Source organism: Oerskovia gallyi, from assembly GCF_014836745.1.
GTDB lineage: Bacteria > Actinomycetota > Actinomycetes > Actinomycetales > Cellulomonadaceae > Oerskovia > Oerskovia paurometabola.
Map to the genome: position 1 here is coordinate 38095 of NZ_JACSQE010000016.1, position 57671 is coordinate 95765.

Annotated in this window: 44 protein-coding genes; 27 read left to right on the forward strand and 17 right to left on the reverse strand. The window is 72.5% G+C overall.

What is annotated here, in order from left to right:
• Positions 1–52: 52 nt before the first annotated feature.
• Positions 53–2536: a DNA gyrase/topoisomerase IV subunit A gene (locus tag H9640_RS17405; protein ID WP_191792039.1), complete on the reverse strand. Its 2484-nt coding sequence runs from the start codon at positions 2534–2536 to the stop codon at positions 53–55.
• A 193-nt stretch (positions 2537–2729) separates the two neighbouring features.
• On the opposite strand from H9640_RS17405, the gene H9640_RS17410 reads away from it, so the two are divergent.
• The 4 genes from H9640_RS17410 (at position 2730) to H9640_RS17425 (ending at position 8299) form a co-directional block, all read left to right on the forward strand.
• Positions 2730–5720 carry a bifunctional acetate--CoA ligase family protein/GNAT family N-acetyltransferase gene (locus H9640_RS17410; protein WP_318243825.1) on the forward strand — a complete coding sequence of 997 codons (2991 nt, stop codon included), beginning with the start codon at positions 2730–2732 and terminating at the stop codon, positions 5718–5720.
• A 61-nt stretch (positions 5721–5781) separates the two neighbouring features.
• Entirely contained in the window at positions 5782–6381 is a 600-nt protein-coding gene (locus H9640_RS17415) for a DUF5998 family protein (RefSeq protein WP_191792040.1), read from the forward strand.
• Entirely contained in the window at positions 6378–7550 is a 1173-nt protein-coding gene (locus H9640_RS17420; RefSeq protein ID WP_191792041.1) for an alkaline phosphatase family protein, read from the forward strand. The genes H9640_RS17415 and H9640_RS17420 overlap by 4 nt, the downstream gene beginning before the upstream one ends.
• A gap of 83 nt (positions 7551–7633) precedes the next feature.
• Complete coding sequence (locus H9640_RS17425) at positions 7634–8299, forward strand: thymidine kinase (protein ID WP_191792042.1); 666 nt, start codon at positions 7634–7636, stop codon at positions 8297–8299.
• Positions 8300–8348: 49 nt separating this feature from the next.
• Here H9640_RS17425 and sepH read toward each other — a convergent pair whose 3' ends face one another.
• A complete protein-coding gene (sepH, locus tag H9640_RS17430; protein ID WP_191792043.1) occupies positions 8349–9638 on the reverse strand; it encodes a septation protein SepH in 1290 nt (429 codons plus the stop codon).
• A 133-nt stretch (positions 9639–9771) separates the two neighbouring features.
• Between sepH and H9640_RS17435 the strand changes: the two genes are divergently transcribed.
• The 3 genes from H9640_RS17435 (at position 9772) to H9640_RS17445 (ending at position 11822) form a co-directional block, all read left to right on the forward strand.
• Positions 9772–10422 carry a trimeric intracellular cation channel family protein gene (locus H9640_RS17435; RefSeq protein WP_307824109.1) on the forward strand — a complete coding sequence of 217 codons (651 nt, stop codon included), beginning with the start codon at positions 9772–9774 and terminating at the stop codon, positions 10420–10422.
• 3 nt (positions 10423–10425) lie between these two features.
• Entirely contained in the window at positions 10426–11283 is an 858-nt protein-coding gene (locus H9640_RS17440) for an inositol monophosphatase family protein (protein WP_318243826.1), read from the forward strand.
• 239 nt (positions 11284–11522) lie between these two features.
• Positions 11523–11822: a DUF4193 domain-containing protein gene (locus H9640_RS17445; RefSeq protein WP_030152516.1), complete on the forward strand. Its 300-nt coding sequence runs from the start codon at positions 11523–11525 to the stop codon at positions 11820–11822.
• An 88-nt stretch (positions 11823–11910) separates the two neighbouring features.
• Here the strand turns inward: H9640_RS17445 and H9640_RS17450 are convergent, their stop codons facing one another.
• Positions 11911–12429 carry a DUF3093 domain-containing protein gene (locus H9640_RS17450; RefSeq protein ID WP_191792045.1) on the reverse strand — a complete coding sequence of 173 codons (519 nt, stop codon included), beginning with the start codon at positions 12427–12429 and terminating at the stop codon, positions 11911–11913.
• Between the two features lie 120 nt (positions 12430–12549).
• Between H9640_RS17450 and dut the strand changes: the two genes are divergently transcribed.
• The 4 genes from dut (at position 12550) to H9640_RS17470 (ending at position 15279) form a co-directional block, all read left to right on the forward strand.
• On the forward strand, positions 12550–13053 hold the full coding sequence (gene dut / locus H9640_RS17455; RefSeq protein WP_307824300.1) for a dUTP diphosphatase: 504 nt from the start codon (positions 12550–12552) through the stop codon (positions 13051–13053).
• Positions 13054–13203: 150 nt separating this feature from the next.
• Positions 13204–13962, forward strand: a complete 759-nt coding sequence (locus tag H9640_RS17460) for a DUF3710 domain-containing protein (RefSeq protein WP_191792046.1) — start codon at positions 13204–13206, stop codon at positions 13960–13962.
• Positions 13963–13964: 2 nt separating this feature from the next.
• Positions 13965–14333: an OB-fold nucleic acid binding domain-containing protein gene (locus tag H9640_RS17465; RefSeq protein ID WP_138824289.1), complete on the forward strand. Its 369-nt coding sequence runs from the start codon at positions 13965–13967 to the stop codon at positions 14331–14333.
• A gap of 34 nt (positions 14334–14367) precedes the next feature.
• Positions 14368–15279, forward strand: coding sequence for a DUF3159 domain-containing protein (locus tag H9640_RS17470; RefSeq protein ID WP_191792047.1), 912 nt, complete (start codon positions 14368–14370; stop codon positions 15277–15279).
• 60 nt (positions 15280–15339) lie between these two features.
• Here H9640_RS17470 and H9640_RS17475 read toward each other — a convergent pair whose 3' ends face one another.
• Positions 15340–16053 (reverse strand): potassium channel family protein, encoded by a 714-nt coding sequence (locus H9640_RS17475; RefSeq protein WP_191792048.1) that lies wholly within the window; start codon positions 16051–16053, stop codon positions 15340–15342.
• Positions 16053–16706, reverse strand: coding sequence for a potassium channel family protein (locus tag H9640_RS17480; protein ID WP_191792101.1), 654 nt, complete (start codon positions 16704–16706; stop codon positions 16053–16055). The genes H9640_RS17475 and H9640_RS17480 overlap by 1 nt, the downstream gene beginning before the upstream one ends.
• 260 nt (positions 16707–16966) lie before the next feature.
• Between H9640_RS17480 and H9640_RS17485 the strand changes: the two genes are divergently transcribed.
• The 6 genes from H9640_RS17485 (at position 16967) to acnA (ending at position 28296) form a co-directional block, all read left to right on the forward strand.
• Positions 16967–18979 (forward strand): APC family permease, encoded by a 2013-nt coding sequence (locus tag H9640_RS17485; RefSeq protein ID WP_191792049.1) that lies wholly within the window; start codon positions 16967–16969, stop codon positions 18977–18979.
• A gap of 124 nt (positions 18980–19103) precedes the next feature.
• Positions 19104–20381: a class I SAM-dependent RNA methyltransferase gene (locus H9640_RS17490; protein ID WP_191792050.1), complete on the forward strand. Its 1278-nt coding sequence runs from the start codon at positions 19104–19106 to the stop codon at positions 20379–20381.
• Positions 20382–20526: 145 nt separating this feature from the next.
• Entirely contained in the window at positions 20527–21660 is a 1134-nt protein-coding gene (locus H9640_RS17495; RefSeq protein ID WP_191792051.1) for a glycosyltransferase, read from the forward strand.
• Between the two features lie 72 nt (positions 21661–21732).
• Positions 21733–22749: a magnesium and cobalt transport protein CorA gene (locus H9640_RS17500; RefSeq protein ID WP_191792052.1), complete on the forward strand. Its 1017-nt coding sequence runs from the start codon at positions 21733–21735 to the stop codon at positions 22747–22749.
• 67 nt (positions 22750–22816) lie between these two features.
• Positions 22817–25336 carry an HAD-IC family P-type ATPase gene (locus H9640_RS17505; RefSeq protein ID WP_318243827.1) on the forward strand — a complete coding sequence of 840 codons (2520 nt, stop codon included), beginning with the start codon at positions 22817–22819 and terminating at the stop codon, positions 25334–25336.
• Positions 25337–25527: 191 nt separating this feature from the next.
• Positions 25528–28296, forward strand: a complete 2769-nt coding sequence (gene acnA, locus H9640_RS17510) for an aconitate hydratase AcnA (protein WP_191792053.1) — start codon at positions 25528–25530, stop codon at positions 28294–28296.
• Positions 28297–28431: 135 nt separating this feature from the next.
• Here the strand turns inward: acnA and H9640_RS17515 are convergent, their stop codons facing one another.
• The 4 genes from H9640_RS17515 to guaB1 all read right to left on the reverse strand — a co-directional run bounded on the left by H9640_RS17515 (position 28432) and on the right by guaB1 (position 32156).
• On the reverse strand, positions 28432–28878 hold the full coding sequence (locus tag H9640_RS17515) for a DUF1801 domain-containing protein (protein WP_191792054.1): 447 nt from the start codon (positions 28876–28878) through the stop codon (positions 28432–28434).
• Positions 28879–29057: 179 nt separating this feature from the next.
• A complete protein-coding gene (locus tag H9640_RS17520) occupies positions 29058–29966 on the reverse strand; it encodes an aminoglycoside phosphotransferase family protein (RefSeq protein ID WP_191792055.1) in 909 nt (302 codons plus the stop codon).
• Positions 29966–30598 carry an NUDIX hydrolase gene (locus H9640_RS17525; protein WP_191792103.1) on the reverse strand — a complete coding sequence of 211 codons (633 nt, stop codon included), beginning with the start codon at positions 30596–30598 and terminating at the stop codon, positions 29966–29968. The genes H9640_RS17520 and H9640_RS17525 overlap by 1 nt, the downstream gene beginning before the upstream one ends.
• Positions 30599–30707: 109 nt before the next feature.
• Entirely contained in the window at positions 30708–32156 is a 1449-nt protein-coding gene (guaB1, locus tag H9640_RS17530) for a GMP reductase (protein ID WP_191792056.1), read from the reverse strand.
• A 152-nt stretch (positions 32157–32308) separates the two neighbouring features.
• Here guaB1 and dxs point away from each other — a divergent pair, with 152 nt between their 5' ends.
• The gene (gene dxs, locus H9640_RS17535) at positions 32309–34219 is read left to right on the forward strand and encodes a 1-deoxy-D-xylulose-5-phosphate synthase (protein WP_191792057.1); all 1911 of its coding nucleotides are present in this window, start codon (positions 32309–32311) and stop codon (positions 34217–34219) included.
• Between the two features lie 112 nt (positions 34220–34331).
• Here dxs and H9640_RS17540 read toward each other — a convergent pair whose 3' ends face one another.
• Positions 34332–35474, reverse strand: coding sequence for a carboxylate-amine ligase (locus H9640_RS17540; RefSeq protein ID WP_191792058.1), 1143 nt, complete (start codon positions 35472–35474; stop codon positions 34332–34334).
• Positions 35475–36060: 586 nt separating this feature from the next.
• Between H9640_RS17540 and pflB the strand changes: the two genes are divergently transcribed.
• Both pflB and pflA read left to right on the forward strand, forming a co-directional pair.
• Complete coding sequence (gene pflB / locus H9640_RS17545; protein ID WP_191792059.1) at positions 36061–38343, forward strand: formate C-acetyltransferase; 2283 nt, start codon at positions 36061–36063, stop codon at positions 38341–38343.
• 21 nt (positions 38344–38364) lie between these two features.
• Positions 38365–39375, forward strand: a complete 1011-nt coding sequence (gene pflA, locus H9640_RS17550; RefSeq protein WP_191792060.1) for a pyruvate formate-lyase-activating protein — start codon at positions 38365–38367, stop codon at positions 39373–39375.
• Between the two features lie 63 nt (positions 39376–39438).
• On the opposite strand, the gene H9640_RS17555 is transcribed toward pflA, so the two are convergent.
• Positions 39439–40416 (reverse strand): alpha/beta fold hydrolase, encoded by a 978-nt coding sequence (locus tag H9640_RS17555; protein WP_191792061.1) that lies wholly within the window; start codon positions 40414–40416, stop codon positions 39439–39441.
• Positions 40417–40528: 112 nt separating this feature from the next.
• Here H9640_RS17555 and H9640_RS17560 point away from each other — a divergent pair, with 112 nt between their 5' ends.
• The 5 genes from H9640_RS17560 to H9640_RS17580 all read left to right on the forward strand — a co-directional run bounded on the left by H9640_RS17560 (position 40529) and on the right by H9640_RS17580 (position 45453).
• Positions 40529–40972 carry a RidA family protein gene (locus H9640_RS17560; RefSeq protein ID WP_307824106.1) on the forward strand — a complete coding sequence of 148 codons (444 nt, stop codon included), beginning with the start codon at positions 40529–40531 and terminating at the stop codon, positions 40970–40972.
• Between the two features lie 38 nt (positions 40973–41010).
• Complete coding sequence (locus tag H9640_RS17565; protein WP_191792063.1) at positions 41011–41760, forward strand: PIG-L deacetylase family protein; 750 nt, start codon at positions 41011–41013, stop codon at positions 41758–41760.
• A 117-nt stretch (positions 41761–41877) separates the two neighbouring features.
• Positions 41878–43395, forward strand: a complete 1518-nt coding sequence (locus H9640_RS17570) for an MFS transporter (RefSeq protein WP_191792064.1) — start codon at positions 41878–41880, stop codon at positions 43393–43395.
• 142 nt (positions 43396–43537) lie between these two features.
• On the forward strand, positions 43538–45010 hold the full coding sequence (locus H9640_RS17575; protein WP_191792065.1) for an APC family permease: 1473 nt from the start codon (positions 43538–43540) through the stop codon (positions 45008–45010).
• Positions 45007–45453, forward strand: coding sequence for a hypothetical protein (locus H9640_RS17580; RefSeq protein ID WP_191792066.1), 447 nt, complete (start codon positions 45007–45009; stop codon positions 45451–45453). The genes H9640_RS17575 and H9640_RS17580 overlap by 4 nt, the downstream gene beginning before the upstream one ends.
• 16 nt (positions 45454–45469) lie before the next feature.
• Here the strand turns inward: H9640_RS17580 and H9640_RS17585 are convergent, their stop codons facing one another.
• The 6 genes from H9640_RS17585 to H9640_RS17610 all read right to left on the reverse strand — a co-directional run bounded on the left by H9640_RS17585 (position 45470) and on the right by H9640_RS17610 (position 54613).
• Complete coding sequence (locus H9640_RS17585) at positions 45470–47686, reverse strand: DEAD/DEAH box helicase (RefSeq protein ID WP_191792067.1); 2217 nt, start codon at positions 47684–47686, stop codon at positions 45470–45472.
• Between the two features lie 217 nt (positions 47687–47903).
• A complete protein-coding gene (locus tag H9640_RS17590) occupies positions 47904–50030 on the reverse strand; it encodes a 3-hydroxyacyl-CoA dehydrogenase NAD-binding domain-containing protein (protein ID WP_191792068.1) in 2127 nt (708 codons plus the stop codon).
• 3 nt (positions 50031–50033) lie between these two features.
• Positions 50034–51296 (reverse strand): thiolase family protein, encoded by a 1263-nt coding sequence (locus tag H9640_RS17595; RefSeq protein WP_191792069.1) that lies wholly within the window; start codon positions 51294–51296, stop codon positions 50034–50036.
• Between the two features lie 231 nt (positions 51297–51527).
• Positions 51528–52574 (reverse strand): lipid II:glycine glycyltransferase FemX, encoded by a 1047-nt coding sequence (locus H9640_RS17600; RefSeq protein WP_191792070.1) that lies wholly within the window; start codon positions 52572–52574, stop codon positions 51528–51530.
• A 66-nt stretch (positions 52575–52640) separates the two neighbouring features.
• The gene (locus H9640_RS17605; RefSeq protein ID WP_191792071.1) at positions 52641–54023 is read right to left on the reverse strand and encodes an HRDC domain-containing protein; all 1383 of its coding nucleotides are present in this window, start codon (positions 54021–54023) and stop codon (positions 52641–52643) included.
• Positions 54020–54613: a DUF3000 domain-containing protein gene (locus H9640_RS17610; RefSeq protein WP_318243829.1), complete on the reverse strand. Its 594-nt coding sequence runs from the start codon at positions 54611–54613 to the stop codon at positions 54020–54022. Before H9640_RS17610 ends, H9640_RS17605 begins: the two co-directional genes overlap by 4 nt.
• 178 nt (positions 54614–54791) lie before the next feature.
• Here H9640_RS17610 and gndA point away from each other — a divergent pair, with 178 nt between their 5' ends.
• Together gndA and H9640_RS17620 are read left to right on the forward strand one after the other, a co-directional pair.
• Positions 54792–56228, forward strand: coding sequence for an NADP-dependent phosphogluconate dehydrogenase (gndA, locus tag H9640_RS17615; protein WP_191792073.1), 1437 nt, complete (start codon positions 54792–54794; stop codon positions 56226–56228).
• A complete protein-coding gene (locus H9640_RS17620; protein WP_191792074.1) occupies positions 56225–57487 on the forward strand; it encodes a carboxylate--amine ligase in 1263 nt (420 codons plus the stop codon). Before gndA ends, H9640_RS17620 begins: the two co-directional genes overlap by 4 nt.
• The last annotated feature ends 184 nt before the right edge of the window (positions 57488–57671 follow it).

A 57671-nucleotide genomic window follows, 5' to 3' on the forward strand; every position in this document is an offset into this window, starting at 1 on the left:
CCCCCCCCCCCCCCCCCCCCCCCCCCGGCCCGTCCACCCAGGGACGGGAGGCTCAGCCGACGCCGATCGCCGTGATCGGCACGTCGAGCGGCGCGCCCGAGCCGTCGCGGCGCTGGTCGACGGGTGGCAGCTCGACGGGCTGACCGGCGGAACCGACGGCCCGGCCGGGGCCGCGGCCGACCCACGCGAGGATGAGCGTGTCCTCGCCCTTGAGGAACCGCTGGGCACGCACGCCGCCCGTCGCGCGACCCTTGCCGGGGTAGAGCTCGTACGGCGTGACCTTGCCCGAGCCGGCCTGTGTGCCCGGTAGCGCGTCGGAGGCCCCGGCGACGGTCACGACCGTCATGAGGTCGCGGCTCGCGGCGTCGATCACGCCGAAGAACGTGACCTGCTGGCCCGGGGCCAGCTTGATGCCCGCCATGCCGGCTGCGCTGCGTCCCTGCGGGCGCACGGCCGACGCGTCGAAGTGCAGCAGGCTCGCGTCGGAGCTCACGAACACGAGCTCGTCCGCGTCCGTCACGGGGGCCGCGCCGACCACGGCGTCGCCCTCCTTGAGGGAGATGACCTCCCAGGAGTCCCGGTTGGTCGGCACGTCGCCCGCGATGACGCGCTTGACGACGCCGCCCGCGGTGCCGAGCGCGAGCGTGGGCGCGTCGGGGTCGAGGGACACGATCGTGATCGGCTTCTCGCCGGCCTCGAGGCTCACGATCTCGCTCAGGGGCACGCCGCCGGACAGGCTCGGGGCGCCGTCGGTCGGGGGGAGGGCGGGCAGGTCGAGCACCGAGAGCCGCACGACGCGCCCCTTGCTCGTCACGAGCCCCACGTCGCTGCGCACGCTGGCCAGCACGGCGCCGTTCAGGGCGTCGTGCGAGTGGCGGCGCCCGCCCGTGCCCGGCTCCGTCGCGTCGCCCGTGCGTGCCAGGAGCCCCGTCGCGGACATCAGCGCCCAGCACGGGGTGTCCTCGACCTCGAGCGGGACGGCCGAGATGGTCCCCAGGACGCCATGCGCGGACGTGGGGGACGCTCCCGCGGACTCGAGCAGGATGGTGCGTCGCGGGGTCCCGTAGACCTTCGCGACCTCCTTCATCTCGGCCGAGACGACCGCGCGGAGCTTGGCGTCGTCGCCCAGGATCTCCTCGAGCTGGGCGATCTCCAGGCGCAGCGCCTCCTGCTCCTTCTCGAGCTCGAGGCGCGAGAACTTGGTCAGGCGCCGCAGCCGCAGCTCGAGGATGTACTCGGCCTGCGGGTCGGACAGGTCGAAGACCTCGCGCAGGCGGGTGCGCGCCGTCTCGGCGTCGTCGCTCGACCGGATCACCTGGATGACCTCGTCGATGTCGACGATCGCGAGCAGCAGACCCTCGACCAGGTGCAGGCGCTCCTTGCGCTTGGCGAGGCGGTAGGAGCTGCGACGACGGACGACGTCGATGCGGTGGTCGACCCACACCTGGAGGAGCTCGCGCAGACCGAGCGTGCGGGGCTGGCCGTCGACGAGCGCGACGTTGTTGATGCCGAACGAGTCCTCGAGCGGCGTGACCTTGTACAGCTGCTCGAGCACGGCCTCGGGGTTGAAGCCCGTCTTGATCTCGACGACGAGGCGCAGCCCGTGCGCGCGGTCGGTCAGGTCGGTCGCGTTGGTGATGCCGACGAGCTTCTTCGACTTCACGCCCTCGGCGATCTTCTCGATGACCTTCTCCGGCCCGACGAGGTAGGGGAGCTCGGTGAAGACGATGCCCTTGCGCTTGGCCGTGATGTTCTCGATGCGTGCGGTGGCCCGGGTGCGGAACGAGCCGCGGCCCGTGCGGTAGGCGTCGCGGATGCCGTCGAGGCCCACGATCTTGCCGCCGCCCGGCAGGTCCGGCCCGGGGATGAAGCGCATGAGCGCCTCGAGGTCTGCGGTCGGGTGCTTGATGAGGTGCTGCGCCGCAGCCACGACCTCGACCAGGTTGTGCGGCGCCATGTTGGTCGCCATGCCGACCGCGATGCCCGCTGCGCCGTTGACGAGCAGGTTGGGGATCGCGGAGGGCAGGACCTCGGGCTGGGTCAGCTTGTTGTCGTAGTTCGGGATGAAGTCGACGACGTCCTCGTCGAGCCCGACCGTCATGGCCATGGCGGCGCTCGCGAGCCGCGCCTCGGTGTAGCGCGGCGCGGCCGGCCCGTCGTCGAGCGACCCGAAGTTGCCGTGCCCGTCGACGAGCGGCAGGCGCAGCGAGAACGGCTGGGCCAGGCGCACCAGGGCGTCGTAGATCGCGGTGTCGCCGTGGGGGTGGAGCTTGCCCATGACCTCGCCGACGACGCGCGCGGACTTCACGTGCCCGCGGTCCGGGCGCAGGCCCATGTCGGACATCTGGAACAGGATGCGGCGCTGGACGGGCTTGAGCCCGTCGCGCGCGTCCGGCAGGGCGCGGGCGTAGATGACCGAGTACGCGTACTCGAGGAAGGACCCCTCCATCTCCGTCGTGACGTCGATGTCGATGATCTTCTCGTGGACCTCGCTCGGGTCGAGCGGGGCTTTCGAGGCGGACGGTCTGCGCGCCATGGGTCGTCGGGCTCCTGCGGGTCGATGGGTCGGGTGCTTCGGTGCGGTCGGCAGTGCGGTCGGCGGGCCGGACGGCCGGGCACGAGTGCTCGTCGGCGAACGGTAACGCGGCCCACCGACATCCGGGCCCTCATTCTCCCGCGCGCCGGGCGCGCCGCTGACCAGCGTCGCTCCGACCAGTAGCCTAGGGCGGGTGAACGGACACGACGTCCCGGCCCACCCTGACCCGGCGCCGCACCCGGACCAGTATCCGGTCGAGTGGGAGGCCGACGTCGTGCTGCGCGACGGCACGACGACGCACGTCCGCCCCATCCGGCCCTCCGACGCCCCGGCGCTCCAGCGCTTCCACATGGGCCAGAGCGAGCGCTCGACCTACCTGCGCTTCTTCGCGAACATCGAGCGGCTCTCGGACCGGGACCTCGAACGCTTCACGGTCGTCGACCACTCCGAGCGCGTGGCGCTGGTGGCCGTCAAGCGCGTCGGCCAGGACCTGCGCGAGGACATCATCGGCGTCGCGCGCTTCGACAAGGTCACCCCCCACGAGGCCGAGGTCGCCTTCAACATCGCCGACGCCGAGCAGGGGCGCGGGCTGGGGTCGGTGCTCCTGGAGCACCTGGCTGCCGCGGCCCGCGAGCGAGGGGTGCGCAGGTTCACCGCCGAGGTGCTGCCGCAGAACGGCAAGATGCTCGCGGTCTTCCAGGAGGCCGGCTACGTCGTGAGCCAGCACGTCGACGACGGGATCGTGGCGGTGAGCGTCGACCTCGACCCGACGGACCGCTCGCGCGAGGTCATGGCGGACCGCGAGCACCGTGCCGAGGCCCGGTCCATGCACGGCCTGCTCACGGCCCGCCGGGTCCTGCTCGTGGGTCCCGGCCCGACGGCGCCGCCCGGCACCGCGGACCGGCTCCTGGCCGAGCGCGTGCTCGCGAACGCGCTCCGCGACCCGGGCGACGGGACGTTCGAGGTGGTCGGCATCGCCGCGCCCCCACTCCTGCCCGGTGGCGAGCACCGCGAGGAGCGTCACGGCGGAGGGGACCCGAGCCCGGTCGACGACGGCCGGGACGACCAGCACGGTCATGGCTCCGCGCACGGGCACCTGCACGACGCCGCCGTGGCCGCCGAGCTCGTCGAGGAGCTGGTCGAGGAGCTCGACCACGAGGCCGCCGCGCCCTCGGTCCGCTTCAGGGACCGCATCGCGGACGTCACCGGGCCCGTCGACCTCGCGCTCCTGGCGCTGCCTCCCCGCGAGGCGATCGCCGCGACGGCCGAGCTCGAACGCCTCGGGGTGCGCGCCGTCGTCGTGCTCTCCGCGGGGTTCGCCGAGACCGGTCCCGACGGGCTCGCGCTCCAGCGCGACCTCCTGCGCACCGCGCACACCGCGGGCATGCGCGTGGTCGGCCCTGCGACGTACGGGCTCCTGACGACCCACGCCGGGCACCGGCTCAACGCGAGCCTCGCGGAGGAGGTGCCCCCCGCGGGCAGCATCGGGATCTTCTGCCAGTCCGCGCCCACGGCCGTGACGCTCCTCGCGACGGCCCTGCGCCGCGGCATCGGCATCTCGTCGTTCGTGTCCGCCGGGCACCGCGCCGACGTCTCGGGCAACGACCTCATGCAGTTCTGGCAGGACGACCCCGAGACCTCGGTCGTGTGCCTGTACCTCGAGTCGATCGGGAACCCGCGCAAGTTCTCGCGCATCGCGCGCCGCCTGGCCTCGGTCAAGCCCGTCGTGGTCGTGACCGCCGGACGCTCGGGGCAGGTCGTGCCGCCCGGGCACGCCGTGCGTTCCACCCGTGCCCCGCGACGCACCCTCGACGAGATGCTGCGCCAGTCCGGCGTGATCCACGCCGAGAACACCCACCACCTCGTCGACATCGCCCAGCTCCTCGCGAACCAGCCGCTGCCGACCGGGCGGCGCATCGGGATCCTCGCGTCCTCGGCAGCGCTGACGGCGCTCGTCGCCGAGGCCGTGGTCTCGGCCGGGCTCGTGGTCTCCGACCGCTCGACCTTCCTGCCCGAGGACGCCGACGACGAGCAGATCGAGAGCGCGGTCGCGGCGCTCTACGCCCCCGACGCGTGCGACGTCGTCGTCGCGGTGCACGTCCCCACCGTCCGACCCCGCGTCGGCACGGTCTCGCGGGCCGTCGCCCGGGCCGCCGCGGCGAGCGGGCGCACCACGGTCGCGAGCGTCCTGGGGCTGCACGGGCTGGCGACCGAGCTCAGTGCGCAGAACCCGGCCGACCCCGACGGGCCACGCCTGCACGTGCCCGCCTACTCGACCCCGGAGGACGCGGTCGCGGCGGTCGGCGCGGTCGTGGGGTACGCGCGCTGGCGCGACGCCGACCACGGCACGGTCGAACGCCCGGCGGGGGTCGACTCGGACCGTGCGCGGGCGATCGTGGAGGGCGCGCTCGCGGGGGACTCCGTGGTCGAGCTCGACGCGGACACGGCGTCCGCGCTCCTCGCGGCCTACGGCATCGAGCTGTGGCCCTCGCGGCGTGTCCGGACGGCCGACGAGGCCGTGGCGGCGGCGCACGAGATCGGCTGGCCGGTCGCCCTCAAGAGCACCGCCGAGTCGCTCCGCCACCGTGCGGACCTCGGGGGAGTGCGCCTCGACATCGGTGACGAGGACGAGCTGCGCGACGACGTCGGGCAGATGCGGGCCTCGCTCGCGGCCGTGCTGCCCGCGGGGAACCCCGGGCGGACCGCGCCGGGGGAGGACCGCGACCCGGACGCCGATCCCGCGGGAGACCGGCCGACAGGCCCCGCGCCGTTCGAGGTCCAGCGCATGGCCGACGCGGGTGTGGCGTGCGTCCTGCGCTCGACCGAGGACCAGCTCTTCGGGCCGGTCGTCTCGTTCGGTCTCGCGGGCGACGCGGTCGACCTCCTGGGCGACGTGAGCTACGGAGTACCCCCGCTCACCGACGTGGACGTCGCCACGATGGTGCGCTCGATCCGCGCTGCGCCGCGCCTGTTCGGCTACATGGGGGCGCCCGTGGCGGACACCGCGGCGATCGAGGACCTGCTCGCGCGCATGTCGCTCATGGCTGACGAGCTGCCCGAGCTGCGCAGCGTCGAGCTGTACCCGGTCGTGGTCGCCGAGCACGGCGCCGCGGTCCTCAGCGCGCGTGTCCAGGTGGCCGGCGCGCAGCGCGCCGACGCCCTGCGGCGTGCGCTCCCGGGCTGAGCCGTCCACAGGTGCGCGGGCGGGCTGGCCCCGCCGCGCCGCACGGTGGGAGAATGCGCGGGTGCCATCTGCTGAATCCCCCTCCCGGACCGACCTGACCTCCCAGCTGCGCCGCGCGGGCTACTACCCGGAGCTCGTGCAGGACGTGCTCGACGTCGCGATCGCCGGTGAGGACCTCGTGTCCCACCTCGTCTACGTCGAGACGACGTTCGACGTCGAGGTCCGCCGCCACCTCACGGTCCTGGTCCTCACGCCGACCCGCCTGATCACCGCGCACGTCGACGACCACCCCGCGGACAGCGAGAACCCGTCCGCGTCGGCCGCGGCGACCACCGAGTCGGTGCCGATCACCGAGCTGCGCTCGGTCTCGCTCTCGCACGTGGTCGTGGACCCGGAGAAGCACCGCAGCGGCACGCCGCCCATCGAGGTGACCCTCGCGATCGGCTGGGGGGCCGTGTCCCGGGTGGACCTGGAGCCGGCCCAGTGCCCGGACCCGGGATGCGAGGCGGACCACGGTCTGACGGGGCAGATCACGCCCGACGACATCGTGGTGCGCGTGAGCGCCGAGGCGGAGGGCCGTGACGCGGTGCGCAACGCCCTCGCGTTCGCCAGGGCGCTGTCGGCCGCGACGGCCCACGGCGTGGGCCGGGCGAGCCGGTGACGGTCCTGCCCGAGGTCCTCCCGGACGGGCTGCTCGCGCCGCGCTACGACGGGCTCGCCCTGAGCTCGGTGCTGCCCGGCGCCGCCGGTGCCCTCGGCGTGGACCTCACGACCTCGACCGGCACGCGTTCCCTCCAGGCCCGCGCGGACCTCGGCCTGCCCGCCGCCGACCGCGTGTGCGTCGTGCTGGTCGACGGCCTGGGCCACGAGAACCTCACCGAGCGCGCCGGCCACGCGCCGTTCCTGCGGTCGCTGCTGGGCTCCTCTCGAGTCCTCACGTCGAGCTTCCCCAGCACGACGGCCGCGGCGATCGGCACGTTCGGGACGGGAACCTCTCCCGGTCGCACCGGGATGCTGGGCTACACCCAGCGTGACTCGGTCTCCGGCCGCCTCGCGAACATGGTCTCGTGGGAGGGCGCCGCGGACCCGCGCACCCTGCAGCAGGAGCCGCCCGTGCTCGAGCGCCTCGCCGAGTCCGGGCTCGAGGTCTCGTCGGTGGGCCCCGCCCGGTTCGCGGGCTCGGGCATGACCGTGGCCGCGCTGCGCGGCGCACGCTATCTCGCGGCCGAGTCCATCGCGGACCGCGTCGACACCGTGGCGTTCGAGCTCACGGCCCCCGGGATCGTCTACCTCTACTGGGGCGACGTCGACAAGGCCGGTCACCACCACGGCTGGCGCTCGCGGCAGTGGGGCGACGCGCTGTCGGACCTCGACCGCGAGCTCGGACGCCTCGCCCGGTCCCTGCCGCACGGCACCCTGCTGATCGTGACGGCCGACCACGGCATGGTCGACGTCGACCGCTCGAAGCGCTGGGACGTCGCGAAGACCCCGGAGCTGGGGCGCGGCGTCGAGCTCGTGGGCGGCGAGCCCCGTGCGGTGCACGTCTACGCCCGCGCGGACCAGGCCGCCGCGGTCGCGGCGCGCTGGTCGTCGGTCCTGGGGGACCAAGCGGTCGTGGCGCTGCGCGAGGACGCGGTCGCCGCGGGCTGGTTCGGGCCCGTCGCGGACCACGTGCTCCCCGCGATCGGGGACGTGGTCGTCGCGATGCGTGGCCGTGCCACGGTCGTCGACTCGCGCACCCAGACGGCGGCGTCCCTCCAGCTCGTCGGCGTCCACGGGTCGCTGACCCGCACCGAGATGCAGGTCCCCCTGCTCGCCACGACCACCTGACCGGGACTCCCGTCCCGCCCGGCCCGCGCCCCGCGCCCGGGCGCCCTCAGGGGACCTTCCCCGCACACGAAAGGCCCACGACCGTGGCAGAGCTGGTCTTCTTCTCCGGCACGATGGACTGCGGAAAGTCCACCCTCGCCCTGCAGCTCGACCACAACCACTCGGCGCGGGGCCGCACGGGGCTCAAGTTCTCCCGCAACGACCGTGCGGGGACGGACCGGCTCTCCTCGCGCCTCGGCCTCGAGGTCGCCGCGCACGAGGTCCGTGACGACACCGACTTCTGGTCGTTCGTGGTCGACGCGCGTCGGCACGGCGAGACCGTGGACTACCTGATCTGCGACGAGGCGCAGTTCTACTCGACGACCCAGGTCGAGCAGCTCGCTCGCCTGGTCGACGAGGTCGAGATCGACGTCTTCGCTTTCGGCATCACGGCGGACTTCCGCTCGCACCTGTTCCCGGGCTCGGCGCGGCTCATCGAGCTGGCGGACCGTGTCGAGGTGCTCCAGGTCCAGGCGCTGTGCTGGTGCGGCGCGAGGGCGACGCACAACGCGCGCACGGTCGACGGCTGGATGGTCGTCGAGGGTGCGCAGGTCGTGGTGGGCGACACCGACAGCGCGAGCGAGGTCGCGTACGAGGTCCTGTGCCGACGGCACCACATGCGACGCATGACCTCCGCCTCGGCGCGGCTGCGCTCGACGAGCGGGGACGGTCTGGCGCTCGACCTGTCGGACGACCCGGCGGCGGGCTGAGGGCGACCGCGGCGACGCGGGCGGGCGGTGGCCCGCCCGCGGTCGCTCGTCAGTGCTCGGGCTTGGCCCCGAAGACGATCTCGTCCCAGCTGGGCACGCTCGCGCGGGGCTTGCGCCCGCTGCGCCGCGGCTCGGCCGGGGGAGTCGCGGGCCGGCTGCGTTCTTCGGCGTCGTCGCGGTGGGCGCGCGCGGTGCCGACCGGTGCGTGCTCGTCGGACCCCACGTCGGTCGACCGGTCGTCCCCGGAGAGGTGCTCGTGGCGGCCCGATCCCGCGGGGTGGGCGTCGCGCGCGGCCTGGTCGGGAGGCTCCTCGGCCGCGTCCTGGCTCTCGTCCTGGCCCGCGTCACGGCCCGCGTCACGGCGGGCCGACCGGGACGGGTGAGCGCCGTCGTCGGGCCGGTGGTGCGCTCCCTGGCGCCCGACCTGACCCAGGGTGATGACCTTGGCTCCCGCGGACTCCTCGTCGCCGCGCGCGTCGTCGCGGCGCGAGGACCGGTCGCCCAGGTCGAACGTCTGCGGCGGGCCGAAGCCCTCGAAGAGCGCCGGGTCGTCGTCGCGGTGCTGACGCACCCCGCGTCGTTGGCTCAGGTCGTCGAGGATCGAGGTCGTGTCCTCGTGCAGCGGCAGGGGTTCGACGACGGGGACGTCCGCAAGGCCCTCGGACCGGTCGGTGTCCGGACCTCGCTCGGGCGACGCCGCCGACGGGGCCTGCCCGCCGCCGCGCGCCGCGTGATCGAAGATCGCGCCCCGCACGCCCCGCACGGGTTCCTCCTCGGGCATGGCCCCGGAGAGCCAGCGGGCCTCGTCCTCGAGCGCGTGCAGAGACCGGGACGAGGGGTCGTAGGACCAGCGGGCGCTGCGGGCGCGGTCCCCGATGAGGAACAGGGCCGTGACGGTCCACGCCGCGCCGTGGGGGCGGGCCGCGGACCACTCGACGTCCTCGGGCTCGACGCCGCGGGCCGTCAACCGTTCCGAGACGAGCTCGCCCAGGGTGGGGGAGGACTCGTCGTGCCCGAGGCGGTTCTTGCGCACCTGCTCGACGACGAACTCCTGCTCGGCGAGCACGGGCCCCTCGAAGCGGCGCACCTGCTCGATCGGGATGCCCGCCTTCTCGGCGACCTCCCGGGCGCTGTGCCCGGCGCGCAGCTGGGACTGGATCTCGCGCACGGGAAGGACGCCGGGGGCCTGGGCGCGCAGCTGTTCGAGCTGGGTGCGGTCGCGGCGCACCGCGGCGCGCAGCGCGTCGTCGATGGGCAGCGTGAACCGCGCACCGTCGGCCCCGGTGAGGACGAGGGTCTCCCCGTCCTCGTGCAACCTCACCAGCTCGAGCTCGTTCATGAATCCTCCAACGCCGTGCAGACCGGCTCGTCGCCGGTGGGCCTGCACTCCCGAGAGTGCCATCCCGGATCGCCGTCGCGGCGCAGGCGGCTCGGTGTGCCGCGTTCCGGGGTCTGCTGGGATGATTCTCCCCGTGATCGAGTTCCCGATGGACGACGTCCTCGAGCTGGGCGCTGTGTTCTGCGCCGCACTGTCCGGCGGTCTGTCCGCGATCCGCAAGTCCTTCGACATCTTCGGGGTGCTCGTGCTGGCCTGGGCGACAGGCCTGGGCGGCGGGATCCTGCGCGACGTGCTGATCGGCGCGACGCCCCCCGTGGGGATCTCGAGCTGGCGTCTGGTGGTGGCGGCACTGGCCGCGGGCGTGGTCATCTACTTCTTCCACCCGCGCCTCGAACGCATGCGGCGCGGCATCGTCGTGCTCGACGCGGGGGCGCTCGCGCTGTTCGTGATCGTCGGGACGACCAAGGGTCTCGACTACGGGGTGGGCCTCATGGCCGCGGTGATCGTCGGCACCCTGACGGGGATCGGGGGCGGGATTCTGCGCGACCTGCTCACGAGCGAGGCGCCGCTCATCCTCCAGGACCGCCAGCTCTACGCCGTGCCCGCGATCGTGGGGGCGCTCATCACGGCCGTCCTGTGGCGCGAGGGCTGGCTCACGGGGTGGACACAGCTCGCGACGATCGCGCTCATCTTCGGCTTCCGGCTGGTCTCGCTGCGGCTCGGCTGGACCGTCCCCGGCCCGTGGTCGGGTCGTCGGGGCGGAGCGGGGTCGGGCAGGATGTGAGGCGTGACCTTCTTCATCGATGACCCCCGCCTGCCCGACGACGTCACGATCGCGGGGCTGCGAGCCCTCGCCGAGCGCCTGGCCAGGGAGGCCGGGGCGCTCGTGCGCGACGGCCGGCCCGAGCACGTCGAGGTGGCCGCGACCAAGTCGAGCGCGGTCGACGTCGTGACGGCCATGGACGCCGAGTCCGAGGCCCTGCTGCGGCGCATCATCGCCCGCGAGCGGCCCGACGACGCGATCCTCGGCGAGGAGGAGGGGGCGTCGGCGGGCACGTCCGGGCTGACCTGGGTCATCGACCCGATCGACGGCACGGTGAACTACCTGTACTCGGTCGCCTCGTACGCGATCTCGGTCGCCGTGGTGGCCGGTCCGCCCGACCCGGCCGAGTGGACCGTGCTCGCGGGCGCCGTGCACTCGATCGTCGACGGCCGGACCTGGACGGCCGGGCTCGGCGCCGGCGCGACCCTCGACGGCGAGCCCGTGGCCGTCAACCCCGCGGGCCCGCTCGCGACCTCCCTCGTCGGGACGGGCTTCGGGTACGACTCCGACCGGCGGCGCCACCAGGCGCAGGTGCTGGTGGACGTGCTGCCGCAGGTGCGGGACATCCGTCGGCTCGGCTCGGCCGCGATCGACCTGTGCCTCGTCGCGACCGGCAGCCTGGACCTGTACTACGAGCGCGGCCTCAACCCCTGGGACCTCGCGGCGGGAGCGCTCGTCGCGCAGGAGGCGGGCGCCACGGTGACGGGGCTGCGCGGGCGGGCGGCCGGGGTCGAGATGACGGTCGCCGGTGCGCCGCAGGCCGTGTCGGACCTGGTCGTGGTCCTGGAGGCGGCCGGTGCCGATTCCGACGGCGCCCCGTGAGGGAACCCGTCGGGCCTGGTGAGGGGTGACGAGGACCACTCGCGTCGGGGATGCGCCGGGGCGGTAAATGGTGCAGAATCCGTTCGCCCCCGGGAACAATTCCTGGTGGCTGAGCATTACACCGCGTACACCAGTCAGGACGTCCAGCAACACGTCCTACGGAGTGCCTGTTCGACGGCCTTCGCCGGACCGAACGACCCCCATGTTCGACCACGACGTTCCGGAGTGTGACCCCACAGATGGCAACTGACTACGACGCCCCCCGCAAGAGCGAAGAGGATCTCAGCGAGGACTCGATCCAAGAGCTGCAGGCTCGTCGCTCTGACAAGAGCTCGGGCGTTGTGGACGAAGACGAGACCGAAGCTGCGGAAGGGTTCGAGCTCCCGGGCGCGGACCTCTCCGGCGAAGAGCTCTCGGTCCGCGTGCTGCCTCGACAGGCTGACGAGTTCACCTGTTCGAGCTGCTTCCTCGTGCACCACCGCAGCCAGCTCGCGTACGAGAAGAACGGGCAGCAGATCTGCTCGGAGTGCGCGGCCTGACGGCCTGAGCCCCAACGACGGACGGCCCCCCGCCACCCCTCGAGGGGTGGCGGCCGTCCGCGCGTCCGGGGTCAGCGGGGGCGCGGGCTCAGCGGGGGGACGGCCCGGCGTCGGACGCGCTGCCCGTCCCTGCGCCCGCCGCGGGGGCGCTCGCTGCCAGGGCCGCGGCGAGGTCGGCCGCGTGCCGGGTGGAGACGAGCCAGTACGGGGTCGGGTCGGCCGGGTCGACGAGCTCGACGCGCACACCGGTTCGTGCCCAGGCACGCAGGCAGACGTACGCACGGGCGTCGAGCGAGGGCCCGAGCTCGCGCGTCATGGCCGCGCGGTCGAGCGCCGTGACGGACCCCAGGAGCGACGTCGGGATCGTGGCCCGACCGGCGCGCAGGACAGGAAGGCCGTCGGGGCCGGGGGACACCGAGACCACGGGCGAGGTCCACCACGCGAGCACGAGGAGCACCACGAGGGCCACGACCGCCGTGCTGATCGACAGCACGTCGTCGACGGGCCACAGCGCCACACCGAGGATGACGGCGAAGGCGGCGGCGGCGGACCACCCGCCCGGACCGGGGAGCAGGCGTTCGCTGTAGGCAGGGGCAGGCTGAGGCATGTGCCCATCATCCCAGGTCCTTCCGACGTGCTCGCCGTGCGTGGGGAGGGAGCGGGAGCACGGCCTGCTGTCCGGGTGTTCGCGGGTCCGCCCGCCGCGGACTAGGCTCTGCGGGTGCCCATCGACGAACCGGCGGCCCCGACCGCCCTCGCCCCCGTGCCCGCCCGACCGGGCGACGTCGAGGTGCTGGTCCAGCTCCTCGACGACGTGACCCCGGTCCCCGCCTACGCCCACCCGGGCGACGCCGGTGCGGACCTCGTGACGACCGTGGACGTGGAGATCGCGCCGCAGGGCCGGGCGACGGTCCCGACCGGGCTCGCGATCGCGCTGCCCGACGGGTATGCCGCGTTCGTCCACCCCCGCTCGGGCCTCGCGGCCAGGCACGGTCTGACGATCGTCAACGCGCCCGGCACCGTCGACGCGGGGTACCGCGGCGAGATCAAGGTGATCCTGCACAACACGGACCCACAGGTCCCCGTCGTGCTGCACCGGGGGGACCGTATCGCCCAGCTCGTCGTCCAGAGGGTCGAGCACGCGCGTTTCCTGCAGGCCGAGCGGCTGCCGGGCTCGCACCGCGGCGAGGGCGGGTTCGGGTCGAGCGGCGGGTGGGTCGCGGCGCGGTGAGCCCCACGATGCCGGGGTGTTCGCCCGTGGCCGAGGACGGTCACGCGGGCGGCGCATCGGTCTAGGGTGGTAGGAGCAGGGGTCGGTCTCGCCGTCCCGAACGAGCCGTGGTCGATGGTCGACGCGGCGAAGAGCTGAAGGAGAACGTCCGTGGGTTTGTTCCGGCGTAGTGCGTCGCAGAAGTCGAGCGACGAAGCGGTCGCCGCCGAGGGCTCCGGGACCGAGGAGACCGCAGCAGAGGCGGTCGACACCCCGGGGACCCCGGCGCCTGTCGCGCCCGCGGCGGGCGCTCGCGGCCCGTTCGACTCCTCGCAGGTGAGCGAGCTCGGTGCCCGTGCGGACCTCGGGGCCATCTGGCTGCCGGGCGTCCCGGGCATGGAGCTGCGCATGGAGGTCGACAAGAAGACGCAGAAGATCACGGGGGCCGCCGTGGCGGTCAACGGTTCCGCGCTGCAGATCCAGGCGTTCGCGGCTCCCAAGACCATGGGCATCTGGGACGAGATCCGGGAGGAGATCGCCGAGTCCGTTCGTCAGCAGGGCGGGACGGTCGACGACATCCCCGGGACGTTCGGTCGCGAGCTGCTCGCGAAGCTCCCGGCGACGGGCCCGGACGGTCAGAAGGGCTTCCGTGCGGCCCGGTTCGTGGGCGTCGACGGTCCGCGCTGGTTCCTGCGGGGGGTCCTGACGGGCAAGGCCGCGGCGGACCCGGAGGCGGCCCGGCTGCTCGAGTCGGTCTTCGCGAACATCGTCGTCGTCCGTGACCAGAACGCCCGCCCCCCGCGCGACCTGCTCGCGATGCACCTGCCTGGCCAGGCACCGCGGCCTGCGGCGGCTCCGGAGGGGGCGGCTCCCTCGCTCCCCGCCTTCGACCCGCTCACGCGCGGGCCGGAGATCACCGAGAGGCGCTGACCATGACGCTGCGCCAGGCACTGCACTCCGTGCTGGCCTCCCAGGAGGAGATTGCCGCGGACGAGGAGCGTCACGACTCGGCCAGCCAGGTCGGGTGCTCGGCCGTCTCCGACCTTGCGAACCGCAAGCGCGCGACCGTCTCGGGCGTCATGCGCTCGGTCATCCTGCGCCCGCGCGAGGGCGTGCCGACGGTCGAGGCCGAGCTCTACGACGGGTCGGGCTCGCTCGACCTGGTGTGGCTGGGCCGCCGTCGTATCGCGGGCGTCGAGCCCGGTCGGCGTGTCCGCGTCGAGGGGCTGGTCTGCGAGATCGCGGGCCGTCGCACCATGTTCAACCCCCGCTACGAGCTGCGCCCCCGCGCAGGCGAGTGAGTCCGTGACCCTTCCTGCTGGCGAGAGAGACGACATGACGCACGAGCCCACGCGTGAGCGCGGCCCGGTGGACCCCGCCCAGGAGGTCGAGGACGTCGCCGACGCGATCGACGACGTCGTCCCACCGGACGAGGGGGCCGCCCGAGGCGTGCGCGCCCTGGCGGGGGAGTCGTTCTCGCTGGCCGAGACCATCGGCGGGGTGCGCGGGCTCGTGGAGTCCATGGCTCCGGGCCTCGTGTTCGTGGTCGTGTTCATCGTGACGGGCAACACCCTGCGTCCCGCGCTGATCGCGTCGGTCGCGGTCGCGCTCGTGGCCGTGGCGGCCCGCCTGGTCCAGCGCACGCCCGTCACGCAGGCGTTCGGGGGCTTCCTGGGCGTCGCGATCGGCGTGCTGTGGGCGTGGCGCTCGGGCGAGGCGCAGAACTACTACGCGGCGGGACTGCTCACGAACGCGGCCTACCTGGTGGCGATGGCCGTCTCGGTGCTGGTCCGGTGGCCCGTGGTGGGCCTGGTCGTCGAGGCTCTGCGCAGCGGGTGGACGGACGGGGACAAGGTCAAGGCCGCGGTTGCGGCGAGCGACGTGCCCGACGGCGCCACCGCCTCGGGAGCGTCCGTCGCCTCGGGGGAGGGCGCCGAGGGCAGGGTTGGCAGCGTCGAGGACGCCCAGGACGAGCCGGCTCCCGGCGCGTTCCGGGCGTGGGCCCAGCGCTGGCGCGGGGACGCGGCGCTCATGCGCCGCTACGCGCTGGCGACGTGGCTGTGGGTCGGGATGTTCGCCGTGCGCCTGGCCGTCCAGGTCCCCCTGTTCATGGCCGGGGTGGACGCGGTGGCCTGGCTCGGCACGGCCCGCCTCGTCATGGGGATCCCGTTGTGGGCGCTGGCGCTCTGGTTGACGTGGCTGCTGGTCCGCCGCCCGCACGCGGACGCCGCCCCCGCGAGCGTCTGAGGCCGCTGACAGGGCCGCGCCCTTCCCCAGGTCCGAAGGCCCGCGCGGAGCTGCGCCGGCTCAGACGGGCAGGCCGGTCGTCTCGTCGATGATCCCGGTGCCCTCGTCGGGCGACGGGTTGATCAGGATCCGCAGGAGCTCGGCCTCGTCGACGTCGCGGCCCGTGACGATGAGCAGCTCGTCGCCGACCTCGAGCGTGTCGTCGATGCTCGGCGCGATGGGCTGGGTTCCGCGGACGATCGCCGCGAGCACGGTGTCCTGGGGCCAGGCCACCTGGCCGACACGCGTGCCGATGAGCGGCGAGTCGGGCGGCAGCGTGAGCTCGAGGATGTCCGCGCCCGACTGGTGGAACGTGAAGATCCGGACCAGGTCGCCGACCGCGACGGCCTCCTCGACCATCGACGTCATGATGCGGGGCGTCGAGACTGCGACGTCGACGCCCCACGACTCGTCGAACATCCACTCGTTCTTGGGGTTGTTGACGCGCGCGACGGTTCGCGGGACCCCGAACTCGGTCTTCGCGAGGAGCGAGACGACGAGGTTGACCTTGTCGTCGCCCGTGGCCGCGACGATCACGTCGCACTCGTCGACCTTCGCCTCGGCGAGGGTCGAGAGCTCGCACGCGTCGGCGAGGAGCCAGTCGGCGTCGGCGACCTGCGCGACGCGCATCGCGGCAGGCTGCTTGTCGATGATCATGACCTCGTGGTCGTGGCTGAGCAGCTCGCGGGCGATCGAGCGCCCGACGGAACCGGCTCCGACGATGACGACGTGCATCAGTTCTCCTCGATCTTGGGGGCGTGCGTGAGGAGGCGCTCGACCGTGGGCGCGTCGGCAGCGCGCATGAGCACGTGCAGCACGTCGTTCTCCTGCAGGACGGTGCTGGGGGTCGCGAGGACGCCCTCGCCGAACCGGCCCAGGAACGCGACGCGCGCTCCGGTCGCGGACTCGATCGTCGCCACGGAGCGCCCGACCCACTCGGGGTGGAAGTCGGTCTGCGCGAGCCGGACCTGCCCCGAGGGGTCGCGGTACTCGTCGGTCGCGCCGAGAGGGAGCATCCTGCGCAGCACCTGGTCGGAGGTCCACCGGACCGTCGCGACGGTCGGGATGCCGAGGCGCTGGTAGATCTCGGCGCGGTGCGGGTCGTAGATGCGGGCCACGACGTTGTCGACGCCGTAGGTCTCGCGGACCACGCGGGCAGCGAGGATGTTGGAGTTGTCCCCGTCGGAGACCGCGGCGAACGCGTACGCGTCCTCGATCCCCGCCTGGACCAGGGTGTCCCGGTCGAAACCCAGCCCCGTCACCTTCTTGCCGGAGAACTCCGCGGACAGCCGTCGGAAGGCGTCGGGGTTCTGGTCGACCACGGCGACCGAGTGGCCGCGGTTCTCGAGAGACTGGGCGAGGGTGGCGCCGACACGGCCACATCCCATGATCACGAAGTGCACGGACGAAACGCTACCGCGCACGCGCGCCTTGCCGGTACAGGCCGGTAGACGTCGGTAGACGTCGGTAGACGTCGGCACAGGCCGGTACACGTCGGTACACGTCGGTACCGGCTGGCACCGGCTGGCACCGGCCGGCACGAGCGGGCGCGGCGGCGGGGCCGAGGATGGTGCGGCGGAGCCCTCGCGGAGATCCGTCGGGGCGGTGGAGGGGTCAACGGCACCTGGAGGGCCTAGCATGGGCCAACGTGTCGGATATCGCTGATGCCGCCAAACGCCTGTTGCTCGGACGCCCCGTCCGCAGCGACGACTTGGGGCACACCCTGCTGCCGAAGCGCATCGCGCTCCCGGTCTTCGCCTCGGACGCGCTCTCCTCGGTGGCGTACGCCCCCGACGAGATCCTCCTGACCCTGTCGATCGCGGGCCTCGCGGCCACGACGATCTCCCCGTGGGTGGGTCTCGCGGTCGTCGTGGTCCTGCTGACCGTGGTCGCGTCGTACCGCCAGAACGTGCACGCCTACCCGTCGGGCGGCGGTGACTACGAGGTCGCCACTGTCAACCTCGGCCCCACGGCCGGTGTCGGCGTGGCCTCGGCGCTCATGGTCGACTACGTCCTCACGGTGGCCGTGTCGATCTCCTCGGGAGCCCAGTACGCGGCGGCAGCCATGCCGTTCCTGCGGGGTCATGAGGCGGCGTTCGCGATCACGCTCGTGGTGCTGCTGACCCTGGTGAACCTGCGAGGGGTCAAGGAGTCCGGGTCCTTCTTCGCGATCCCGGTCTACCTGTTCATGTTCGCCATCGGGATGACGGCCGTGGTCGGGTTCGTGCGGTACGCCACGGGGACCCTGCCCATGGCCGAGAGTGCGTCCTACCAGCTCGTCGCGGAGAGCCATTTCGACCAGGGGCTGACCGGGATCGCAGGGGCGTTCCTCGTCGCGCGAGCCTTCGCGTCGGGCTGTGCCGCGCTCACGGGTGTCGAGGCCATCAGCAACGGCGTGCCGGCGTTCAAGAAGCCCAAGTCCCGCAACGCGGCCACGACGCTCGCGCTGCTCGGGTCGATCTCGGCCTTCATGATCATGGCGATCCTCTTCCTCGCGCAGAAGACCGGCGTGCACTTCGCCGAGAACCCGGCCGAGCAGCTCACGATCGACGGCCAGCCCGTGCCCGCCGACTTCGTGCAGGACCCGGTGATCGGCCAGCTCGCGCAGGCGATCTTCCAGGGCTTCCCGCTCGCGTTCTACCTGGTTGCCGCGGTGACGGGGCTGATCCTCGTCTTCGCCGCGAACACGGCGTTCAACGGGTTCCCGGTGCTGGGTTCGATCCTGGCCAAGGACGGCTACCTCCCGCGTCAGCTCCACACGCGCGGCGACCGGCTCGCGTTCTCGAACGGGATCGTGACCCTCGCGGTCGCGGCGATCGCCCTGATCTGGGCCTTCGACGCGCAGGTCACGCGCCTGATCCAGCTCTACATCGTGGGCGTCTTCGTGTCCTTCACGCTCTCGCAGCTCGGCATGATCAAGCACTGGACACGCGAGCTGCGCACGACCCCCGACCCGCGCTTCCGCACCAAGATGAAGCGGTCCCGCGTCGTCAACGCGATCGGCTTCGGCATGACGGGCACGGTCCTGATCATCGTGCTGCTGACCAAGTTCACGCACGGTGCGTGGATCGCGATCCTCGCCATGGGCGTGGTGTTCGTGCTCATGCGGGCCATCCGCAAGCACTACGACTCGGTGAGCGAGGAGCTCACCCTGGGTGAGGACCCGGCCGCGGCACGTGCCCTGCCGAGCCGCGTCCACGCCCTCGTCCTGGTCTCCAAGCTGCACAAGCCGACCATGCGCGCGCTCGCCTACGCCCGTGCGTCGCGTCCCTCCGTGCTGGAGGCCGTGACGGTCGGCGTGGACCCCGAGGAGGTCGCCGAGTTCACCGCCGAGTGGGAGGCCCTCGACCTCCCGGTCCCGCTGCGCGTCCTCGACTCGCCGTACCGCGAGATCACGCGCCCGATCCTGTCCTACGTGCGCTCGATCCGTCGGGAGAGCCCGCGCGACCTCGTCGTGGTCTACATCCCCGAGTACGTCGTGGGGCACTGGTGGGAGCACCTGCTGCACAACCAGAGCGCGCTGCGGCTCAAGGGCCGGCTCCTGTTCACCCCGGGCGTCGTCGTGGCCTCGGTGCCGTGGCAGCTGTCGTCGACCAAGGGTCAGACGGGGCTCGAGAAGGAGAACTTCGCGGCCCAGCAGCGGATCAACCGCCGCTACTGAGCGCGCCACGGGCCGCCCGCGCGACCGGGGTCGGTCTCCGGTCCGCCGACAACGTGTGCGGTCCCACGCCCCGTCGGCGAACGGTCCGGAGCCCGGAGCGGTTCGCGTCCGGGATACTAGGGGAGTGTCTGAAACCCTGAACCCCACGTCCACCGCCCCCGAGTCTCAACCTCTGGTCGAGCTCGAGGTCGGACCTGTCGCGCACGGCGGCCACTGCGTCGCGCGACTCGACGGGCGCGTCATCTTCGTCCGGCACGCGCTGCCCGGCGAGCGGGTGCTGGCCCGGATCACCGACGACGGGGAAGCTGCCAAGTTCTGGCGCGCCGACGCCGTCGAGATCCTCGAGGCCTCCGAGGACCGGGTCCCCGTAGCCTGGCCCGCGGCAGGTCCTGGCGGGGCAGGAGGCGGCGAGCTCTCGCACGTGTCCCTGCCCGCGCAGCGCCGGTGGAAGGCCGCGGTCCTGCAGGAGCAGCTCAAGCGCCTCGCCGGCCTTGACCTTCAGGTAGAGGTTGAGGGTGCGCCCGGGGACGACGAGCGGGGTGGCCTCGGCTATCGCACGCGCATCGACCTGGTCGCCGACGACAAGGGCCGTGCGGGCATGCGCGTGTTCCGCTCGCACGACGTCGTCGCGCTCGACGAGATGCCGCTCGCGACGCCCGAGGTCGCGGCCCTCGCCGAGGCCGAGGAGGTCTTCACGCGTCGCTGGCGTCCGGGGACGACCCTCGAGCTCGTGGCGCCGGCAGGGGGCGGCGACCCGATCCTGCTGGTCGACGGTGTCGTCTGGCACTCGGGCCACATCGATCGGCGACCCCACGCACGTCGGGCCGTGACCGAGACCGTCACGGTCGCCGGGACCGAGCACTCGTTCCGCGTGGCCGCCGACGGCTTCTGGCAGGTCCACCGCGAGGCACCCGCGCTGCTCGCGGAGGCCGTGCTGCGGGCCGCCGGACCGCTCGACGAGGCGACCGTGGTCGACCTGTACTCGGGCGCCGGACTCTTCACGCTGCCGCTCGCCGACGCCGTCGGCGAGACCGGGCGCGTCGTGGCGATCGAGGGCGACGAGCGGGCCGTCAAGGACGCCCGCCGCAACGCGTTCGAGAAGCCGCAGGTCGAGCTCCACCACGGCCCGGTCGAGAAGGTGCTCGCGGCCAAGGACCACGCCGCGCCGACGGCCGACGTCGTGGTCCTCGACCCGCCGCGCACGGGCGCCGGGCGCAAGGTCGTCGACGCGGTCGCCGCGCTCCAGGCCCCCCGCGTGGTCTACGTCGCGTGCGACCCCGCGGCCCTGGCCCGCGACATCGCCTACTTCGCGAAGCACGGGTACGCGGTCGAGTCGGTCACCGGGTACGACCTGTTCCCCCACACCCACCACGTCGAGGCGATCGCGGTCCTCACGCGGTGAGCCGGGGGGCGTCCGGAGCCCCTGACCTGTACCTTCGTGCGGACGGCACCGGGACAGCCGGCGTTCGCCTGTCGCCCGTGCCCGTCTCGGGAGACGATGGGTGGACGTGCCGGGTCCCGCCGGCCTGATGAGCAGAAGAGGGCGCATGCAGGTCACCGTGGTGGTTCCGACGTTCAACGAGGGTCCGAACGTGGGCGAGCTCGTGCGCCGACTCGGCGACGCGGTCGAAGGGCTCGACGCGGAGCTGCTGTTCGTCGACGACTCCCGGGACGACACCCCCGACGTGATCCAGCGGGTGGCCACGTCCTCGCGGCTGCCCGTGCGGCTGCTGCACCGGGACGACCCGGTCGGTGGGCTGAGCGGCGCGGTGGTCGAGGGGTTGCGGGCCGCGCGGGGCGAGTGGGTCGTGGTCATGGACGGGGACCTGCAGCACCCGCCGGAGATGGTTCCGGTGCTCCTGGAGACCGCTCGGGAGACCGGAGCCGACGTCGTGGTCGCCTCCCGCTACGTCGGGGGAGGTGACGCGGGCGGTCTCGACGGGCGCTGGCGTCACCTCGTGTCGACCGCGTCCTCGCTGCTGGCGCGCTCGATGTTCCCGGTGCGGCTGCGGAACGTGACCGACCCCATGACCGGGTTCTTCGCCGTCCGCACGGCGTCGATCGATCTCGCGGGGCTGCGCCCCCGAGGGTTCAAGATCCTGCTCGAGGTCCTCGCGCGCAACAAGGTGGCGGTGGTCGAGGAGCCGTTCGTCTTCGGGGAGAGGTTCGCCGGCGAGTCGAAGGCGACGTTCGCGAACGGGCTGCGGTACCTCCAGCAGCTCACGGCGCTGCGGTTCGGCCGGCTGTCGACGTTCGCGCTCGTGGGCGCGTTCGGCGCGGTCATGAACCTCGCGATCATGTGGGGTCTGGAGCAGTTCGGCGTGCACTACATGCCCGCCGCGGTGGTCTCGGCCGCGGTCACGATCGTGACGAACTTCCTGCTGCTCGAGCACTTCGTGTTCCACGACCTGCGCTCGGAGGGGCGCAGCGTGTGGCGGCGTGCCGCGCAGTCCTTCACGTTCAACGGCATCGAGGCCGCAGTGCGGCTGCCGTTCCTGCACTGGCTCGTCGTCCTGACGGGGATGCCGCCCGTGCTCGCCCAGGCGCTGACCCTCGTCGTCGCGTTCCTCCTGCGCTTCGTCTTCCACGCCCAGGTCGTCTACCGACCGCGCAAGGACACCCCCGAGCGCGTCACACCGTTGACGGGTGAACCGTCGGGCACGACGCGCGACGACGAGTAGGACCCACGCCACCTGCCATGATGGTCGCCGCGCTCCGGACGGACGCGACCGACCGACCGGAAGGGTGCACGCATGGGGATCGTCGACAACGCGGTCTACGTCGACGGACGGCGCACGGCCAACCCGTCGAGCCTCGACGAGACCTTCGAGACGCTGCGCGAGCGGCGCGGGCTCGCGTGGATCGGCCTCTACCGGCCGAGCGAGGCCGAGATCCGTGCGGTCGCCGACGAGTTCTCGCTGCACCGTCTCGCCGTCGACGACGCGATCGCGGCCCACCAGCGGCCCAAGCTCGAACGCTACGACGACAACCTCTTCGTGGTCCTGCGTCCGGCCCGCTACCTGGACGCCGAGGAGCGCGTCGAGTTCGGCGAGCTGCACGTCTTCGTCGGGCCCGACTACGTCGTGACGGTCCGCCACGCCGAGTCCCCGGACGTCGGCGCGGTCCGCCGCCGCCTGGAGGCGACGCCCGAGCTGTTGCGCCTCGGTCCGGAGGCCATCCTCTACGCGGTGCTCGACCAGGTCGTCGACGAGTACGCCCCTGTGGTCGCCGGGCTGCAGAACGACATCGACGAGATCGAGGACCAGCTGTTCAGCGGGGACCCCGCCGTCTCACGACGGATCTACGAGCTCTCGCGCGAGGTCATCGCCTTCCAGCGCGCCACCCACCCGGTCGTCGGCATCCTCCAGGCGCTCGAGCGCGGCTCCGAGAAGTACGGCGTCGACATCGAGCTCCAGCGGAACCTGCGCGACGTGCTCGACCACTCGTTGCGTCTCGCGGAGCAGGCCGACTCGTTCCGGGTGCTCCTGCAGAACGCCCTCATGGTGCAGGCCACGCTCGTCGCGCAGCACCAGAACGAGGAGATGCGCAGGCTCTCCGAGACGAGCCTCGCGCAGGGCGAGGAGGTCAAGAAGATCTCGTCCTGGGCGGCGATCCTGTTCGCCCCCACGCTCGTCGGCACGATCTACGGCATGAACTTCGCCCGGATGCCCGAGCTGGACTGGGTCTACGGGTACCCGCTCGCGATCCTCGCGATGGTCGCGATGGGGTTCACCCTCTACGCGATCTTCAAGCACCACCGGTGGTTGTGACGCGTCCGGGCGCTCGTTCGTCCAGCCTCGACAGGGCACGGCGGCGCGCGGCGGGCACAATCGAGGGGTGAGCAGCCTCGCCGACGACGACACGTCCGCGACCGGACCCCAGGGCCCGGCGGGCGCTCCGCCGTCGGGCCGGGGGACGGGACCGCAGGACAGCACCCCCGCGTCACGTCCCGGCGCGGAACCCGGGCTGAGCGCCCAGGAGGTCGCGGCGCGCGTCCGGGCCGGGCAGACCAACCTGACCACCCGCTCGACCTCGCGCTCGCTGACCGCGATCCTGCGCTCCAACGTCTTCACGCTGTTCAACCTGATCCTCGCGATCGCCGTGACGCTCGTCCTCCTCACGGGCAGGTGGCCCGACGCGGTCTTCGGGTTCGTGGTCGTCATCAACGCGGCGATCGGCATCGTCACCGAGTACCGGGCCAAGCGGACGCTCGACCGTCTCTCGATCCTCACCGCGCCCTACGCCCGGGTCGTGCGGGACGGCACCGAGCAGCAGGTCGCGCTCGACGAGGTGGTCCTCGACGACGTGCTGCTCGTCGGGACGGGCGACCAGGTCCCGGCCGACGCCCGGGTGCTCGACGTCACAGGGCTCGAGGTCGACGAGTCCATGCTCACGGGGGAGTCGCGCCCCGTGCGCAAGGCCGTGGGCGACGAGGTGCTCTCCGGGTCGGCCGTCGTCGCAGGCGCCGCGGTGTGCCGCGTGGTGCGCGTGGGCGAGGAGGGGTATGCCCAGCGCATCACCTCCGAGGCCAAGAAGTTCTCGGTCGTCCGCTCCGAGCTGCGCGAGGGCGTCAACAAGATCCTCAAGGTCGTCTCGATCGGGATCGTGCCCATCTCCTTGCTGCTGTTCTGGAGCCAGCTGTACTACACGGGCGGCGTGCGCGAGTCGATCGCGGACGGGACGTGGCGCGACGGCGTCGTGGCGGCCGTCGCGGGCGTCGTCGGGATGATCCCCGAGGGCCTGGTCCTGCTCACCTCGCTCAACTTCGCGATCGCGGCCACGCTGCTCGCACGCCAGAAGGTCCTCGTCCAGGAGCTGCCCGCGGTCGAGATCCTCGCACGCGTCGACGTCCTGTGCCTCGACAAGACCGGCACCCTCACCGATGGGCACGTCGCCCTGACCGCGCTGCGCCCCCTGGCCGCCGTCGAGGGCGCGCGCGAAGCGCTCGCGGCGCTCGCGGCCGACCCGGACGGCAACGCGACGTCCAAGGCGCTCGCCGAGGGGCTCGCGGACACGGCGCCCGCCGCGGTCGCCGAGGCCGTCCCCTTCTCCTCGGCGCGCAAGTGGAGCGCGGTGCGCACCGGCGCGGGGGCGTTCGTGCTGGGAGCGCCCGAGATCCTGCTCGCCGGGCGCACCGACGGTCCGGCGGCGACCGCGCTCGCCGAGGTCCACGAGTCCGCGGGCACGGGGGCGCGCGTGGTCCTGCTCGCGCACGCCCCGACCGGACTCCCGACGGCGCAGGCGCCCCTCCCGTCCGACCTCGCCCCCGCGTTGCTCGCGGTGCTCGGAGAGCGCATCCGCCCCGACGCCGCGCAGACGCTCGAGTACTTCCGGCGCCAGGGGACCCGGGCCAAGGTCATCTCGGGCGACAACCCCGACACGGTCGCGGCGATCGCGACCTCGGTCGGGCTGCACGGGGAGGGGGTCAGGGTCGAGGGCTTCGACGCGCGCGAGCTGCCGACCGACCCCGACGAGCTCGCCGACGTCGTCGCCGCGCACGACGTGTACGGGCGCGTGACGCCCGAGCAGAAGCGCGCGATCGTGCACGCGCTCCAGTCCCGCGGCCACGTCGTCGGCATGACGGGCGACGGCGTCAACGACGCCCTGGCGCTCAAGGACGCGGACCTCGGGATCGCGATGGGCAACGGCGCGCCCGCGACCAAGGCCGTCGCGCGGGTCGTGCTGGTCGACGGGCGGTTCGCGACGCTCCCCGGGGTGCTGGGGCAGGGGCGCCGGGTCATGGCGAACATGGAGCGCGTCGCGAGCCTGTTCCTCGCCAAGACGACGTACGCCGCGATCCTCGCGGTGTCGGTCGTGCTGCTCGTGTGGCCGTACCCGTTCCTGCCGCGGCACATGACGCTCGCGGGCTCGCTCACGATCGGCATCCCGGCGTTCTTCCTCGCGCTGCCGCCCAACGACCGCCGCTACCTCGCCGGGTTCCTGCGGCGCGTGCTGAGCTTCGCGATCCCGGCGGGCGTGGTGATCGGGGCCGTGATCCTGGCCGTGTACGGGTACCTGCGCCCGCTCGTCGGGACGGACGACGCACGCTCGGCCGCGACGCTCGTGCTCATCGGGGTGTCGTTGTGGATCGTGGGCATCCAGGCGCGCCCGGTCAACGGGTGGAAGATCGCGCTGATCGCTGCGCTCGCGGCCTGCGCGGCGCTCGCGGTGGCGGTCCCGTGGGTGCGTGACTTCTTCGCGCTCCAGGTCCCGACGGCGAGCGAGGCGGTGGTCGTCGCGATCGCCGTGGTCGTGGGGTGGGTCGCGATCGAGGCCGTGTACCGCGTGCTCACGCCGCGGCTCGGGGGAGGGTCCACGGCCGGTCGCGCCAAGGTCGATATCTTGACGTCAAGATAAATGCGCTATGCTGTGTGTCGGCGACATTTCGGAGCGTCGCCGGCCCGGCGTAGGCTGGGCAAAGCCCCCAGAACCATCTTGATCGTCATTCGACGACCTGCCGTGCCGGGTGCACGGCGCGGGCCGCAGAGCCCGCGCGGTGCCCCGGCCGCGGTGGTCGTCACCACCCTCGCCAGGTAGAAGGAGCAACCGTGAGCAGCGTCGACACGTTCGGGTCGAAGGGAACACTGGAGGTCGGTGAGAACTCGTACGAGATCTTCCGTCTCTCCGCGGTCGAAGGCGCGCAGCGCCTCCCGTACAGCTTGAAGATCCTCGCGGAGAACCTTCTGCGCACCGAGGACGGCGCCAACATCACCGCGGACCACGTGCGTGCCATCGCCGCCTGGGACCCCGACGCGCAGCCCGACACCGAGATCCAGTTCACGCCGGGTCGCGTCATCATGCAGGACTTCACGGGCGTGCCCTGCGTCGTGGACCTCGCGACCATGCGTGAGGCCGTCGCGGACCTCGGCGGCGACCCGTCGCGCATCAACCCGCTCGCGCCCGCCGAGATGGTCATCGACCACTCGGTGCAGATCGACGTCGCGGGCCGCCGCGACGCGTTCGAGCGCAACGTCGAGTTCGAGTACCAGCGCAACCACGAGCGCTACCAGTTCCTGCGCTGGGGCCAGACGGCGTTCGACGACTTCAAGGTCGTCCCCCCGGGCACCGGCATCGTCCACCAGGTCAACATCGAGTACCTGGCGCGCACCGTCATGACGCGTACCGTGAGCACTGCTGACGGGGACGTCTTGAGGGCCTACCCCGACACGTGCGTCGGCACCGACTCGCACACGACCATGGTCAACGGCCTGGGCGTGCTCGGCTGGGGCGTGGGCGGCATCGAGGCCGAGGCCGCGATGCTCGGACAGCCCGTCTCGATGCTCATCCCGCGCGTCGTCGGCTTCAAGCTCAGCGGCCAGATCCCCTCGGGCGTGACCGCGACCGACGTCGTCCTCACGATCACGCAGATGCTGCGCCAGCACGGCGTCGTCGGCAAGTTCGTCGAGTTCTACGGCGCGGGCGTCGCGGCCGTGCCGCTGGCCAACCGCGCCACCATCGGCAACATGAGCCCCGAGTTCGGCTCGACCGCCGCGATCTTCCCGATCGACTCGGTCACGGTCGACTACCTGCGCCTGACGGGCCGCTCCGAGGAGCAGCTCGCGCTCGTCGAGGCCTACGCCAAGGAGCAGGGCCTCTGGCTCGACCCGACCGACCCGAGCTACGTCGAGCCGGTCTTCTCCGAGTACCTCGAGCTCGACCTCTCGACGGTCGTCCCCTCGATCGCCGGCCCCAAGCGTCCCCAGGACCGCATCGAGCTGTCGAACGCCAAGTCGGCCTTCGCCCGCGACCTGCCGACCTACGCCCCCGAGGTCGTCGACGTCGTCGACGAGGCCGAGAAGGAGTCCTTCCCGGCCTCCGACTCGCCCGCGATCCACGCCAACGGGCGCCGGACCGTCCCGGTCACGGACACCAACGGCAAGCAGTTCGACCTGTTCCACGGTGCGGTCGCGATCGCCTCGATCACGTCGTGCACCAACACGTCGAACCCGTCCGTGATGCTCGCCGCGGCGCTGCTCGCGAAGAAGGCCGTCGAGAAGGGCCTGGAGGCCAAGCCGTGGGTCAAGACCTCCATGGCCCCGGGCTCGCAGGTCGTCACGAACTACTACGAGAAGGCGGGCCTGTGGCCCTACCTCGAGAAGCTCGGCTTCCACCTCGTGGGGTACGGCTGCGCGACCTGCATCGGCAACTCGGGCCCGCTCGACGAGAAGGTCTCCGAGGCCGTCAACGAGCACGACCTGTCGGTCGTCTCGGTGCTCTCGGGCAACCGCAACTTCGAGGGTCGCATCAACCCCGACGTCAAGATGAACTACCTGGCCTCCCCGCCGTTGGTCATCGCGTACGCCCTCGCGGGCACCATGGAGTTCGACTTCGAGCACGACCCGCTGGGACGCAACGAGGACGGCTCGCCGATCTTCCTGCGCGACATCTGGCCCACGCCGGAAGAGGTCCAGGCGACGATCGACTCCTCGATCGACCGCGCGATGTTCACCAAGGACTACGCGGACGTCTTCACGGGTGACGAGCGCTGGCGCGCCCTGTCGACCCCCGAGGGCAACACGTTCGAGTGGGACCAGCAGTCCACCTACGTCCGCAAGCCCCCGTACTTCGAGGGCATGTCGGCGCAGCCGTCCCCGGTCACCGACATCTCGGGTGCCCGCGTGCTGGCCAAGCTGGGCGACTCGGTCACGACCGACCACATCAGCCCTGCCGGGTCCATCAAGGCGGACTCGCCGGCCGGTGTGTACCTCGCCGAGCACGGCGTCGAGCGTCGCGACTTCAACTCCTACGGCTCGCGCCGCGGGAACCACGAGGTCATGATCCGCGGCACGTTCGCGAACATCCGCCTGCGCAACCAGCTCCTCGACAACGTCGAGGGCGGCTTCACGTTCAACTTCGTGAAGAACGCTCAGGACACCATCTACGACGCCGCGCAGGACTACGCCGCGGCCGGCACGCCGCTCGTCATCCTGGGTGGCAAGGAGTACGGCTCCGGCTCGTCGCGTGACTGGGCTGCCAAGGGCACGGCGCTCCTGGGCGTCAAGGCCGTCATCACCGAGAGCTTCGAGCGCATCCACCGCTCGAACCTGATCGGCATGGGCGTCCTGCCGCTGCAGTTCCCGGCCGGCGAGTCGGCAGGGTCGCTGGGCCTGGACGGTACCGAGACGTTCGACATCTCGGGCGTCACGGCGCTCAACGAGGGCACGACGCCCCGGGCGGTCAAGGTCACCGCGACCAAGGCCGACGGCACCTCCGTCGAGTTCGACGCCGTCGTGCGCATCGACACCCCGGGTGAGGCCGACTACTACCGCAACGGCGGCATCCTGCAGTACGTGCTGCGCTCGCTCGTCAACGGCTGACGAGCGTCCGCCGCGGGTGCGGCGCCGTCGGGCCCGGGCTCTCCCGCACGCCCGACGGCGCCGCTCGCCCCGCGCGGGGAGCACGACGACGGGGCGTCCCACCTTCGGGTGGGGCGCCCCGTCGTCGTGCTCCGGTCAGGACGAGGAGTCGCGCGCCCGCTGGGTGAACGTGCCCGCCGTCACGGCCTCGTACGACCGGCGCACGATCTCCTCCAGGACGCCGAGGTCGTTCGTCGACAGGTCCTTGAGGTACACGCACACGAGACCGGTGGTGTGCGGGCCGAGGCGCGCGAGCAGGTCCTCGTGGGCTCCCGTGCCGTCCGGCAGGTACACCGTGGACGCGGCCTTGCGCGGCGAGAACCCCGCCGCTCCCGCGTCGCCCTGGCGGCCGCTCGCGTACTCGTAGTGGTACTGGCCGAACCCGATGATCGACGGCCCCCACATCACGGGCGGTTCCCCCGTGACCCGCTGCATGAGGGCGAGGAGCGTGTCCGCGTCGCGACGGCGGACCGCGTGGGTGACGGTCGCGAGGAACGCGTCCACGTCGCCGTCGTGCGGGCGGGTCTTGTTGTCCGTGGCCATGTGCCAGTATCTCGCCGCTGGGTGCCGGTGGCACGCATTGCTCGTCGGCGAGATGCTGCTCGTTGTCGTTCGTCGGGCGGCGAACCCGACAACGAGCAGCATCTCGCGAGGCGGCCCGGGGCCCGAGTCGCGATCGCGGTCGTCCGTCGGCGGGGCGCCGTGTGCCCGGGACGGGCGGCTCAGTCGTCGCCGAGCACCTGCGCGAGCGTCTGGGCGCCCAGCTCGGCGAACGACGGGTTGTCGTCGGAGTGGGCCGCGAAGGCCGTGCCGAGGACCAGCGCCCACCCACGGGCTCGCTCCCACGTCGCGTCGTCCGTTCCGCACCGCGCGGTCACGGCGTCGCGGAACACACGGCGTCCCGCGGCGTCGAACGTGAGCCAGGCGGTCGCGAGATCGGTGGCCGGGTCGCCGCTCGTCATGTCTCCGAAGTCGACCACGGCCCCCAGCCGGTGGTCGCCGGGCGCGAGCACCAGGTTCGCCGGGTGCAGGTCGCCGTGCAGCCACAGCGCCGGCCCGTCCCACGGGGGAACCTCGACGAGGCGGGACCACAGGTCGAGGAGGGCGCCGTCGTCGGGCACGTGGCCCAGCAGGAGGCGCTCCCGGACCGACTCGTCGCGAGCGGCCAGGGGGACGCCGCGGAACGGGTTGACGGGCGCCTCGGGCGGGGCCGGGACGTGCAGGGCCGCGAGGAAGGCGGCGAGGTCGGGGGCGAACGCGCGGCGCAGCGCGGGGTCGACCGCGAGGGCGCTCAGCCCGTCGAACCACGGGACGATGCTCCACGACCAGGGGAAGGAGGGGCCCGCAGACCCGTCGGAGGGAAGCCCGACCCGCACGGGAGCGGGGACCGGTACCGGGAGGTGCGGTGCGAGCACCGGGAGCCACTCCTGCTCGTGGCGCACGAGCGCGGCCGCGAGCTCGCGGCGCGGGACCCGCACCGCGAGCTCGTCGCCCAGGCGCAGCACCACGTTGTCCCAACCGTTCGCGACGACCTCCAGGGGCAGGCCGGCCAGGTCGGGGTGCTGAGCGGCGAGCAGGGCGCGCACGAGGTCGGCCGTGACGTCGACCTCCGCGGCGGGCCGCAGTGCCACTAGACCGGCACCTCGACCGTGCGCGCCGCGTCCCACGGCTCGGCCCAGCCCAGCCGGTCCAGGAGCGCGTCGAGGATCGCGCCCGTGAACCCCCACACGAGGTGCTCGCGCCCGTCCGCGGACACCAGGAACGCGGGGCTCTTGTGCGTGTCCCGCCCACGGCGCACGACGGCGGTGCGCCGGTTCGCGGGGTCCGTCAGGTCCGCGACGGGCACCCGGAAGACGTGCGCGGACTCGGCAGAGTCGACCACGGCCACGGGCGTGGGACGCGCCCACCAGCCCAGGACGGGGGTCACGAGGTGGTTGCTCACGGGCAGGGGGAGCGGGGACAGCGTCCCCAGGACCTCGACCCCGTCACGGTCGAGCCCGGTCTCCTCGACGGCCTCGCGCAGGGCCGCGTCGACCAGGTCCGCGTCCGTGTCGTCGAGGCGGCCGCCGGGGAACGAGACCTGCCCCGGGTGGTGGCTCAGCGTCGAGGCCCGTGCGAGCAGCAGCACGTCGAGGTCGGCGGCGACCGGGAGAGGCGCGGCGCCGGGCCTGGACGTGTCACGGGACGCCGCGACGTCGTCGAGCACGCCGAACAGGACCAGCACCGCGGCCTGCCGCACGCGCGACTCGTCGAGCGTGCCGATCGCGTACCGCCACGGGCGTGGCCACGGTGCGCCGTCCTGGGCGAGGGCCGGGGGGGGGGGGGGGGGGCCGCGCGGGGGGGGGGGGCCCCCCGCGCGGACGGGGAGGCCGTCACCAGCCCGCGGGCAGCGGACGCCCCTCCTCGTACCCGGCGGCCGACTGGATGCCGACCACGGCGCGCTCGGCGAACGCCTCGAGCGAGTCCGCCCCCGCGTACGTGCACGAGCTGCGCAGCCCCGCCGTGATCTCGTCGATCAGGTCCTCGACGCCCGGCCGAGCCGGGTCGAGGTACATGCGCGACGACGAGATGCCCTCCTCGTACAGCCCCTTGCGAGCCTGCTGGAACGGCGAGCCACCCGCGGTGCGGGCCGCGACCGCGCGGGCCGAGGCCATGCCGAACGACTCCTTGTACAGGCGGCCCGTGCCGTCGTCGTGCAGGTCGCCCGGGGACTCGTGCGTCCCCGCGAACCACGAACCGATCATGACCTGGGACGCGCCCGCCGCGAGAGCCAGGGCGACGTCGCGCGGGTGGCGCACCCCGCCGTCGGCCCAGACGTGCTTGCCCAGCTCGCGCGCCGCCTCGGCGCACTCGAGGACCGCGGAGAACTGCGGGCGACCCACGGCCGTCATCATGCGCGTGGTGCACATGGCGCCCGGCCCGACGCCGACCTTGACGATGTCCGCGCCCGCGGCCACGAGGTCGCGCACGCCCTCGGCCGTCACGACGTTGCCCGCGACGATCGGGACCTGCGGGTCCAGGGAACGCACGGCCTCGAGGGCCTGGAGCATCTTGACCTGGTGGCCGTGGGCCGTGTCGACCACGAGGACGTCGGCGCCCGCGGCGAGGAGCTCGGCGGCCTTCGCCTTGACGTCGCCGTTGATGCCGACGGCCGCGGCGACGCGCAGGCGGCCCGAGCCGTCCACGGCGGGGGAGTAGACGCTCGAGCGCAGCGCGCCGCGACGCGTCAGGACGCCCACGAGGCGTCCGTCGCGCACGACCGGCGCGACCTTGCGGCGCGAGCGGTGGAGCTCGTCGAACGCGGCCTCCAGACCGCCCGGTCCGGTGACGACCGACGCCTCGACCACCTGGGGGTGCGCGGACATGACCTGGCGGACCTGCGTGAAGCGGTCCACGCCCAGGCAGTCGGCCTCCGTGACGACGCCGACCGGGCGGTCACCCTCGAGGACCACGGCCGCGCCGTGGGACCGCTTGCCGATCAACGTCAGGGCCGTGTGGACCGTGTCCGTGGGGGAGACCACGACGGGGGTCTCGATGACGGGGTCCTTGCTCTTGACGTCGGCGATCACGTCCGCGACGACGTCGGTCGGCACGTCCTGCGGGATCACGACGATCCCACCGCGGCGCGCGACCGTCTCGGCCATGCGCCGGCCCGCGACGGCCGTCATGTTCGCCACGACGAGCGGGATCGTGGTGCCCGTGCCGTCGTCGGACGACAGGTCCACGTCGAAGCGCGACGTGATCTCGGAGCGGGACGGGACGAGGAACACGTCGCCGTAGGTCAGGTCTGTGGTGGGCCGCTGGCCCGGCAGGAAGCGCACCCCAGCAGTCTACGGAGGGACGCCAGAGGGGGAGGGTGGATCGGGTGCGCACCGCGTGCAGACGTCGTGACCAGCCCTTTCCGGGCGCGAGCACCCTCCCTGACGGCCTAGAGTTGTCGGGCTAGTCGAATGGCAGGCGGAACGGAGCGGTTATGACCCTGTTGAGCAGCATCACGTCCCCGGAGGACCTCCGGCGACTGACCCCCCAGCAGGTGGAGACCCTCGCCGCGGAGATCCGCGAGTTCCTCGTCTCCGCCGTCTCCCGCACGGGCGGGCACCTCGGGCCGAACCTCGGCGTCGTCGAGCTGACCCTCGCGATGCACCGTGTGTTCGACTCGCCCAAGGACTCGTTCGTGTTCGACACGGGCCACCAGTCCTACGTGCACAAGCTGCTCACGGGCCGCCAGGACTTCTCCGCGCTGCGCAAGCGCGACGGCATGTCCGGCTATCCGAGCCGCGCCGAGTCGCCGCACGACATCGTCGAGAACTCGCACGCGTCGACCGCGCTGAGCTGGGGCGACGGGATCGCCAAGGCCAACGTGGTGCGCGGCCTGCGGGACCGGCACGTCGTCTCGGTCATCGGCGACGGCGCCCTCACGGGCGGCATGGCCTGGGAGGCGCTCAACAACATCGCCGAGAGCCAGGACCGGCGCCTGGTGATCGTCGTCAACGACAACGGCCGCTCCTACTCGCCGACCATCGGCGGCATGGCGCACCACTTGTCGACCTTGCGCACCACGCGCGGCTACGAGAACTTCCTCGACTGGGGCAAGCGCACGCTCTCGCGCTCGGGCGCCCCCGGCCGGTTCGCGTACGAGTGGCTGCACGGGCTCAAGAAGGGGCTCAAGGACGTCGTCGCGCCCCAGGGCATGTTCGAGGACCTGGGCATCAAGTACGTCGGCCCGGTCGACGGCCACGACATCGAGGCCCTCGAGCACGCGTTCGTGCGGGCCCGCTCCTACGGCGCGCCCGTGATCGTGCACGTCATCACGGAGAAGGGCCGTGGCTACACCCCGGCCGAGCAGGACGTCGCCGACCGCTTCCACGCCGTCGGGCAGATCCACCCCGAGACGGGGCTGCCGGTGGCCCCCTCGCGCTTCGGTTGGACGTCGGTCTTCGCCGACGAGATCGTCACGATCGGTCGTCGCCGCCCCGACGTCGTCGCGATCACCGCGGCCATGCTGCACCCGGTGGGCCTCGCGCCGTTCGCCGAGGCGTTCCCCGAGCGCACGTTCGACGTCGGCATCGCGGAGCAGCACGCCGCGACCTCGGCCGCGGGCATGGCCTTCGCGGGCCTGCACCCGGTCGTCGCGGTCTACGCGACCTTCCTCAACCGGGCGTTCGACCAGGTCCTCATGGACGTGGCGCTGCACAAGGCCGGGGTCACGTTCGTGCTCGACCGCGCCGGCATCACGGGCGAGGACGGCGCGAGCCACAACGGCATGTGGGACATGGCGATGCTGCGCATCGTGCCGGGCCTGCACCTGGCCGCGCCGCGCGACGAGCCGACGCTGCGCGACGCGCTGCGCCACGCGGTCGACATCGACGACGCGCCCTCGGTCGTCCGCTACCCCAAGGGGGCGGTCGTCGCGCCGATCCCCGCGATCGAGACGATCGACGGTGTCGACGTCGTCGCACGCCACGACGCCGTCCCGGCCAAGAAGACCGCCTCGACCTCGACCGCCCCGGCCCGCAAGGTCCTGCTCGTGGGCGTCGGGTCGATGACCGGTACCGCGATGGCGGCCGGGGAGGCGCTCGCGGCCCACGGCGTGGACGTCACGGTCGCGTCCCCGACCTGGGTCCTGCCCATGCCGTCCGCCCTCGTGAAGCTCGCGGGCGAGCACGACCTCGTGGTCACGATCGAGGACGGCCTCGCCGACGGCGGCGTGGGCTCTCTCCTGGGGCAGCGGGCGGTCGAGGCCGGGATCACGGTGCCCGTGGTCCCGCTGGGCCTGCCCACGGTCTTCCTGGACCACATGTCGATCGACCAGGTCAAGGCCACGCACCGCCTCACGGCGCAGGACGTCACGCGCGACGCGCTCACGGCGCTCGCGCTGCTCTGACCTCCGCACGGCGGGGAGATCGACGAGGGGCGCGGACCGCACGGTCCGCGCCCCTCGTCGTGCGCTCCGGTGCAGGCCCGACGGCGCCGCTCCCCCGAGCGGCCGTCGCGCCTCAGGCCAGCGTCGCCTCCGCGGCCCGCTCGACCACGGCGCGCAGGTCGCCCGAGCTCGCGAACCACGTGCGTTGGCGTCCGGCGCCGCCGCCGTTCGACCACAGCCGTCCGAGCAGCTCGGTCACGGCGTCGAGGTCGCCCGCGTCGACGAGGGCTTCGCGCACGTGCGCGACGAGCTGGCCCACGACGTCGTGCGCGGTCGCGGGCTTCCACGTGAGGGGCGAGACCAGGTCGCCAGAGATCCCGGAGCGCCCGGCCCGCCAGGAGGCGGTGCGCAGGAGCTCGGGGTGCAGCATGGGTGCCGAGACGCCCGCGTCGGCCTCGCGCGCCGCGGTCTCGACGAGCCCGCGCGCCAGGGCCGCGAGCAGGGTCGCGGTGTCGGCGTCGAGGCACACGTCCGCGACGCGGATCTCGACCGTGGGGTAGGACGCGGACAGCCGGGCGTCGAAGTAGATCATCGCGGTGTCGAGGATCGTGCCCGTGGCGACCAGGGCGTCGACCGTGGCGCGGTACGCCTCGGGCGTGCCGAACGACGGGGCCGGGCCCGCCGTCGGCCATCGTGACCAGACCTGGGAGCGGAAGCTCGCGTACCCGCTGTCCTCGCCCTGCCAGTACGGCGAGTTGGCGCTCAGCGCGAGGAGCGGGGCGAGCCAGGGACCGATGCGGTCGAGGACCGCGACCCCCTCGGCGTCGGACGAGACCGCGACGTGGACGTGGCAGCCGCCCGTGAGCTGTTCGCGTGCCGTGAGCCCGAACGCGGCGCGCGCCGCGAGGTAGCGGAGCTTTCCGACCGTGGTGGGGGAGACGGGGACGGGCGACGTGCCGAGGGCCACGATGCGCGCGTCGCGCTGCTCGGCGGCCTTGTTGGCCCGGATGCGCCCGTCGCGGATCTCCTGGGCGAGGTCCGACAGGTCGGCGCAGGGGTGCGTGCCGGTCTCGAGCTGCTCCTCCATGAGCTCGAGCTCGAGGTCGCCGCCGGGGGCGCCGCCGGACCGGTCCGGGCGCGAGCCGCCCGACGCCCCGAGCCCTCCCTCGGTGACCTCGGTGGTGCCAGACGATTCGATGACCTCGGTCGCGACGGCGGTGGGGATGCCGTCGGGCCCGACGAGGAGGAACTCCTCCTCGACTCCCATGGTTCGCATCGAGGCAGTCTCACACGCGCGGGGGGCTCTTCGCACGCAGTGGGGCGTCCGGCTCGTGCATAGGGGCCTCGAGGCGTGTCGGACAGCTCGCCTGAGGATGCCGCTCGTCGCCGGCCCGGGCCCAGTACCGGGGGGCGACGGGCGGCATCTCGACGTGTTCTCCCGCCCGCGGCCGTGGGGACGGCTGCGTCGGTGCGCGGGCGCCCGTAGGGTGGGAATTCGAGGCGGAGCTGAGGACGGTGCGGGGGCAGGGGCGTTCCGCAAGGGACTTTGGTCCCGAGTGAGAGGTCTAAGGACTCCCATGAAAAGGTCATGTGAAGACCGTCACAAGGTGGAATGATCTCGCTTAGATGCATGTTGAAGGGCGTAGAAGGGTTGGAATTCCGCCATTCTCGAGGCGTCGAGCATCGATTCGTCGCCGCGGTCTGTGAGCCAGGTGACAGCGTCTTTGCCACGCCGACACCCTCTGCAGGTCGTAGCCTGAAAGGGCGAAGGAGAACGGCAGGACGGCACGGATTTCCCGCGTCGACCAAGGTCTTTACCCCCGCCGCGCAGGCAGCGCGGTGTGGACGTCGAGGAGAGTGATATGACCAGCATTTCCGAGGCTCGCAGCACCACTGGCGGCCAGGACGACGCGACCGTCCCCGCATGGGCCGGCTTCACCGCAGGTCCCTGGCAGGACACGGTCGACGTGCGTGACTTCATCCAGCGCAACTACACCCCGTACGAGGGTGACGACTCCTTCCTCGCCGGGCCCACCGAGCGCACGACCGGCATCTGGGCCAAGCTCTCCGAGATGTTCCCCGCCGAGCGCGAGAAGGGCATCTACGACGTCGACCCGCACACGCCCGCCGGCATCACGGCCCACGCGCCCGGGTACATCGACAAGGACGCCGAGGTCATCGTCGGACTCCAGACCGACGCCCCGCTCAAGCGCGCGATCATGCCGAACGGCGGATGGCGCATGGTCGAGGGCGCGCTCGAGACCTACGGCTACCCGGTCGACCAGGAGCTCAAGAAGGTCTTCAGCGAGTACCGCAAGACCCACAACCAGGGCGTGTTCGACATCTACCCGCCCAACGTCCGCGCCGCGCGCAGCTCGCACATCATCACGGGCCTGCCCGACGCCTACGGCCGCGGCCGCATCATCGGTGACTACCGCCGCGTCGCCCTCTACGGCGTCGACCAGCTCGTCGCCGCCAAGAAGCTCGACAAGCTGGACCTCGACACCCAGCCGTTCAGCGAGAAGATCGTGCGCGAGCGCGAGGAGCACGCGGAGCAGATCCGCGCGCTCGGCGAGCTCAAGGCGATGGCCGCCTCCTACGGCTACGACATCTCGGGCCCGGCCACCAACGCCCGTGAGGCCGTCCAGTGGCTCTACTTCGGCTACCTCGCCGCGGTCAAGGAGCAGAACGGCGCCGCGATGTCGCTGGGCCGCACCTCGACCTTCCTCGACGTGTACCTCGAGCGCGACCTGGCGAACGGTGTCATCACCGAGGAGCAGGCGCAGGAGATCATCGACGACTTCGTCATCAAGCTGCGGATCGTGCGCTTCCTGCGCACCCCCGAGTACGACTCCCTGTTCTCGGGCGACCCGACGTGGGTCACCGAGACCATCGGCGGCATGGGCGACGACGGTCGACCGCTCGTCACCAAGAACTCGTTCCGCTTCCTGCAGACGCTCTACAACCTGGGTCCGGCTCCCGAGCCCAACATGACCGTCTTCTGGAGCCCGCGCCTGCCCCAGGGCTTCAAGGACTTCTGCGCCAAGGTCTCGATCGACACCTCGGCCGTCCAGTACGAGTCGGACGAGCAGATCCGTCCCGCCTGGGGCGACGACGCCGCGATCGCCTGCTGCGTCTCGCCCATGGCGGTCGGCAAGCAGATGCAGTTCTTCGGTGCCCGCGTCAACCTCGCCAAGACCCTCCTGTACGCCATCAACGGCGGCAAGGACGAGGTCACGGGCAAGCAGGTCTCCCCGGTCGTCGCCCCCGTGCCCGAGGGCCAGCCCCTCGACTACGACGACGTCCGCGCCCGCTTCGACAAGACCATGGACTGGCTGGCCGAGACCTACGTCGAGGCGCTCAACTGCATCCACTGGTCGCACGACAAGTACGCCTACGAGCGTCTCGAGATGGCCCTCCACGACAAGGAGGTCCTGCGGACCATGGCCTGCGGCATCGCGGGTCTCGCGGTCGCGGCGGACTCCCTGTCGGCCATCAAGTACGCCACGGTCACGCCCGTGTTCGACGAGCGCGGCATCGTGGTCGACTACCAGACCGAGGGCGACTACCCCGCGTTCGGCAACGACGACGACCGTGTCGACTCGATCGCGGTCGAGCTCGTCGAGTCGTTCATGGCGAAGATCCGTTCGCACAAGATGTACCGCGACGCGCTGCCCACCCAGTCCGTCCTGACCATCACGTCGAACGTCGTCTACGGCAAGGCCACGGGCAACACTCCCGACGGCCGCCGCGCGGGCGAGCCGTTCTCCCCGGGGGCCAACCCGATGAACGGGCGCGACACGCACGGCATGCTCGCCTCGGCCCTGTCGGTCGCGAAGCTGCCGTACAACGAGGCGCAGGACGGCATCTCGCTGACCAATACGGTCGTCCCGAGCGGTCTGGGCCGCACCCGTGACGAGCAGGTCGCGAACCTCGCCGGTCTGCTCGACGCATCGGTCGGTGGAGACGGCTACCACATGAACGTCAACGTGCTGGTGAAGGAGACTCTCGAGGACGCCATGGAGCACCCCGAGAACTACCCGCAGCTCACCATCCGTGTCTCCGGGTACGCCGTGAACTTCGTGCGGCTGACCCGCGAGCAGCAGCTCGACGTCCTCTCGCGGACCTTCCACGGCGCTCTCTGAGCGCAGAACGGCGGAACCATCATGACGACTCTCTCGACGCCCGCAGCAGGCCAGGTGCCCGCGCGTGCCGCCGCCCGCTACGGGGTCGACGGGGTCGCCTCGGCTCCGCTGCCGTGGCGGACCTCCGGTGACGGCCTGGGTCACGACAGCGACCTGGACGCACCGGAGGCCCCCCGCCGCCGGACGGGGGCCGGGGTCTCCGGCCTCTCGACGGCCGAGGACCTCGACCGGCACGACAAGCTCGCGATGATGCGCTCGGGCGAGCTGGGCTCCGTCCACTCGTGGGAGCTCGTGACCGCGGTGGACGGTCCGGGCACGCGCCTGACGGTGTTCCTCAACGGGTGCCCGCTGCGGTGCCTGTACTGCCACAACCCCGACACCCTGCAGATGAAGGACGGGGAGCCGGTCACGGCCGACGAGCTGCTGGCCCGCGTCAAGCGGTACCTGCCGGTCTTCCGCGCCACCAAGGGCGGGCTGACGCTCTCGGGCGGCGAGGTGCTCATGCAGCCCGCGTTCGCCGCGCGCATCCTGCGGGGCGCCAAGGAGATGGGCGTGCACACCACGCTCGACACCTCGGGCTTCCTCGGGGCGAACCTGAGCGACGAGATGCTCGCGGACACCGACCTGGTGCTCCTCGACGTCAAGTCGGGCGACCCCGAGACCTACGAGAAGGTCACGGGGCGTGCCCTGGAGCCCACCCTGACGTTCGGGCGACGGCTCGCCGAGTCGGGCCTGCCCGGCGGGGTCACGGCCGAGCACCCGGTCGAGGTCTGGATCCGGTACGTGCTGGTCCCGGGACTGACCGACCAGGCCGAGCACGTCGACGTCGTCGCGGACTACGCGGCCTCGCTCAACGAGATCCGGCCCGGCACGGTCACCCGGGTCGAGGTCCTGCCCTTCCACCAGATGGGCCGGGACAAGTGGGAGACGCTCGGGCGCGAGTACGAGCTCACCGACACCCCGGCGCCCGACGTCGAGCTGGTCGACCGCGTGCGCGACCAGTTCCGGGCGAAGGGGCTCACGGTCTACTGACCGGCTGCCCGGCCCTGAACGACGAGCCGCGGCCCCTGGATCCTGTGATCCGGGGGCCGTTCGTCATGTCCGGGTGAGCACGGAGGTCAGCCACGGGCCCAGCACCGGCAGCACCGCATCCGGCTGCATGGCCCGGGTGTGGTCCAGGCCGTCGAGCAGGCGCACGTCCCAGCCCGCGGTGCGCAGCTCGTCGGCGTGCGCGGCGAGCGCGCCGCCGATGCTCACGTGCACCCCGCCCCACTTCTCGCCGTACTCGATCTCGTCGGCCGTCCCGGCGAACGCGAGGCGCGGGCACCTCACCTGGTCCAGCGCGGCCCGGTCGTCGAACCCGTCGAGCGCCTCGTACAGCGTCACGAACTGGCGCGTCTGGTCCTCGCCGAGCGTCATGTCGAACGCGTCCCAGTCGAAGTCCTCAGGGTCCTGAGCCGCCCCCGTGGACTCGGGTGCGGTGTCCGTCGCCGGGGCGAGCTCCTCCTGCCCGACGACGTCGCTCGTCTCGCGCTGCGCCGTCGGGCCGTCCGTGGGCTCGCCAGGCGCCGCGGGGGCTGCGGCCGTCATGGCGTGCGTCGCGCGCGTGACCGCGAGCATGCCCGCGTACGGGCCGCCCAGCGGCGGGAAGCCACCCATGACGAGAGCGCTCAGGCGCGGTGTGCGCAGCGCGAGCTGGAGGCCGCTCAGGGCGAGCCACGAGTAGCCGTAGTACGCGAAGGTCTCGGCCCCCGCGGCGTCGGCGATCGCGAGCAGGTCGGCCGCGACGTTCTCCGGGGTCAGCGAGCCCGGTGCCGGGTGAGCCATGCGGTGGCCCTCGTAGTCGGCCGCGACCACGCGGAACGTGGGGGAGAGGGCGTCGACCAGGGTCCGGCCCAGCGCAGGGTCGACGCCCCACGTCCGGAGCTCGTCGGCCTGCGGCCCCGCGGCCGGGACCGGGTTGACCGGGAGCACGACGGCGGGGCCCGTCCCCGTGACCTCGACGGGGATGGTGCTCCCGTCGTGAAGGGTCGCGGTGGTGTGGTGCGTGACCGGGGAACCGTTCGACGTCATGCGAGCCACGCTATCGCGCACCGTGGGGCGCGGTGCGAGCCCGAAATGCCTGGATCCTGGTGTCCGGATGACGGAGGATCGAGGAACACCCCACCGACCCCGAGGAGAACCCGTGCCTGCTGCCCCCGCCGCTCCGTCCAGCGCTGAGCCGTCGACCCCCGTCGCACGGCTCGTGCGCAGCCCCCGCCTGTCCGACGTCGCCGAGTACGCCTACGCGACCGTCGTCCCGTCCGGCGCCCGTCTCGTCTACGCCGCCGGCGCGTGCCCGCTCGACGCCGACGGAGCGACCGTGGGCGTCGGGGACGTACGGGCCCAGGCCGCGCAGACCATGGCGAACCTGCGGGTCTCGCTCGAGGACGCGGGTGCGACCTTCGCGGACCTCGTCAAGACGACCGTGTACGTCGCCTCGACGTCGCAGGACGACCTCGTCGCCGCGTGGGAGGTCGTGCGCGACGCGCTGGCCCCGCACGACCCGCCGAGCACGCTGCTCGGCGTCGCCGCGCTCGGCTACGACGACCAGCTCGTCGAGGTCGAGGCGGTCGCGGCGATCCGCTGACCCCTCCGCTCGCGGCGCCCGGGCATACCGTGGGAGGCATGGACCTCCCACCTCAGACACCCCTGACCCCGCTGACCGAGGACTGGACCCGGGCGCTCGCGGTCGTGGCCCACCCGGACGACATGGAGTTCGGTGCGGCCGCGGCCGTCGCCCGCTGGACCGGGCAGGGCAAGACCGTGGTCTACGCCATGGTCACGAGCGGCGAGGCCGGGATCGACGGCCTCGCCCCCGACGAGGCGCGCGCCGTGCGCGAGGCCGAACAGGTCGCGTCGGCCGCGATCGTGGGCGTGGACGAGGTCGAGTTCCTCGGCCTGCCCGACGGCGTGCTCGAGTACGGGCTGCCGCTGCGGTCGGCCGTCGCGGCGGCGATCCGTCGTCACCGCCCCGAGGTCGTCATCACGGGCAACTACCGCGAGACCTTCCCGGGCGGGATGCTCAACCAGGCCGACCACATCGCGACGGGCCGCGCCGTCGTCGACGCCGTGCGCGACGCGGGCAACCGCTGGGTCTTCCACGACCAGGTCGAGGCGGGCCTGGAGCCGTGGGGCGGCGTGCGGCAGGTCTGGGTCGCAGGGTCTCCCGACGCGGCCCACGGCGTCGACGTGACCGGGACGTTCGACGCGGGCGTGGCCTCGCTCCGTGCCCACGCCGCCTACATCGCCGGTCTCGGGTGGGAGCACTTCGACCCGGCCGAGTTCCTCGCGACCATGTCCCGGGCGGGCGGTGCTCGCATGGACGTCGAGCACGCCACCGCGTTCGAGGTGCTGCGCATGGGCTGGGAGGACTAGCGCACCGCGTCTGCCGCCTCGGGAGCGCGCGCGGTCTCGACAGGAGCGCAGCGGCCATCTGCCCTACCGTGTGGGAGGGGTACCCGCCCCGAGCCCGTCACGGGAAAGGGCAGTGCGATGAGCGACGCTGCGCAGGTCGATGGACAGGTCGGAGCCAAGGCGGGCGGGGTCCTCGCGGCCACGTGCATCTCCACCCTGGTGGTGAACGCGAACACGTCGGCGGTCAGCATCCTGCTCCCGGCGATCTCCGAGGACACCGGGACGTCCGTGACCACGCTGCAGTGGGCGGTGACGGGCTACTCGCTCGTCGGGGCGGCGGTCATCGTCACCTCGGGCTCGTTGGGCGACGTCTTCGGCCGGCGGAGGGTCTTCCAGCTCGGGCTGCTGCTGTTCGTCGTGTCGTGCATCATGATCGCGCTGGCCGGGTCGGGGGGCATGGTCATCGCCGGTCGCGTGATCCAGGGCGCGGCGGGGGCGACGATCCTCGCGTGCGGGCTCAGCCTCCTGTCGGTCGCGAACTCGGGCGACGCCCAGCTCCGAGCCGTCTCGCTGTGGGGTGCGGCGGCGGCCGTGGGTGCCGCGGCCGGGCCGTTGGTCGGCGGCGTGCTCGTCGACGTCACGGGGTGGCAGGGGCTGTTCTGGATCGACGCAGTGATCGCGGTCCTGTGCATGGTGCTGACGGTGTTGACCGTCGCCGAGTCGAGGGACCCGGACCGGCCGAGGACGATCGACTACGCGGGTACCGTGCTCATCGCGCTGACGCTGACCCCGCTCATCCTGGGCGTGACCAAGAGCGGCGACTGGGGCTGGTTCTCGGTGGCCACGCTGGGGTGCTTCGGGATCTCCGTCGGGGCGGCCGTCGCGTTCGTCGTCGTCGAGGGGCGGGTGGCCGTCCCGCTCGTGGACCTCGCCCTGCTGCGCAACCGCGTCCTCGTGGGTTCCACCGTCGCGATCCTCATCGGCGCGGGCACGATCAACGGGCTGATGTACCTCCTGAGCCTGTACTTCCAGGACCCCGCCACCTTGGGCTTCAGCCCGCTCCAGGCGGGGCTCGCGACGCTCCCGGCCACCGTGGGGCTCGTGGTGATCGCCCCGCTCGTGCCGCGGCTCGCGGCGAAGATCGGCGGGCGGCAGACGATCGGTCTCGGGTTCGCCCTGACCACGGTCGGCTTCGTGGTCGTCGGCCTCGTGAACGAGTCGTGGCTGTACACCGCGTTCCTGCTGCCGTTGGTCGCGATCGCGGTCGGCATGGGCCTGTCGAACGGTCCTGCGTCGGCGGCCGCCACAGCCGCGGTGCCGGAGAACCAGGTCGGTGGGGCCTCAGGGATCTCCAACATGGCCCGGTACGTCGGCGCTGCGGTCGCGACGGCGCTGGCAGCCACCATCTACGGCAACGTGATCGCCACCCGGACCGCTGCCGGGGCTGCGCAGGGCGACGCCCTGGCCTCCGGACTGGCGGCAGCCGCGTGGATGATGGCGATCTTCAGCTTCCTCGGCGTGCTCATGGCGGTCGTGATCGGTCGCCACCGCGCGGCGAAGGGGACGCTCGACGACGCCGCCGCGGCGGCCGCCTCGGTCTCCTTCACGTTGCCCACCTCGGCGACCGCGGGACAAACCGGCTCAGACCGGGGCTGAGCGCTCCCTCGCGGGGCGGTGCGGTTCACTCGATCTGGATGACGTGCGCCCGGTTCCTCGGGCGGCACACTCGAACCAAGGCCTGACCGACGACGTCGACGGAGGCAGTGATGACCACGCAAGCACTCCCGCAGGACGCGCGATGAGCGCCGCCGACGTCCCCGCCGACGTCCCCGTCGACGGCGCGGCGGCAGTCCCGGCCGCCCGCACCCGCGCGACGAGCACCCAGTGGATCTCCTGGGTCGCGCTCGCCATGATGACCACCAGCTCGGTCGCGAGCCTGCGCGCGGCGCCCACGATGGCCGTCTACGGCCTGGCCTGCGTGTTCCTCTACCTGCTGCCCGCGGTCGTCTTCCTGCTGCCGACCTCGCTGGTGTCCGCAGAGCTCGCCTCCGGGTGGACCGGCGGCATCTACAAGTGGGTCTCCGAGGGCATCTCGAAGCCCATGGGCTTCCTCGCGGTGTGGTGCCAGTTCGCCATGACGATCTTCTACTACCCGAGCCTGCTCGGGTTCGTCGCGAGCACGCTCGCGTACGTCATCAATCCCGCGCTCGCCAGCAGCGGGGTGTGGACGGCGGCCGTGATCATCGTCGTCTACTGGTCCGGGGTCTGGGTCTCCTCGCGCGGCACCAAGGGCGTCGCCGGCCTCGCGAGCGGCGGGCTCATCATCGGGACCCTGATCCCCGGTGTCGTGCTCGTGACCCTCGGCGTCGTCTTCCTGGGTCAGGGGAACGAGTCCGCGGCACCCATGACGGCCGACAACCTCCTGCCGGCCTGGGCCGGGCTCTCGAGCCTCGTCCTCATCGTCAACAACTTCCTGTCCTACTCCGGCATGGAGATGAACGCGGTCCACGTGTCGTCGCTGAAGAACCCCGCCAAGCAGTTCCCGAAGTCGATGTTCCTCGCGATGGGGATGGTGCTGGCGATCTTCATCCTTCCCGCGCTGGCCATCAGCTGGATCGTGCCCGCCGAGGAGCTCTCGCTCACGGCCGGCGTGATGCAGGCCTTCGACGCGGTGTTCGCCAACTTCGGGTGGCAGTGGCTGACGCCCATCGTGGGCATCATGCTCGTCACGGCCTCTCTCGGTGGCATGCTCACGTGGCTCGCCGGTCCGTCCAAGGGCCTGCTGCTCATCTCCCGCCAGGAGGGGTACCTCCCACCGTTCCTGCAGCGGCTCAACAAGAACGGTGTCCAGCAGAACATCCTGGTCGTCCAGGGCATCGTGACCACGGTGATCGGCCTCGCCTACGCGCTGATCCCCGACGTCTCGAGCGCCTACTGGATCTTCTCCGTCATCACGACGCAGGTGTACCTGATCATGTACCTGCTGATGTTCGTGGCCGCGATCAACCTGCGCCGCCGCCAGCCCGACCACCCGCGCGGCTTCCGGGCCCCGATGCTCGTGAGCATGTGCGGGGTCGGCTTCGCGGCCTCTCTGGCGGCGCTGTTGGTCGGGTTCGTCCCGCCCTCCCAGTTCTCGTCCGGTAGCCCGCTGGTCTACTTCCTCATCGTGGGCGGCGGAGCCCTGGGGCTGGGCCTGTTCGTGCCGTTCCTGTTCTACCGGTTCCGCAAGCCGACCTGGAAGCAGGCCGAGTCGACGGAGGTGGCCTCATGAGCACGCCGGAGGAGAACCAGCCGCGGCACGAGCGCCGGTGGATCTACATCGGCGCGTGCGTGGTCCTCGTCGCGATGGTCGTGTGGGGGATCCTCGCGTTCACCACCGTCAGAGAGTCGGCACGTGCGTCGGAGAAGGCTGACGAGCTGATCGCGGCGCTCGAGGACGCGGGGGTGCGCACCCCGGACAAGGACCAGGTCGTGCGCGTCCTCGGCGACGACGGCGGCGCGACGTGCGCCAACCCGAACGAGGCGCTCAGTCGGGCGACGCTGCTCGCGCAGCTCGCGAACGGCGCCTCGGGCCCTGGCGCCCGGCCCGTCATCGCCGACAGCCGCGTGGTCCAGGGCCAGCTCCTCATCATCGAGATCTACTGCCCTGACGAGCTGGACGAGTTCCAGGCGTTCGTCGACGACCTCAAGACCGACGACGTCGCGGGGACCTGACCCGGGTGCGTCCGTCTCACGCGTCGTCGGTCGCCGTCGGTGCGTCCGTCATGCCTGCGACGACCGGCTCCCCGCCCAGCCACCGCGCCTGCTCGGCCGCGACGATCGTCTGCGCGAGCCGTGCCTCCGACACGTCGACCGCGCCCGGCAGCGCGTCGGCCAGGACGCTGCGTCGCGCGTAGGCGTCGAACAGCCGGGCCTTGGCCCCGAGCATCTCGACCATGCGCTCGTCGACCGTGTCGGCGACGAGCAGCCGGTGGACCTGCACGGTGCGCACCTGGCCCATGCGGTGGGCGCGTGCGACGGCCTGGGCCTCGGTCGTGGGCTTGACCTGCGGCTCGCACAGGATGACGACGGACGCGGCCTGGAGGTTGACGCCGACCCCGCCCACGTCGATCTGGCTCACGAGCGCTCGGGGCACGGGCGAGGCCGTGAAGTCGTCGAGGATGGTCTGGCGGGCGCTCGCCCCCACGGACCCCGTGAGCGGTCCGGCGGCGAGGTCGCCCAGCGCGCGCACCACGAGGTCGACGACGTCGCGGAAGTACGTGAACACCACGACCTTGCGGCCGTTCCCCGTGGCCTCCTCGACGAGCTCGACGAGCCGTCGCACCTTGGCGGAGTCCTCGGGGTGATCGACAGCGTACGCGGCCCGGCGCATGGCCATGAAGCTGCCCTCGCGCACCGCGGCACGGTAGGCGGCGCCGTCGGCCGGGCCGAACGACTCCCACTCCTCGACCTGGACGAGCTCGGGCAGCTCCTCGAGCACGTCCTCCTGGTTGCGCCGGAGGTACACGGGGGCCACGGCGAGCCGGAACCTCTCGGCTCCCGCGGCGCCGTGCGCGGCGCTGACCTGCTCGGCGACGTCGGGCTGGAGGTAGGCGACGAGGCGTCGGAACTCCTCGACGCGGTTCTCCATGACGGTGCCGGTCAGGAACAGCACGTGCCCGGTGCGCCTGGCCCAGGCGGCGACGGCCTGCGACCTCTTGGCCTCGGGGTTCTTGACGTAGTGCGCCTCGTCGACCACGAGCATCACGGGTGTGGGCAGGTCGAGAGGCAGGAGCCCGACCTGCTCGAACGTCGTCACGGCCACACCCCCTTCGCGCGCCCACTGCGCGGCCTCCTCGGCGCGCTCGGGGCCGTGGACGTCGAGCGAGCGCAGCGTGCTGTGCCGCGCGACCTCGCGCACCCAGCTCGTCATGACGCTCGCGGGGCACACCACGAGGAAGTGCGTCGCGCCGCCCGCGGCGAGGTGCGCCATCGCGGCGATGGCCTGGACGGTCTTGCCCAGGCCCATCTCGTCGCCCAGGATCGTGCGTCGCTGGGCGAGGGCGTAGCGCGCCCCGAACGCCTGGTACCCGCGCAGCGAGGCGGTCAGGAGCGACTGGTCGAGCGGCTGGTCGTTCACCCGGGCGAGGAGGTCGGGCGGCAGGTGGCCCTCGGTGGCCCCGAGGTCGCGCCCGATGTCCACGACGTCGTCGAGCAGCGCGTAATACGTCGCCGAGCGCGCCCGGAAGTCGGTCCACGCCTCGAAGGCGTCGACGGGCGCGGCGTCGAGGGCGGCGACGCGCTCGGCGGCCGCGACGGCCCCGGACCGCTCGGCGTCGGCGACCAGCCGCGCGAGATCGCGCACGGCGTCCGCTGCCCGACGGCGCCGCGCGGGCAGCGAGAAGAAGGTCCGGACCGCGCGGGTCGCCTCCTGGGCCGCGACCCGGTGCTCGGTGTGCCCCTCGAGGAACGTGACGATCACCTGTCGGTGGACCGTGGCGGCCGTGCGTGCTGCGTCGAGCCCCGCGAGGGCCTGGACGAGGCCGGTCGTGTACGGGTCGCCGGGGGCGTCGTCGATCCGGAACCGCAGTGTCTCCTGGACGGCGTGGGCGATCTGCGCCGCGGCCGCGAGACAGTGCGTCGCGGTCTGCGGGCCGATCCCGGGCAGCCGTTCGAGCCCGGCGGGTCCCGCGCGCAGCACGGCTCCGACGGTCGTGATGCCCCCGTCGACCAGGCGACCGACGCGCAGCCGCTCACCGCTGACCTCGCGCAGCCGCTCGACCCCGATCGCCGAGAGCTCGCCCAGGACCTTGTCCTCCTGGCTGGAGCCGAACGCGGTGCGCACGTGCTCGCGGAACCGGGCCGGCGCCCCGGCGAGCCCCGAGAGCAGCGCCGCGACCTCGTCGGCCCGGGCGACGACGCCCTGCGCCTGGTCGGGCGTCGGGCGGGGAACGTCGAGCGCGGTCATCGGGCGGGAACTCCTGGGGGACGTCGGCGGGGGAGCAGGGCTTCCTGGCGACGACCGGCGGCAGAGGTGCCACGGATCGAGCGCCCCGCGACGCTATCACCGCGTCGCGTCACCACCGCTCCCTGCGACCCGGCTGGCAGACGCCGAACCCGAGGGGGTCGGGCAACTCGGAGTTGCCCGACCCCCTCGGGTTCGGCAGACGGAGGCGAGCGACGCGTCAGGCGACCTGCGCCGGGACGTTCGCGACGCCGTCGGGCAGGAGACGGCGGCCCAGGACCTTCTCCGAGTACCCCGTGCGGTCGAGGTACGGCGTGATGCCGCCGTCGTGGAACGGCCAGCCCGCACCCAGGATCATGCAGAGGTCGATCTGCTCGGGGCCCTGGACGACGCCCTCGTCGAGCATGTGGCCGATCTCCGTCGTGAGAGCGGTCAGGACCGCGTCGAGCACGCCCGCCTCGTCGAGCGCGCCCGGACCGCCGGCCTCACCCGTGCCGAAGTAGGCCTGGATCGCCGGGTCGACGCTCGCAGGGATGCCGCGCGCCGGGGCGGGCAGGACGACCTTGGTGCCCTCGGCCACGAGCTTCTCGAGCCCGGGGGAGGACGGGAAGCGGTCGCCCAGGTCCTCGCGCAGCGACGTCAGGACGTGCAGGCCCACGGCGGGGCCCACGAGGTCGAACAGCGCGAACGGACCCATGGGCAGGCCGAGCGGGCGCAGCGCGCGGTCGGCGACCTCGACCGAGGTACCGTTCTCGACGGCCTCCACGATCTTGCCCAGGAGCAGAACGAGCAGGCGGTTGACCACGAAGCCCGGGCGGTCGGCGACGCCCACCGCGGTCTTGCGCAGGGCCTTGGAGACCGCGAAGGCCGTGGCGAGGGCCTCGTCCGAGGTCTTCTCGGCCCGGACGACCTCGACGAGCGGCATCTGCGCGACGGGGTTGAAGAAGTGCAGCCCCACGACCCGCTCGGGGTGTGCCAGGTCTGCGGCCATCTCGGTCACGGACAGGGCCGAGGTGTTGGTCGCGAGGATCGTGTCGGGGGCGATGATGCCCTCGAGCTCGGCGAAGACCTTCTTCTTGAGGCCCAGGACCTCGGTCACGGCCTCGATCACGAAGTCGCAGCGCGAGAACTCGGTGATGTCGGTGGTCCCGTGGACCGAGGACAGGACCTTGGCCCCCGTGTCCTTGGTCATGCGGCCCGTCGTGACGAGCTTCTCGACCGTGGTGCGGACGTAGTCGAGCCCGTGCTGCACGCGCTCGGCGTCGAGGTCGCGCATCGTCACGGGCACGCCCAGGCGCTGTGCGAACAGCAGCGCGAGCTGGGCCGCCATGAGGCCCGCGCCCACGATCCCGACCGAGGTGACCGGGCGGGCTAGCTTCGGGTCCGGGGCGCCCGCGGGGCGCTTGCCGTGCGAGACGAGCTGGAACGCGTAGACGCTCGCGCGCATCTCGTCGGACATGATGAGGTCCGCCAGGGCCTCGTCCTCGGCCGCGAAGGCCTCGTCCTTGGTCGCGGTGCGTGCCGCGGCCAGGAGGTCCAGGGCCCGGTACGGCGCGGGCCGGGACCCGTGCACGACGGCGTCGAGCTGCTTGCGCGCACCTGCCACGACCGCGTCCCACACCGGGGCGGGGTCGAGCTCGCGGCGCTCGACGACCGTGGTGCCGCGCACGACGTCGGCGGTCCAGCGGATCGAGGACTCGAGGAAGTCCGGTGCCTCGAACAGTGCGTCGGCCAGTCCGATCTCGAAGGCCTCCTTGGCCTTGAACGGCTTGTTGGCGCTCGGGCGCGTGAGGACGACGTCCATGGCCTTCTCGATGCCCACGAGGCGCGGCACGATGTATGCGCCGCCCCAGCCCGGCACCAGGCCGAGGCCGACCTCGGGGAGCGCGAGCGCGGGGGCGTCGGTCGCGACCGTGCGGTAGTCGCAGTTGAGCGCGACCTCGAGGCCACCGCCCAGGGCCAGGCCGTTGATGTACGCGAACGTCGGGACGCCCATCTCGCCCAGCAGGCGGTAGGCGGCGTGGCCGCCGCGGCCCAGCTCGAGCGCCTCGTCGCGGGTACGCACCGTGGCGACCTGCGTGAGGTCGGCGCCCGCCGCGAGGAAGTAGGGCTTGCCCGTGACGGCGACGGCCGCGATCTCGCCGCGCGCCGCGCGCGCCTGGAGCGCGGTCAGGGCGGCCGTGAGCTCGGCGATGCCGCCCGGCCCGAGCGTCGTGGGCTTGGTGTGGTCGAGGCCGTTGTCGAGGGTGAGGAGCGCGAGCGTGCCCGCCCCGCCCGGCAGCTCGACGTCACGGACGAGGGAGTGGGTCACGCGCTCGGCACGAGGCGCTGTCGTCTGGGTGCTCATGGGTCAGTTCTCCCCGTTCGTCTCGTCGGTCGTGTGGCCCGAGTAGTCGGCGTGGTGCGGGTTCTCCCAGATCACGGTGCCGCCCATCCCCAGGCCCACGCACATCGTGGTCAGGCCGTAGCGGACCTCGGGGTGCTGCTCGAACTGGCGCGCCAGCTGCGTCATGAGGCGTACGCCCGACGCCGCGAGGGGGTGACCCACCGCGATCGCGCCGCCGTACTGGTTGACGCGCGCGTCGTCGTCGGGCAGGCCGAAGTGATCGAGGAACGACAGGACCTGCACGGCGAAGGCCTCGTTGATCTCGAACAGGCCGATGTCCTCGATGCTCAGCCCGGCCTGGGCCAGTGCCTTCTCGGTCGAGGGGATGGGCCCGATGCCCATGACCTCGGGGTCGACGCCCACGTACGCGAACGACACGAGGCGCATGCGGGCCGGCAGCCCGAGCTCGGCCGCGACGTCGCCCGCCGCGAGGAGCGCGACCGCGGCGCCGTCCGTCAGCGGGGACGCGTTGCCCGCGGTGACCTTGCCGCCGGGGCGGAAGGGCGTCTTGAGGTTCGCGATGTCCTCGACGGTCGTGCCCGGGCGGGGAAGCTCGTCGGCCGTGGCCAGGCCCCAGCCCTGCTGCGGGTCGCGCAGCGCGACCGGGACGAGGTCCGGGGTGACGTCGCCGTTGGCGAGGGCCTTGGCGTACTTGGCCTGGCTCGCGACGCCGTACGCGTCCGCGCGCTCCTTGGTCAGGTGCGGGAAGCGGTCGTGCAGGTTCTCGGCCGTCGATCCCATGACCAGGGCCGTCGAGTCGACGAGCTTCTCGGCGACGAAGCGCGGGTTGGGGTCCGCGCCCTCGCCCATGGGGTGGTGGCCCATGTGCTCGAGGCCGCCCGCGAGCGTCACGTCCTGCGCGCCGATCGCGATGGCCGACGCGGTCGTGGTGACCGCGGTCATGGCACCCGCGCACATGCGGTCGATCGCGAAGCCCGGGACGGACTTCGGCAGGCCGGCCAGCACGGCGACGCTGCGTCCGAGGGTCAGGCCCTGGTCGCCCGTCTGGGTCGTCGCGGCGAGCGCGACCTCGTCGATCCGCTCGACGGGGAGCTCGGGGCGTCGGCGCAGCAGCTCGCGCACGGCCTTCACGGCGAGGTCGTCGGCACGGGTGTTCGCGTAGATGCCGTCGGGACGGGCCTTGCCGAACGGCGTGCGCACCCCCTCGACGAAGACGACGTCGCGGACGGTCCGGCGCGAGCCCGAACCCTTGCTGGCCACAGTCATGGCTTCTCCTGATCTGGACGGCGGTGTCCCTGAGCGTCACCGCTCAGCGTTGGTACAGGCTACCCGCGGTACCAGGAAAATGCACGAAACGGTGAGACCGAGTATCGATGAAGAGCAACGGACCCGCTCAACCACTGAGGTTCGAACGGGTCCGTCGGCACGGCCTGGGCGGGCGCGCGGCGATACGCAGTCTCGCGCGGTCCGGGCGTGCGGGCGCCCCGGGTGCTGTCCTCAGCTCCCGCCGCGCAGCCTGCGCACGACCTTCTTGGCGGTCGGCAGGCCCCTGTTCCAGGCGGTGTACCACATGGAGAACGGCACGTCGATGCTCCCGACCAGCTCGTCCTCGTGGCTCGCGAAGCCGCGCTTGAACGTCGAGATCCCGTCGTTGAGGAGCCCGTTGACGTCGTAGCGCACCACGCCGCGCTCACGCATCGCGTTGATCGCGTGCCACTTGAGCCCGTAGTTGGCGCGCAGCCGCTGCCCCTCCTCGTCCATCCCTCCGTACAGCTCGAACGACGTCCGGGCCGAGGCCGCGAACCACACGAACGAGACCGGCCGGTCGTGCGGGCCGCCCTCCGACGAGCGCGCGAAGGCCGCGAAGACGGGGGAGTGCTCTCCCAGCTCGTCGAACACTCGCTCGTAGTAGGAGTCCTCGTGCAGACCGAAGCCCGCGCGTTCGGCCGTCTGGCGGTACAGGCGCAGGCAGGCCCCGAGCTCGCCGCGCGTCGTCACGGCGCGGAACTCCAGGTCCTCGCGCTCCGACTTGCGGATGTACTGGCGGGTCTTCTTCGCCATGTCGGCCATGAGCTCGTCAGGCGTCCTGCGCAGGTCGAGGATCAGCGTCGTCGGGTAGAGCACGGGGTTGACCGCGGGGACCGCGCCGTCGAGCTCGAGCGAGGTCCCGGCGTCCCAGTCGGGTTCGAGCGTGATGCCCACGCCGCCCACGTTCTTGCGGCACCACTGCACCACGGCCTCGGTCACGGCCGAGCGCGTCGCGGGATACCCGACGCCGTCGGGCATGACGACCGGTCCGCGCGGGACGTAGCTCAGCGCCTTGAACTGCGCGGGCAGCGAGCGGACCAGCACCTGGGCGAGGCCCAGCACGGTCCCGTCGGGCCCTACGACCTGCAGGCGGCGAGGCGTCCAGGCCCCGGCCCCCTTGACCTCGCCCCACCCCCAGAGCTGGAGCGGGTGGCCGCCCATCGCGAGCACCTGCTCGTCCCAGGCGGCGCGGTCGGTGATCGTCGTGACGGTCAGGGAGGAGGACTCGGACAACATGCCCCTGACCTTACCGGCGGGGGGAAGGGCCGGACGACGGCGTCGCGTCGCGCGGTCGCCCGGGCGTCACTCGGGGGCGCCACCGTCCGTCGGGTCCGCAGGCGGGACCGACGCGGGATCCGCGAGGGCCGCCGCGAGGGGCTCGGCCACGAGGCCGACCTGCCACTCGCGGGCGCCGCGGCCACGCAGGAACTGCGCGACGTGCTCGGCGTCGAGCGGCGTGGGCGGCGTCCAGCACACGCGACGCAGCGCGTCGGGCTGCAGGAGGTTCTCGATCGGGACGTCGTGCTGGTCCGAGAGGCGCTGCACCACCGCACGCGCCGCGTCCAGGCGGCGGGCGGCCTCGGGGTCGCGCTCGGCCCAGGCGCGCGGAGGCGGCGGGGCGTCGCTGCGCGGCCCGCGCGAGCTCGGCAGGGCGTCCTGCGGCAGGGCCAGGGCCTTGTCGATCGCCTGCTGCCACGACGCCGCGCGGCGGGCCGTGTTGCGGCCCGAGAACGCGGGCAGCCTGACGAGCTCCGGCACCGAGCGCGGCATGGCCTGGGCCGCCGCGACGATCGCACGGTCGGGCAGCACCCGGCCCGGGGCGATGTCCCGACGACGGGCGTTCTCGTCGCGCGCCTCCCACAGGCTGCGCACGACCGCGAGGCTGCGCGGGTTGCGCAGCGCGTGCACGCCCGACGTGCGTCGCCACGGCTCCTCGCGGGGCGGGGGCGGGGGAGCCGTGCGTACGGCCTCGAACTCCTGTGCGGCCCACTCGGCCTTGCCCTGCTCCTCGAGCCGCTCGCCCAGGATCCTGCGCAACGGGATGAGCACCTCGACGTCGAGCGCGGCGTAGCGCAACCAGTCCTCGGGCAGCGGGCGCGTCGACCAGTCCGCGGCCGAGTGCTCCTTGGCGAGGCCGAGACCGAGGACCTCCGCGATGACCGCGGCCAGCCCCACGCGCTCCATGCCCAGCAGGCGGGCCGCGAGCTCGGTGTCGAAGATGCGGGCCGGGTGCAGGTTCTGCTCGGCGAAACCGGGCAGGTCCTGCGAGGCGGCGTGCAGGATCCACTCGGCGTCGCCCACGGCCTCGCGCAGCGGCGAGAGGTCGGGGACGCCGATGGGGTCGATGAGCGCGGTGCCGGCGCCCTCGCGGCGCACCTGGACGAGATACGTGCGCTGGCCGTACCGGTAGCCCGAGGCGCGCTCGGCGTCGGCCGCGACGGGGCCCGACGCGGCGGCGAACGCCGCGACGACCTCGGCGAAGGCCTCGGGGGTGTCGATCACGGGACCGACGCCGTCAGCGGGCTCGGTGAGCGGGATCACCGAAGGCGCGACGGGCGCAGCGGGTGCAGAAGACGCGTCGGACGTCGCGGGCGCGTCCGGCTGGGCGCCTGGGGCCGCAGCCGCAGGGGTACCGTCGCGGCCGTCGGGCGCGTGCGAGAACGAGGGGGTGTGGGCCGAGCTCATGGACCCACGGTATTGCGTCGCGAGCGCAACGACGTCACGCCGTCCGGGAGAGGCGGCAGACCGGCGGCCGTGCACAGCAGCGTGGACCAGGCGTCGAGGTGTGGTCCGAGGTCGGTCGAGGTGGGTGTCCAGGAGGCCCGGATCTCGAGGTCGACGCCGTTCGCCTGGCCTGCGAGAGCGCCGAAGCTCTCCGACAGGACCCGGGTCACGGTGCCGCCCTCGGCGAGCGCGTCGACACCCGATCGGTCGAGCGCCTCCTCGAGCCACGTCCAGGCGACCTCGCCGAGGAGCGGGTCCGTGGCCTGCTCGGGGTCGAGGGTCGCGCGCACGAGCGTCACGACCCGGAACGTCCCGTGCCACGACTCCTGGCCCGCGGGGTCGTGCAGCACGATGAACCGTCCGCTCGCGAGAGCCTCGCCCGCGGCGTCGGTGCCGTCGACCTCGCCCGTGAGCGCCAGGGCGAACGGGGCGATGCGGCTCGGCGCCGTGACCTCGTGGAGCCTGACCTCGGGGCGCACCCGGCGGCGGCCGATGGACTCCAGGGCGCGCAGGAAGTCCGGCGGTGCGGGGGTTTCTCCGGACTTGATCACAGCGGCACAGTACGAGCAGATGTCCACATCCTGGAGGTAAGGCGCGCGGAGGAGATCGAATCGTGATCGCCGGACTAGGCTGTCCTGAGTGTCCGCCGGCGCTCGTCGCCGGCACGTCTCGCCGGCGACCGGGACTCCTGCTCGCCGGTGCCCGCACCTACCCCGAGGAGCACAGCAGATGTCAGCCCGCGCACAGATCGGCGTCACCGGACTCGCGGTCATGGGCCGCAACCTGGCCCGCAACTTCGCCCGTCACGGCTACACGACCGCGGTGCACAACCGCTCCTTCGCCAAGACGCAGTCGCTCATCGCGGACCACGGGAGCGACGGCGATTTCATCCCCTCCGAGTCGATGGCGGACTTCGTCGCGTCGCTCGAGCGCCCCCGCAAGGTCGTCGTCATGGTCAAGGCCGGCGCCGCCACCGACGCGGTGATCGCCGAGCTCGTCCCGCTCCTCGAGCAGGGCGACATCATCATCGACGCCGGCAACGCGCACTTCCCCGACACGCGCCGCCGTGAGGCCGAGCTCAAGGAGAAGGGCCTGCACTACGTGGGCACCGGCGTCTCGGGCGGCGAGGAGGGCGCGCTCAACGGCCCCAGCATCATGCCCGGCGGCGCCCCCGAGTCCTACGAGACCCTCGGCCCGATCCTCGAGGACATCTCGGCGAAGGTCGACGGCGTGCCCTGCTGCACGTACGTCGGCCCGGACGGCGCGGGTCACTTCGTCAAGATGGTGCACAACGGCATCGAGTACGCCGACATGCAGCTCATCGCCGAGGCGTACGACCTCCTGAAGCAGGGCCTCGGGGCCTCCGCGCAGGAGATCGGCGAGATCTTCGCCGAGTGGAACAAGGGCGACCTCGAGTCGTTCCTCATCGAGATCACGGCCGACGTGCTCCAGCACGTCGACGCCGAGACCGGCAAGGCCTTCGTCGACGTCATCCTCGACCGCGCGGAGCAGAAGGGCACGGGCCGCTGGACGGTCCAGAACGCCCTCGACCTGGGCGTCCCGATCACGGGCATCGCCGAGGCGACGTTCGCCCGCGCGCTGTCGGGTTCGGTGCCGCAGCGCACCGCGGCCGTGGGCGTGCTGCCCGCCGACGCCGGCGAGTGGGAGATCACGGACCGCGACGCGTTCGTCGAGGACGTGCGCCGCGCGCTGTACTCCTCGAAGGTCGTCGCGTACTCGCAGGGCTTCGACCAGATCGCCGCGGCGTCCCAGGAGTTCGGCTGGAACATCGACCGCGGGGCCATGGCCCGCATCTGGCGTGGCGGGTGCATCATCCGGGCCCGCTTCCTCAACCGCATCACCGAGGCGTACGAGCGCGACGAGAACCTCCCGCTGCTGCTCGCCGACCCGTACTTCACGCGGACCGTCGGCGAGGGCGTCTCGTCCTGGCGCCGGATCGTGGCGCAGGCCGCGCTCAACGGTGTCCCCACGCCCGCGTTCTCGTCGTCGCTCGCCTACTACGACGGTGTCCGTGCGGAGCGTCTGCCCGCCGCGCTGATCCAGGCGCAGCGCGACTTCTTCGGCGCGCACACCTACCAGCGCGTCGACAAGCCCGGCGTCTTCCACACCGAGTGGTCGGGCGACCGCAGCGAGACCGACGCATGACGGGCACCGCCCTTCCCGACCTCCTGCCCGTCGGTGTCGGCGGGGACATCGGGGTCTACGCGATGGTGCGCGCGTTCCACGAGCAGTACGGGACCGACGCCGTCGTGATCTCGAGCGTCGCGACGCGGGCCATGGCCGACTCGTCGTTCGTCACCAACGTCGTGACCCCCGGCATCGACGACCCCGAGGTGCTCGTCGCGGCGCTCGAGCGCGTCGCGGCCCAGCACCCGGGCAAGACCCTCGTGCTGCTCACGAACGCCGACTGGTTCGTGCGCTCGCTCGTCGAGAACAGGGCGCGGCTCGAGGACAAGTACGTCATGTCCTACTGCACGCTCGACGTGCTCGAGCAGGTCTCGAGCAAGGAGGGCTTCGCGGAGGTCTGCGACCGCCTGGGCATCCCGACGCCGCGGACGGTTGCGGTCTCCGTACCCAAGCTCGTCGCGGACGGTGGGCTCGCGGCGATCCCGTCGCTGCCCGTCGACCTGGCGTTCCCCGTGGTCGCCAAGCCCTCCTCGAGCGCGGACTACCACTACGTGTCGTTCCCGGGCAAGCGCAAGATCCACCACGTGGACTCGCGGGCCGAGCTCGACGAGCTGCTCGGACACCTCGTGACGGCCGGGTATGCCGGGACGTTCCTCGTCCAGGAGTTCATCCCCGGCGACGAGACCCAGATGCGTTCGCTGACCGCCTACCGTGACTCCCACGGTGCGATCACGCTCCTCGCGACCGGGCGCGTCCTGCTCGAGGAGCACACGCCCGGCACGCTGGGCATCCCCGCGGCGATCCTCACCGAGCCCTACGAGGACGCCATGGAGGCCGCGAGCCGGTTCCTCGACAGCGTCGGGTACACGGGGTTCGCGAACTTCGACTACAAGCTGGACCCCCGCACGGGGCAGCACGTGTACTTCGAGATGAACCCGCGCATCGGCCGCAACAACTACTACGTGACCGCGGCCGGGGCGAACGTCGCGCGGGTCCTGGTCGAGGACCGGGTCCTGGGGAACTCGATCGAGCCGGTGCGGGCCACCAAGGAGGTCCTGTACTCGGTCGTCCCGTTCAGGCTCCTGCTCAAGTACATCCTGGACCCCGCCCTCCGCCGGCGTCTGCAGGCCGTCAAGGACCGGGGCGACGCCGTCAACCCCCTCAAGTACGCGCGGGACGGGGGCATCAAGAGGCGACTGGTCGTCGAGGCGATGACCCAGAACTTCTACCGCAAGTACAAGAAGCACTACCCCGAGCCGACCACCACGGGGTACTGAGGTCACCGCGCCGAGGGGCGGGAGGCGCTGAGAGGTCCGACAGGACACGACCGCGCGCCGCGCCGTCCACGATCGGACGCGGGAACGGCACGAGGGCCGTCACCACCAGGTGGTGACGGCCCTCGTCGTACGTGCCGCACGCGCCGCGTGCTCCGGGGAGGAGCCCGACGCAGGTCGCGCGGCG

Excerpts from the sequence above, each read along its gene's own strand:
- H9640_RS17405 (WP_191792039.1), bottom strand. The coding sequence starts at position 2,536 with ATGGCGCGCAGACCGTCCGCCTCGAAAGCCCCGCTCGACCCGAGCGAG.
- sepH (WP_191792043.1), bottom strand. The coding sequence starts at position 9,638 with ATGAACGAGCTCGAGCTGGTGAGGTTGCACGAGGACGGGGAGACCCTC.
- H9640_RS17445 (WP_030152516.1), top strand. The coding sequence starts at position 11,523 with ATGGCAACTGACTACGACGCCCCCCGCAAGAGCGAAGAGGATCTCAGC.
- H9640_RS17450 (WP_191792045.1), bottom strand. The coding sequence starts at position 12,429 with ATGCCTCAGCCTGCCCCTGCCTACAGCGAACGCCTGCTCCCCGGTCCG.
- H9640_RS17465 (WP_138824289.1), top strand. The coding sequence starts at position 13,965 with ATGACGCTGCGCCAGGCACTGCACTCCGTGCTGGCCTCCCAGGAGGAG.
- H9640_RS17470 (WP_191792047.1), top strand. The coding sequence starts at position 14,368 with ATGACGCACGAGCCCACGCGTGAGCGCGGCCCGGTGGACCCCGCCCAG.
- H9640_RS17475 (WP_191792048.1), bottom strand. The coding sequence starts at position 16,053 with ATGCACGTCGTCATCGTCGGAGCCGGTTCCGTCGGGCGCTCGATCGCC.
- H9640_RS17480 (WP_191792101.1), bottom strand. The coding sequence starts at position 16,706 with ATGGGATGTGGCCGTGTCGGCGCCACCCTCGCCCAGTCTCTCGAGAAC.
- H9640_RS17495 (WP_191792051.1), top strand. The coding sequence starts at position 20,527 with ATGCAGGTCACCGTGGTGGTTCCGACGTTCAACGAGGGTCCGAACGTG.
- H9640_RS17500 (WP_191792052.1), top strand. The coding sequence starts at position 21,733 with ATGGGGATCGTCGACAACGCGGTCTACGTCGACGGACGGCGCACGGCC.
- H9640_RS17515 (WP_191792054.1), bottom strand. The coding sequence starts at position 28,878 with ATGGCCACGGACAACAAGACCCGCCCGCACGACGGCGACGTGGACGCG.
- dxs (WP_191792057.1), top strand. The coding sequence starts at position 32,309 with ATGACCCTGTTGAGCAGCATCACGTCCCCGGAGGACCTCCGGCGACTG.
- H9640_RS17540 (WP_191792058.1), bottom strand. The coding sequence starts at position 35,474 with ATGCGAACCATGGGAGTCGAGGAGGAGTTCCTCCTCGTCGGGCCCGAC.
- pflB (WP_191792059.1), top strand. The coding sequence starts at position 36,061 with ATGACCAGCATTTCCGAGGCTCGCAGCACCACTGGCGGCCAGGACGAC.
- pflA (WP_191792060.1), top strand. The coding sequence starts at position 38,365 with ATGACGACTCTCTCGACGCCCGCAGCAGGCCAGGTGCCCGCGCGTGCC.
- H9640_RS17555 (WP_191792061.1), bottom strand. The coding sequence starts at position 40,416 with ATGACGTCGAACGGTTCCCCGGTCACGCACCACACCACCGCGACCCTT.
- H9640_RS17565 (WP_191792063.1), top strand. The coding sequence starts at position 41,011 with ATGGACCTCCCACCTCAGACACCCCTGACCCCGCTGACCGAGGACTGG.
- H9640_RS17570 (WP_191792064.1), top strand. The coding sequence starts at position 41,878 with ATGAGCGACGCTGCGCAGGTCGATGGACAGGTCGGAGCCAAGGCGGGC.
- H9640_RS17575 (WP_191792065.1), top strand. The coding sequence starts at position 43,538 with ATGAGCGCCGCCGACGTCCCCGCCGACGTCCCCGTCGACGGCGCGGCG.
- H9640_RS17580 (WP_191792066.1), top strand. The coding sequence starts at position 45,007 with ATGAGCACGCCGGAGGAGAACCAGCCGCGGCACGAGCGCCGGTGGATC.
- H9640_RS17585 (WP_191792067.1), bottom strand. The coding sequence starts at position 47,686 with ATGACCGCGCTCGACGTTCCCCGCCCGACGCCCGACCAGGCGCAGGGC.
- H9640_RS17590 (WP_191792068.1), bottom strand. The coding sequence starts at position 50,030 with ATGAGCACCCAGACGACAGCGCCTCGTGCCGAGCGCGTGACCCACTCC.
- H9640_RS17595 (WP_191792069.1), bottom strand. The coding sequence starts at position 51,296 with ATGACTGTGGCCAGCAAGGGTTCGGGCTCGCGCCGGACCGTCCGCGAC.
- H9640_RS17600 (WP_191792070.1), bottom strand. The coding sequence starts at position 52,574 with ATGTTGTCCGAGTCCTCCTCCCTGACCGTCACGACGATCACCGACCGC.
- H9640_RS17605 (WP_191792071.1), bottom strand. The coding sequence starts at position 54,023 with ATGAGCTCGGCCCACACCCCCTCGTTCTCGCACGCGCCCGACGGCCGC.
- gndA (WP_191792073.1), top strand. The coding sequence starts at position 54,792 with ATGTCAGCCCGCGCACAGATCGGCGTCACCGGACTCGCGGTCATGGGC.
- H9640_RS17620 (WP_191792074.1), top strand. The coding sequence starts at position 56,225 with ATGACGGGCACCGCCCTTCCCGACCTCCTGCCCGTCGGTGTCGGCGGG.